Below are 57,671 nucleotides of genomic sequence, written 5' to 3'. Positions count from 1 at the left end.
TGGTGTTGTTGGTGCAGACGTACTGATCGACCAGTTGGTTAACGATGTAATCAGCCTTGATGTTGGTGACAACGCTTACGCAATGCTAATTGATGCCTCTGACGGCACATTCCTAGCACACCCAGATTCAGCACTAAGCTTGAAGCCGGTAAGCCAGCTTTCAAACGATATCTCTATGCCTATCATCGAAAACGCAGTGCGTACGGGTAGCATCGAGATCATCAAAGAGCGCGGCGCAGACAAGCTGCTTTACTTCACGAAGGTGCCTAACACTAACTGGATCTTCGCGGTTCAGATGGACAAAGCAACAGAAGAAGCGAACCACTCAACGCTACTTACTCAGCTGATCATCACTGCTGTCGTTATTACGCTCATCGTAATCGTACTCGTGTCTTGGTTAGTAAGCTTCCTATTCCGCGACCTAAACCGCGTTTCAGCAGCACTTGAAGAAATTGCTTCAGGTGAGGGCGATCTTACTCAACGCCTTGAGCCTAAGAGCGACGACGAAATTGGTCAGCTTGCAGCAAACTTCAACCGCTTTGTGGGTAACATGCACACCATGGTGATCAAGCTAAGCGAAGTATCTGCTGCGCTAGGCAACCAAGCACGTCAAACGGCTTCTCAAGCTGAAGAACGTAGTGCTCGTATCCAAATGCAACAAGACGAGATCAACATGGTAGCAACAGCCGTTAATGAAATGGCTGCAGCAACACAAGAGATCGCAGGTAACGCAGACCACACTGCACAGAACTCATCTGAAGCGGTTGGCGCGTGTGAGCACGGTACTGGTCAAGTGACACAGACTCAAAGCTCTATCCAAAACCTTGCTCAAGAAGTTCAAATCGCAACTAACGTGATTCTCGAGCTTGAAGAGCACGGCAACAGCATCAACGCTATCTTGTCTAACATTCAAGGTATTGCAGAACAAACGAACCTACTTGCACTTAACGCCGCTATTGAAGCAGCACGTGCCGGTGAGCAAGGTCGTGGTTTCGCAGTAGTAGCGGATGAAGTTCGAGTTCTGAGCCAACGTACACACGGTTCAACGCAAGAAATTCAACAAACGATTGAGTTGCTGCAAGGTACAACAGGCAAAGCGGTTAACATCATGAACGATAGCCGTACACTTGCTGAAACCAGTGTTGATGACGCGAACTCAGCGGCTGCAAGCCTAACGCAAATCCATGCTGCTGTTGAACGCATCAGTGACATGGCAACACAGATTGCTTCTGCTGCAGAAGAGCAAGCGTCAGTAACGTCTGAGATTACTCGTAACACTGAAGGAATCCGTGACGTATCTAACGAGCTAGCAGACGAAGCACACCAAGCTGCAGAGCAAGCCGCTCAACTTTCTGAGCTGTCTCACGAGCTAGAAAGCGAAATCAGCCGCTTCAAGCTTTAAGCACTAACTCGTAATTTAAAAGCCGAATGTGATTATCACATTCGGCTTTTTTGTGCGTGCTAGTTAGAGTTATGAATCCCTAACTAGTTATTCGGATAGCCAGGGAATTTCGCTTTAAGGTTGGCACGAGTAGGGAAGTACTGCTCCATAAATTTAACCATCGCAGGGTCGTTCGCTTGTCGTTTTTAAGCTGTTTGGGTATTGGCATCAAGGTCAGTACTTATTGTAAGTGACTGGCCAAGTTTGATTGGAGAAGGGTGTAGTTCAGGAGAATCACAGACACAAAAAAGCCCGAGCATAAACTCGGGCCTTGAATCGTTTTCTTTATAGCTTAAGGGGAAGCTAGATTGCCTGACGAAGTTGGAAATAACGTCCTTCTTCGTTTAACAGTTTCTCATGAGAGCCGTTTTCAACAATCTCGCCTTGTTCAATCAGAACGATAGAATCCATCGATTCTAAACCAATCAAACGGTGCGTAATGAAGATAACCGTCTTGCCTTCAAAGTGCTTCTCGAACAGTGCCATGATGCTTTGCTCGGTTTGCTTATCTAAGCCTTCTGTTGGCTCATCAAGAAGCAGGATAGGGGCATCATGAAGAATCGTACGTGCGATACCAATACGGCGCTTCTCACCACCAGACAGTTGACGACCACCGTCACCTAACCAGCTATCAAGTGCGTTATTCTCAAGCAACTTTTCTAGGCCAACGTCTTTTAGGATATTGGCTAAGTGATCATCGGTTGCTTCTGGTCTTGCAATCAACAAGTTGTCACGCAAAGTACCATTTAGAATGTCGACACGCTGGCTTACCACACTGATTGATTCACGAAGCTGTGATTCATTCCACTGAGTCAGTTCAATGCCCGCGATTGAGATGTAACCCTTCTTAGGATCCCAGTAGCGAGTCAGAAGCTGAATCAGAGTCGATTTACCAGAACCCGTTTGACCCACAATCGCAACCTTGTTCGTTGCAGGGATCGTTAGGTCGACAGCGTTCAGAACATTGCGCTCAGAGTCAGGGTAGTTGAACGTCACGTTTGAGAACGTAATATCAAGTGGCTTGTTGATGTCGAGCTTCTCTTCAGCGAACTGAACTTCAGGCTCCGACAAAATAACTTCGTTCAAGCGGCGTGCAGAAGACAGAGTCTGACCTAAATGCTGGAACGCGCCTGCGATTGGCATCAATAGCTCAAAACTTGCCATGGTTGCGAACGCCATTAGCGCGATGAACGGGTCTGGTGCATTACCACCCACGCCGTCAGCCGCAAGCCAAAGCATAAGAACCAGCGTCAAACCGTTGAACAGCATTAGCGCTGCTGAAGCCATACCGGTTAGGTTAGCGTTCACAAACTGATTCGCCATCAGCTTGCGTTGCGTTTCTAGAATCGCATTACGGTAACGCTCCTCAGCACCGAACAGAGTTAGCTCGCTGTAGCCTTCAATCCAATCAAGCGTCGTTACACGAAGATCCGCTTTGTTCTGTGTTAGCTCACCACCATTACGTTTACCAAGCTTGTAGAACAAGATTGGCCAAACCAACAGCATGATAAGAAGGATAGAACCTAGGATTAAACCTAGTGAGCTATCAAACCACATCAAGAACAGAGTCAGGAAGAAGATCCCAAATACACCCACCGTCACTGGGCTTACTAAGCGCAAGTAAACGTGGTCCATTGCATCGACATCAGCAACCAAACGGTTCAGTAGGTCAGCATCACGAAGGTTTGAAATACGACCTGGGATCAGCGGAGCCAGCTTCTTAAAGAAGAAGATACGCAGATCAGTCAGTAGTTTGAATGTCGCATTGTGGCTCACAACACGCTCACCCCAACGACCCGCTGTTCGGCTCATTGCTAAACCACGTACACCACCACCTGGTAGCATGTAGTTGAAGGTTTCACGTGCAATCGTAAGGCCAGCAACCGCAGAAGCTGAAATAAACCAGCCTGATAGCGTTAACAAGCCGATAGAAGCCGACAGAGTAGCAAAAGCCAATAGCATGCCTAGCGATAGGCCAAACCAATGCTTTTTATAGAGTTTCAGGTAAGGCAGTAAATCACGCATCTAAATTACCCTTATTATCTTGTTGAGCTAAGTTCGCGTTAAGCATCTCTTCGAATAAACCACCCGCAGTCGAAAGCTGAGAGTAATGACCTTGTTCAACCAGACCACCATCGCGCATAACCAGAATGTTATCGACCGATTGAAGCGGAGCGAGTTGGTGCGTCACAAGCAGGGCAGTGCGGCTTTCGATGTTGCTATTGATGCCTTTCATTACCAACTGTTCGCTACGAGTATCTAGGCTGGCAGTGGGTTCATCGAGCAACCAGAACTGACCGTCTTGAATCATTGCGCGAGCCAGAGCCAAACGCTGAGATTGACCCACAGACAGACCGCCAGAGCGATCAGAAATCATGTAATCCAAGCCGTGCTCATTTACGAATTCGTTAGCAAAAGACTGCTCAAGTGCGTTCTCGACAACTTGGTCAGTGATATCGTGCTTACCTAGAGTGACGTTGTCACGAATTGTGCCGTGCAGTAGCAACGGGTTTTGACCAACCCAGCTAATGGTTTTACGCCAAGAGGCTAAGTCTAGGTCACGCAGTTCAATGCCATTGATTTTCAAGCTTCCTTCATAAGGCATGAAACCAAGAATGGCGTTGATCAAACTTGTTTTACCTGCACCACTTGGGCCAACTAACGCAGTCGATTGGCGAGTGTTAAGCGCGAACGAGATAGGACCAACCAGTTGAACACCTTCAGGGCTCAATACTTTCAGATCTTGAGCTTCAATATTGATGCCTTGAGCTGGGTCGAGCTGAGTGTCGCCTGATTTAACCTTAGTGATGTCTGTTTCTAGGAACTCGACAATACTTTCGGCAGCGCCAACCGCTTGTTGCTTCGCGTGGTAGAAAGTACCTAAGTCGCGCAGAGGTTGGTAAAACTCTGGCGCCAAGATAAGGATAAACAAACCTGCGAATAGCGTAATGCCCGCGCCGTAGTGGCCGAAGTTAAGCTCACCAATGTAGGTGAAACCAAAGTAAACCGCTGTCATCGCGATAGAGATCGACGTGAAAAACTCAAGTACAGCAGAAGACAAGAAAGCGATTTTCAACACATCCATGGTACGCGTTCTGAACACTTCAGATGCACCTTTCAATACCTCTGTTTCAGCGTTGGTGCGATCAAATAGACGGATGGTTGTCATTGACTGCAAACGGTCGTAAAAGTGACCAGAAAGACGCTGCAGTGCTTTGAAGTTTTTACGGTTTGCATCGGCTGCTTTCATACCAACCAATGCCATGAACATCGGCACCAGTGGAGCAGTAATCAAGAAGATCAGTCCTGCTGCCCAGTTAACTGGGAACACCACAACCAAAATAATGAATGGAATCATTACCGACAGAGACATTTGAGGTAAGTAACGAGAGAAGAAGTCTTGCATGTCTTCTACTTGTTCTAGCAACAGCGTTGCCCACGTACCGGCAGGTTTACCTTTAATGTAAGCAGGGCCTAACTCACGTAACTTATCAAGGATCAGTTGCCTTATGTAGACCCGGATCTGTTCACCACAGCGATAACCTGCGATTTCACGTCCCCATGTACAGCCAGCACGGCCAACGACCGATAATGCCAAGCCTGCGAAATGACCAACCAGTTCAGATTTATCGACATTCTCGATGATCAGCTGGTGAAGAATAGAGGCGAGAAGAGCTGCTTGAGCAATTAAGAACACGCTTGAAAGTACGCCAAGGCTAATCGCAATCATAAGCCAGCGTTTCGCTAACTTACTCTGTTGCTTAAGCCACTTGTTCAAGCTGCGTTGTTTTTTCTTATCCATTATGAAGGCTTAATGATAATTATTATTTGTTGAGGGCGGGTAGTATACAAAAGAAAGCCCAGTGGATATACCGCTGGGCTCTAGGGATTTACAACAAATTGTGATGATGCCCTGCATCTACTGAGGCGAGAGCTCCGATAATCAAATCTGCAATCTCAGATTTACTTATCGTTAAGGCCATCTAGGAAGCGTTCAGCATCCAGTGCAGCCATACAACCTGTACCAGCAGAAGTGATTGCTTGGCGGTAGTTGTGGTCCATTACATCACCTGCAGCGAACACGCCCGGGATGCTAGTTTGTGTTGCGTTACCTTCAAGACCAGACTGAACGATGATGTAGTCATCTTTCATGTCCACTTGGCCTTTGAAGATTTCAGTGTTTGGTTGGTGACCGATAGCAATGAATGCGCCCATTACTTCGATGTCTTCTGTTTTATCAGACTGAGTATCCTTAATACGAACGCCCGTTACGCCCATGTCGTCGCCTAGAACTTCGTCTAGCGTGCGATCAGTGTGAAGAACAATGTTGCCGTTCTCTACTTTGTCCATTAAACGCTTAACAAGAATCTTTTCAGCGCGGAACGTGTCACGACGGTGAACAAGGTGAACTTCAGACGCGATGTTAGATAGGTAAAGTGCTTCTTCAACAGCGGTGTTACCACCACCAACAACCGCTACTTTCTGGTTGCGGTAGAAGAAACCATCACACGTTGCACAAGCAGAAACGCCGCGGCCTTTGAATGCTTCTTCAGACTCTAAACCTAGGTACTTAGCCGATGCGCCCGTTGAGATGATCAACGCATCACAAGTGTACTCGCCAGAATCGCCTTTAAGACGGAAAGGGCGGTTTGATAGGTCTACTTCGTTAATGTGGTCGAACAGGATCTCTGTTTCAAAGCGCTCTGCGTGCTCTTTCATGCGATCCATTAGAGCTGGACCCGTTAAACCTTCAGGATCACCCGGCCAATTTTCCACTTCTGTCGTGGTTGTAAGCTGACCACCTTGCTGCATACCGGTAACAAGTACAGGGTTTAGGTTTGCACGAGCAGCGTAAACTGCAGCTGTATAGCCAGCAGGGCCAGAACCAAGAATCAATAAATTACAGTGCTTTACGTCGCTCATGAGGACTCCGAAATTGAAATTGTTTTTATTTATAATCGCTTAGGATTGTATGGAAAATATGGAGGCAATAAAAGGTTAAACAAGGGCAGAAGTGTAATTAATCGTTATAGTTTAGAACTTAATCGAGACAAACGTTTTCATGGCTTAAAGATCGGCGAAACCATCATCTTCTTCAAGGATTGTTGCTGCCGACTTTTCGATTTCTAACGAGCATATCAAAACACGCCCAAATAACTGTATATAAAAACAGTATTTAATTATAAGATTACACGCAACGTTTGATAGGCAAAGTTAGAAAGATGAGGAACGAGCAATGAACTTACTCCCAACAGGCACACAGCTAGGTAAATTGGAACTACTGGAAGTGTATCAAGTGGCTTAAATAACTTTACATATCACATAATGGTTATGTGATATGTTTAATATCATTCACTAAATTTTGATTGAGTGTAGAGTGAATTGTAGTGGAATTAGAAGGTTAAGATAAGCCTATGTTAGTTGTTGACGTTACCGACTGGAAAAAAGATGAACGCCATGCAGTCTTCCCTGTTGGCGCTCGTGATAAAGAAATGATTTGGTCTCCTGAATACGAAGTCGATGGTGTTAAAGCTAATTGGCCATACTTGTTTAAAGAGTCTATCTATCGTTACCCTGACCAGTACTGGACAGAGCTAGTTGCGTATATCGTATCTAAGCATTTAGGTGTTGATGTCCCTAAAGTGTTGCCTGCAATGAAGCAGGCTGAAGGTGAGACCATTTACGGTTCTCTAATCGAATGGTTTTATGATGTGGAAGTAGAGCGCTTTGTTCATGCGGGTTCTTATTTTAAGCGAATGATCCCAGATTTTGATGATAAAATGGGTAAGGAGCATAATCTTACGGATATGGGGATTATTATTCGTCTTTTATCCATGAAAGCTAACCTTAAAACGAATGGGTTGCTTTGGATATCTGAAATGGCATTGTTTGATGCTTTGATCGGAAATACGGATAGACATCAGGAAAACTGGGGAGTGGTTTTTAAACCAGGAGAAATATCTTGCTTAAGCCCTTTATTCGACAATGGTACTAGTTTAGGCCATGAGCGCTTTATAGAGCATGTTAGAGATTGGGATGAACATCGCTTAAAAGTATATATAAAGAAAGGAAAACATCACCTTAGGTTAAAACGTGAAGATACTCAGGATAGAGTGCCGCACTTTCTTCTTGTTAAAGCTCTTTTCAACTTTAATCAAGAGAGTAATGCTCACATTAAACTAAAGGTTGATAACCTTGACTTAGTGAGTATGCTAGCGGAAATAGAAGATTTAACTAAGATTAAAGCGGAAGTTCCTTTTACTCGAGAAAGGTTTGAGTGGATTCAAAAGAATCTAGAAGTACGCTTTAAGTTAATAAAAGAAGAATTAAAAAAATGATTACGATAGAAAATCCACTACATGTAGAAACACTCTTTTTGACTTGGCAATCTAATAGCGATCGCAATCAGCGCTACTTGGTTGGGCTCCTTAAAAAGGCTGCTAGTGGTTTTGAGTTTTCATATTTAGTTGATACACCCGATTATATTGCCGCTTTGGACCATGGCTTTATGGGCTACCCTGCCTTTCGCTTAAGTGATGACGTGTATACAAATGACGTAATGACTACATTTATGAAGAGGCTCCCACCACGTTCGCGACGTGATTTCAGGAAGTATTTAACAAACCATTATTTGTCGGAGAACTTCGACGGTACTGATTTTGATTTAATTTCTCATACCGGCATCCAGCTACCTAGTGATGGCTTCGACTTAGTCCCTGATTTATCGGAAGCACAGCTACCATTTGATTATTTAATGGAAGTTGCAGGTTCGCGTTACTACATCACTGGTGATGAGGCTGCTTCTATAGATATAGGTGCGCGGGTTCGCTTTGAGTGTGAAAATGATAATGAATTTGACTGTAATGCAGTCGCCTTGTTTATCGCAGAACAACCGATAGGGTACATAAACAAGTTAATTTGTCCTGCATTTAGAAGATTGATGACGCGTGATATTTCATGCACTGTAGCTAAAGTGTCGGGGACGGTAGATCGCCCGCTCATTTATGTCATGTTTTCTGCTAAATAATAAAAGCCTCCAATTGTAGAGCATTGAATAATTTGACTTTGCTCTTGCAAATTGGCACTTTCTACAAAAATCTGTTCTCACAGAAGTAAAAAAGAGAAGCCCACGTTGGCTTCTCTTTTTTGTTGAGACACCTAACAGTCCAAGGTGAACTGAGGCATTGTATGGGCACTTTGTGGTGTGAATGAAATTATTACAAAAAATGGTTTAATTTTCAGTTGGTTAAATTACTCCAGTTACGTTTCGGAGCACTAACTTGTTAGCTAAAGATCTTAAAACAATGTGATCACTAAGCGACCAAGTCTTATTCTAACTACACAGCCATTATCGTCTTACCTATGACCTGAAGCTTCGTCCATTGCTCTGACCTATTTCAAACGTTTCATACTCTTGGTTGCCTGAAAACACTAAGTAAACTCCTTTCTCAATACCCAATTCAAATTCTTCACATAAACCAGATCATTAATGCATATTAGGTGTGCATCGTTTAAATCGGAGTGTTTTCGTGACTGAAAGGTCAGTGAAGCTGCTGCGTGAAAGGGATCATATTTATTTAAGGGCGGCCGAGTTCCCCCCGAACTCGACCTGTTCCAGACGCGCAAGCAAAGGCGTTTGGTTTCTGGCGTACTCATAAATTAACCAATTTCAGTTTGTTGTGTAAATAATCAATAGTTTGGCAATTGATAGGTAGGTCGTATTTCGCGGTGCAAAAGCATAGAAATGAATGATGGCGAGCGTGATGCCTGAACTCAGGCAAGAAGGCTGGCGTATTAAAGGGAAAGGGCTGACACAATATGAAACATAGCTTGCTAGTTTATAATATCGTTAAATTTAAATTTGCAGGGATTTATAACTAGCTAGTGGAGTGTGCTAGTTTTAAGAGTTGGCCATCTTTTATTCTGGTGTTATGCACTGCTTTTGAATTTAAAGTTAGTTTTACTATCTGAATTATTATTTCTGACGGGATAAATGATTGTTTAATGTTGATTTGACAAGATCTTCAAGTATCCTTTATGTAAACAAAACGTTAAATATCGAAAGTGAATTAACAATCATTAAGGAGTCGATGATGTTACATGCTCACGAAAATACCCTACATATTACCCACCTCAGTAACCACGCAGTTGAGGAGTTGTCACCGTCATTCTCTAAGCTTCCAAGCACAGAGCATGCGGATGGTCAGTTTCGATTGAGAAGGTACTCGGTGGTTCAATTCAGTAATGGACAAGTCGTAGAGCTAGACAAACATAACTTTGTTCAGTCTGAAGACATTAATCACTTTCAAGGTGACGTTGTTCGCCAATTCGAACCAATTGAAGCACCAATCTTAAGCAGCGAAGGCATGCAAGAGATGTGTGAGTTGTTCATTGAAACCAATGGGCTTGAAGACGGGCAAGAAATCGAAATCCACCAAATCCGCATCGCTGCCATTTTTGAAGAGACACAGGTTGCGCCAGAAGGTGTTCACCAAGATGGCTTCGACCACATCGCTTTAATTGGTGTTAACCGTCATAACATTGTGGGTGGCGAGATCATGCTGTACCAAGATTCTCATGAAGCACCGTTCTTTAGAAAAGTGCTTGAAGACGGCGAAGTTGCAATGCTTGCAGACAGTAAGCTATGGCACAACGCACAGCCAATTCGCACCATAGACCACGACGAGATGGGTTACATGGATGTGTTTGTTCTAACGGCTAAGGATGCGCGCAATGTCCTTCACTCTTAATGATGTGCGCCAGCAGTTTAGCGCGCTAGGCCAATACCATAACGGTAAGCCGGTGACCTTTTTTGATGGGCCGGGTGGCTCTCAGGTTCCTGAAAATGTTTTAGCATCCATGACGGAATACCTTGGGCACTTTAATTCAAACCTAGGCGGTCATTACTTTTCTAGCCAGAAGACCACAGGTTTAATGCAGCAAGCGAGAGAAGCGGCACAAGCGCTACTCAATGCTGAGTCTTCTGGCAACGTTGTGTTCGGTGCGAACATGACCTCGCTGACCTTCCAACTTAGCCGAGCGATCAGCCGCGATTGGAAAGAGGGCGATGAAGTTATCGTCACTGCGTTAGACCATTACTCGAATGTATCAAGCTGGCAGCAAGCCGCAGACGACAAAGGCGCGATTGTTCGCCAAGTTCGTGTCGACGAGTCGGATTGCAGCCTAGACATGGCGCACTTTGAGTCGCTGCTTAACGAGAAAACCAAGCTTGTCGCGGTGACGTTTGCTTCGAACACGACTGGCTCTATTGTCGACATGGCAAAAGTTATTGAGCTTGCACATCAGCATGGTGCGCAGGTTTATGTCGATGCCGTTCATTACGCGCCACATCACTTGATCGATGTTCAGCAGCTGAATTGTGATTTCTTAGCGTGTTCAGCGTATAAATTCTTCGGCCCGCATGTGGGCATTGCGTATGTTGCACCTCAATGGCTGCATACGTTAAAGCCATACAAGGTAGAGCCTGCCACTAACATTGGCCCAGGCCGATTTGAAACGGGTACGCAAAGCTTTGAAGGCCTTGCCGGTGTAATTGCGGCGGTTGATTACTTGGCGCAGTTTGGTGAGCCAACAGATTCACTGCGTTCTCGTTTAGAGCAAAGCTACGCGCTTTATAATAAGCATGAAAGCCAACTCAGCGAGTACTTCCTTAAACGCTTGTCCGATCTTGAAGGGGCAAAGCTTTACGGGAAAACCGAATTTGATTCGAACCTAAGAACCCCAACGTTTGCGATTACCTTTGATAATCACTCTCCAGAGTTCATCGCTAAGAAGTTAGGTGAGCATAATATCTGTGTGTGGAACGGACATTTCTACGCATTAGGATTGGTAAAGCAATTGGGTATTGAAGAGCAGGGCGTGGTGCGTATTGGTTGTATGCATTACAACTCGATTGAAGAGATCGACTTGTTGTTTAATGTGCTTGAAGGGATCTTACGAAGTAACTAGCACTTTAATAGCTACAGAATTAGAAAAGAGCATACTTCTCTCAATAATATTGAGTAGGAAGTATGCTCTTTTTGTTTGATTGAACTTATATCTGTTTAACGGCAGTTATTCTATTAGGACGGTTACTAAGACTAAAGCGGTTACTCGATTAAGTTTCTGATTTAACTAAGACAGCTGCTTAACCAGAGCTGCACCTACTGCGTGCGCACTGGTTGGGTTCTGACCGGTAATCACTCGCTCATCAACAATCACAAGCTCTTGCCAAGGTTGAACCTTGTTGAAACGCGCTGCGCTGCGAGCAAGAGACTCTTCCAATAAGAACGGAATGTCATTGATTGTGCCAAAGTCGATCTCTTCTTCACGTGTAAAACCAGTCACCGATTTAGAGCTCAATAGCTTCTCGCCATTGCTTAAAACAATCGGAAGCAATGCTGCTGGGCCGTGACATACAGATGCGATCACACCACCATCTTCATAGTGCTTAGCCGCAATCGCTGCGAATTGCTCGTCGGTTGCTAAGTCAGAAAGCAAACCGAATCCACCTGGGTAGAAGATAGCATCGTAGCTTTCAGTATTGATTTGGCTTACTGGAATCGTATTGTTGATGCGGTTCTGGAAGTCATCATCCGCCAAGATATCAGCGTTAACCACATCTCCTTCAATATCCGTTCCGTAGAGTGGGGCTTTGCCACCATTGATAGAAGCGATGTCGTATTCGAATCCAGCAGCCATGATCTCTTTCAGAGCGTGGGTTAGTTCTGGAGCGTAAGTACCGTTCGCTTGGTCTGTATCGCCAAGTGTTGCGTGGTTAGTTACTGGAATTAGTATTTTTTTCATGATTCATCCCTTTGAGCTGCTGTTTTTTTATTTAGAAACGATGCCTGTAATTAGATGCTGACGCTTTTCGTTAAGCGCTAGGTATCGTGTTGTTACTTAGCTATCGCCGTCTTGTTGTATCTAATACTAGTTCCAAACCAATTAGGTGATAATATACTAAACAGGAAAAACATTGTTGCTATATAGCAAAGATAAGATACGGGTAGATTAAGTATGGACAGCTTTGAAGGTATTAATGAGTTTGTTGCGGTAGCCGAGTGTCACGGCTTTTCTGCAGCAGCAAAACAGTTGGGTTGCAGTACTAGTCATGTCAGTCGCCAAGTTTCAAGGTTGGAAGAGAGAGTTGGCGTGGCACTGCTTGCACGCTCTACACGAATGGTGAGCCTGACCGAATCGGGTCACACCTATTATCAGCAGTGTAGAGATTTGGTCATTGGGCTTCAGCAAGCGAATGAACAAGTCACGTCTCAACAAACTCAGCTTAGCGGTACATTACGTGTTAGTGCTGCGGGTGCATTTGCAGAAAATCATGTTGCGACAGCGCTGATGGAATTTGCCAAAGATCATCCTGAACTCACCATAGAAATGAACTTCAATACTAAGATGGTGAACTTCATCGAAGATGGTATCGACTTTGCCATTCGTTATGGTCGATTAGACGATTCAGGGCTGGTGGCAAGAAAGTTGGTCGATCGCCCAATGGCGGCCGCAGCCAGTAAAGACTATATAGAGCAATTTGGTACGCCCAATCACCCTGAGCAGTTGAAAATGCACAGCTGCATTATCGCCAACAGTGATCAGTGGCTATTTGAGAAAGAGGGCAAACCGTTAAATGCAGTGCGAGTGCATGGGCGCTGGCGCAGTAACAATTCGAGTGCAGTACTGAAAGCTTGTGAAGAGGGGCTTGGTGTTGTCTACCTTCCCAAAAGCAGTTTCAATGGCGGCCTGACTAATGGAAAGCTCGTTCCAGTGCTAGAAGAATATTGGGGAGCAGGTACAAGCAGTTGGATCGTATATCAAAACCGTCGCTTTGTTCCACAGAGAGCAAGGCTGGCTATCGACTTCTTAGTGTCTTATTTTTCCGATTGGAATGAATAACCGACGAGGTTTTAAGCAAACAGCCAAAATGCTAGAAGTGAATAATGAACGGAATTGAAAAGAGTCGTGATTAGCGCTAGCTACCTACTTTAAGGTCGAAAACAGAAAAGCTAATTCTTACATAGATATACGTTATCTTTTTTTGTTTTTTGACGCGAGTAATAGGAATGAGAGACTTGTCTACTTTTGATAACTGGTGTTAGCGATTGAATTGTAGAGAAGCTCGCAACAGTACGATATACTAGATACCATATTAATGTCCCTAACGCGTGATAGATTCTGTGGAAGCGTTGGCAGGATTTGTTGTTATGCTCCAGTTCATGAAGTGTAGCTAGAGTGCGGAGTTGGCAATGTCTTCAATAAATTTCGAATCCACGTACGGTGTAATAACTATTCAAGATATGAATGTAGTGAGTGTTGACGCTAACTATGCTCGCATCTATGGATACCAATCGCCCGAAGAACTAGTTTCTAATATCGATAGCTTTCTAGATTTAATCTCAGAAGATTACCATGTTTTAGCTTATCAAAATTACCTTGAAACGGTCAGTGGTCAACGCGACCCTCAGGTTCACACCTATACCAATGTTGATCGTAATGGCAGAGAGTTCACCGTGTTTTCTATCGACCATGTGACGGAGTGGCAGGGAAGACCTGCACTGCAAGTCACGGTTATCGATCTTTCCCCAGCGATTCAGCTGCAAAATGCGGTGCTTGAGCAAGATAAGATGTATCACGACATGATCATGCAATCTGGGCAGGGCATCTTGGTTCACCGAGATTTCAAGCCGCTGATGGTTAATCAATCTTGGGTCAACATGCAAGGCGCGGCTTCCATCGAGCAAGTATTAGAGCTGGACTCTATCCTTGAACTGGTACCAAAACAGAATGCCGATGGCATCAGCAAGCACTATCACGCGATCGTATCAGGGGAGTTGTCAGGTACTAGTACCGTGGTTGAAAACATTGGCTTTGACGGCGTTCATCGGTTCTTCAATATTTACGACAATGCGATTACTTGGAAAGGTCAGCCAGCCGTTCAGGTTGTGCTCGAAGATGTGACTCAAAAGGTGATGCTGGAAAAGCAGTTGGTACACCAAGCGAACTTCGATGAAATGACCGACTTATTTAACCGCAGAGCGATTTATGAGTGGTTGAGAGAGCACATGTCCTCTAAAAACTACCTTGTTTGTATGCTGCTAGATATCGATGATTTTAAGTCGATTAATGACACTTACGGTCATATGGTCGGTGATGAGGTCATTTGTGCTTTGGCTAATATTACCAAGCGCAGTGCCGAGAAAGCCGGCGGAGTCGCAGGCCGTTGGGGTGGCGAAGAGTTCATTATATTTATCCCAAACACGTCTCTTGAAACAGCACACGAAGTGTCAGAAGAGATTCGCCAACAGTTCAATCAAGTTGAATTCAGAATCGATGAACAGTTACGATTTAATTCGAGTGTCAGTATCGGAATCAGTGATAGCCAAGCCTGTGAAGACGGTGTCACGATTGATGCACTCGTGAATTTAACCGATCAATCTCTCTATCGCGCGAAAGCCAACGGCAAGAATTGTGTAGACGGAGATGTGGTTGCGCTCTAACGCCTAAAATCGTCATCGAAAGCGAATAGGATCGACAACGAAAAATGCCCTCAAGTCATCACTTGAGGGCATTTTATTTTTTGGCTATTCACTAAGCGCTTCTAACTATAAGAAACGTTTAAGTTCTACAAGTTATGCAGACACTTCCACTTCGTAAGAGCCAAATTTACGGATGTTAATCACGCCCGTATCTAAGATTAGGTATTGGCCTTTAATACCTTGCAGCACACCAGATACTTCAGGGTTCTTGTCAAAGTTGTGCGACACAATCTTCACTGGGTGCTGTTCAACTGGGTAGCTCAATGAAGTGATGTTTTCGCTCAGAATCTCGATAGCATCATCACCAAACTTCGCTCTGATCTCTTGGATTTTATCCTCAACCAACGGCAACAGTTCTTTGGCTTTTTCTACCAATTCCATATCGTCGCCGTCGCCTTTAAGCAGCGTGCGCCAGTTGGTTTTGTCAGCAATGTGCTTTGCTAACTCAACTTCGATCAGGCCAGAAATCTGACGTGTTTTTACCTTCAAGATAGGCAAACCTTGAGTCGCGCCTTGGTCAATCCAACGGGTAGGGATTTGAGTGTGACGAGTGATACCTACTTTTAGGCTTGATGTGTTCGATAGGTAAACAAAGTGATCAACCATGCAGTTCTCTTCACCCCATTGAGGCTCGCGACACGTGCCTTCATCGTAGTGACAAGTCTCTGGCTTCATGATGCACATGTCGCAGCTTGCTAGCTTTTTCATGCACACAAAACAGTGGCCTTGAGAGTAGCTCTTCTTAGTTTTCTTACCACATGAGCAGCAAAAAATATTGCCGGTGTGAGTGAGGTTGATGGTTTTACCAATCAGAGGGTTTAGCTCTACAAACTCTTCGCCTACAGGCAAACGGTAGGTAACCGCGCCATCAAGGGAAGCACTCATCTTTTTGAGTGTTCCTTTTGCTAATAAAGACATGACATTACTCGTTGTATTTTGATTATTATTTCGTCGACTCGATTGCGCTGTGAGCAGGCAGTACGGTTAACGATGATTATGCGATGAGTATAACAAATAGAGCCTGTTTTTATACGCAATATTACTTGATTCTCGCCGTGAATAATCAACAGCAAATACATCCATTAAAATATAGTATGACATTTTGTTCGGGCGTGATATAACGTTTTTTAGTGATTTATTGGTATTAAGATCACTAATTTATCTAACTTGTTTTTTATCGTGAAATCCCAACTATAGGGATATTAAGCAGGAAGCTTAGACGTGAAGTGGATCCATAAGATTGTTATCTTTCTAGTTATCGCAACGCTTGCCATTGTGCAGTATTACCGTGTGAGCGGAAATCGTGTGATAACGGCAATTACCCCTGATAAATATGAATTTATCGCGACCAGTGATCAAGTTGATAGGGGAGTCAGTACGTCCCAGTTATCCTATGAAAATGGACAGTACACTCTCGATTGTGAACTTAAAGAATCTGAGTATCCGTGGCCTTACTGTGGGCTGTCGATTCGTATCAACCCTGACATCACCTCGGGCCTTGACCTTTCTCAGTACCACACCTTTAGAGTGAACATTGATTACCATGCGAAGGCTGACTCTAGTGGCCGTTTGAGAACCTATCTACGTAACTACAACCCTGCTTATTCAGTTCCTGATGACGAGTACACGCACAAGTACAATGGGATGGAGTTTTCTCCAGGAATCGATGGTGGTGTGATTGAAATCCCGATCAAAAATCTGCAAGTGATGACATGGTGGCTGGCTGACAACGACATTGCGTTAGAGCATTCGGCCCCTGAATTTTCGAATGTGAATATGGTTGAGTTTGCTACTGCGTCTGGAGCGAAACTCGGTCACCACAGAATCGTCATCCGCAGTGTTGAGTTCGAAGGTTCGTATATCACCGCAGAAAGCTTGTTCATGATCCTACTGTTTGTGTGGGTGGGGACGGGCACCGTATTCTTGCTGTCAGAGTTAAACCGTTCAAGAAAACGCATGGTGATCGCAGAGAAAAGACATCACCACTTAAAGAACGTCAATCGCGCACTGAGAGAACAGAATTTTGAATTTTCAGAGATGGCCCATCGTGATGAGTTAACCGGAATACTAAACCGCCACGCGATTCGTGATTGGTTGAAAATGCAGTCACAACATGTGAAGCAAGGACATGGCAAGCTGGGTATGTTGTATCTCGATATCGACTACTTCAAGAGTGTAAATGACAAGTACGGACATCAAATGGGTGACCATATTTTACGCGAGTTCAGCATGGTGGTGGGCAGTTCGATCAGCGCTACCGACAAGTTGGTGAGATGGGGTGGTGAAGAGTTCATTGTTTTTTGCCCTGAGACCGAAGCCGGAGAGGCGCAGATAAAAGCTGAACGCATTCGATTATTGGTTAGCCAGCACCTTTGGGTTCATGGCGATCCGCTGACATGCAGTATCGGTGTTGCCGAGATGAAGCAAGAGCGAGTGACAGAGACCATTGCTCGCGCTGATGAAGCTTTATATCAAGCAAAGCATTCAGGTCGAAACCAGGTGATCTTGAGTCACTAATCTGAAAATTGTTTTGATGAGTTTATAAGCCACACGTGCATATGTGACGTGTGGCGTTTTTATGGTTCTTCTCCCAAAAGCCAAAACAAAAAAGGTGGCGCGGGGCCACCAAAAGGGAAAAGCGTTTCTTGTTTTTAGATGCCCGTTTAGCTGGTTTTGTTAGTTAAACTGATCTTGTTAGCTGAGCGGGTATTTTTGTACTGGTTGAGCCGGGGGAAGCTGCAACCAGATTTTTTTAGGGGGGGCATTCCTGTAAACATTTATCTATAAGCATTTACCTATAAATATGTGTATCTAAGCTCTTGCCTATAAACATAAGTCTATAGGGCGTTAGTGCTTACCAGAAGATCCAAGCGAACAGTGTTAGTACTAGGATACAAACTAGGTTCAACACCAGACCGACTCGCATCATTTCTTTTTGTTTGATATGACCAGAGCCAAATACAATCGCATTAGGTGGTGTCGCGACTGGTAGCATAAAGGCACAAGATGCGGCAATCGCAATCAGTGCAGATAAGATAACGGGTGACATACCCAGCGCTTCAGCAATGGTTGCGAATACAGGGACAAGCAATGCCGCACTCGCTGTGTTACTCGCAAACTCCGTTAGGAATACCACGAACGCTACCACGGCTAGAATCGTAAGAAGTACACCTGCTGTTTCTAAAAATCCGCTTAGTGAGTGTGCTAGGAATACGCTGGTTCCAGTCGCTTTAAGAATGTTACTTAAACAGATACCGCCACCGAACAGGATAAGCACACCCCAATCCGTTGTCTTCTCGACATCTTTCCATTCAACCGCTCTAGAAGCGCCAAGCAGTACAATGGCACCAATCGCTACCAAGCTATCAAACTTAGAGAATCCGCCAATCATTGCGTTGATTGGTTTTCCGAATATCCAAAGCGTTACGGTTAAAAGGAAGATAGACAGTGTGATTTTTTTGCTGTTTGTCCACTCTACAGGAGCGTGGTCTAGCTCAAATTTATGGTCGAGCTTTGGCTTAGTCATCACGTACAGGACAACCATTGTGATTGGCAATAAGATCATTGAGATAGGTAGACCTAGCGCCATCCATTCTGTGAAACTTAAACCAACTTCTGCGGCAGCAATTGCGTTTGGTGGGCTACCCACTAAGGTTGCGATACCACCGATTGAAGCACAGTAAGCGATACCCAATAGTACGAACACGTAGGTGTTGCGGTCTTCACTTTGGTCAACCTTGTTCATGATGCCAAGAACAAGAGGAAGCATCATTGCTGTGGTTGCTGTGTTAGAGATCCACATTGATAAGCCCGCACTCACACCGAACAGCATGAACACGGCGACAGACATTCTGCCTTTTGCAATCAACAGTACTTTGTCAGCAATCGCTTTATCTAACTCTTGCTTGTTCAGAGCGGCTGCCAATGCGAAGCCACCCATGAACAGGAAGATGATTGGGTTCGAAAAGTTAGCCAGCGCAGCGGGCGTGTTGAATACACCAAACAAGACAGCCAATAGGGGAACGAGCAAAGCGGTGATGCTGACGTGAATAGCTTCTGTTAACCATAAAATGGCAACGAACACGAGAATACTCAAACCCGTATTCACTTGTGATTCGAAAGGGAGATTATTGAGCAAAACTGCAAATAACGTGAAATTACCAATTAATATCATGCTGTTGCGGGTAAACAACCAGTGTTTCAGTGTAGTAACAAGTGCCGTCATAAGACGCTCCTTTTGTTATCCTCGTTTTATTGGTGCACGACCTTCATTGAGTCGTGCTTATTATTTTCGAGGTATATAGCTTGATGTAGGGTCAGACTTTGTTGGAAGAATGTTACTCAAGTTAATAAAGGAGTGTTGGTGTGTTTTTGCTTAACAATGGGGAAGTGTGAGGCAACAAATTCAAAATGTGTAGTTTTCTACACATCGGTCTCTGCTGGTTCTAAAATAGGGCTTGCTGTAGGGTCTACAACAGGGTTTACAGTGGGGTCAGTAATAGGGTTTGGAATCGGAAATGATTCCGGTTTTGGACTGGGTTGAATTGGCTCTTTAGGTCCAAGGAACTTTGGCGTTGTCCCCATAATATACAGATCAAGGAATGCTTTGGTGCGCGCAAACACTTCACGTAAACGTATTGAGGTTCCCGAATGGTGAGTTGGTCCTGAAACCGCCAAACACTGCGCATGAATATCGTAAGAATTGGCGATGAATAGCGCTCTTTCACAGTGGAATTTCTGAGTGATGATCAGAAAATTATCAGTATCGAATATCTTTTTAGCGCGAACAATCGAGTCCAAGGTTCTAAAACCTGCGTAATCTAGATTGATGCGTTCATCGGGGACACCCGCTTTCAACAAGTCGCGTTTCATCGTCCACGGCTCATTGTAAGAGCGATGAGCGTTATCGCCACTCAGTAGAAATTGGTCAACTTTTTCACGATCGAACAGCTCAATCGCGGTTTCGATTCGGTGTTTATAATAGTCGTTGAGTGTTCTACCCAAATATTTGCTTGTGCCAAGCACAACCGCGACCTCAAGCTCGGGCACTTCATCAATATCGTAGATGATGCGATCTTCCGCTTGCCATGAAACCCAATAATCGATCGCAATAACCGCAGCGCTGCCAACTAAGAACACGAGGAAAGCGCCAAACAGAAAACCTTGCAGTTTTTTGTAAGCTTTTAATAAGTAGCTACGGAAAATGTGAGAATCAAATTTCACTCTCGGTATGGTCCTTTGACTGAGCATTAATTTTTGAGTGCTCGATAATACCAAATAAAAATGAGAAAAATCAGTTAAAAAGACAAGACAGTTTAAAGAAAAAAGCCCCTGCAATTGCAGAGGCTCATATAAGAGTCGTTAACGCTCTTTATTCCAAGCGCAGTACGCTTTATTAGAATGCCGTGCGCTTGTAGCGACGGTAAACTGGCTGCCAGAAGTGCTGGTCAATTGCTTGTTGCAGTGCTTCTTCAGTGATCTCTAGAGCAACGCCCTGTTCAATCGCCTTTTTACCTACCGCAAGAGCAATTTTCTTAGATACCGTGTGGATCTCTTCCAATGGTGGAAGTAGAGCACCTGTGCCATTGATTGCTAGTGGAGAACACGTAGCAAGTGCACGGCTTGATTCCATTAGCATTTCGTCAGTGATGCGTGAAGCATTCACAGCCAATACACCAAGGCCAATACCTGGGAAGATGTAGCTGTTGTTACACTGAGCGATTGGGTAAGTTGTGCCGTTGTGAACGACTGGCTCAAATGGGCTACCTGTCGCAACAAGTGCTTGGCCATCAGTCCAACGAATAATGTCGTTTGGCGTCGCTTCAACACGGCTTGTTGGGTTCGACAGTGGGAACACGATAGGGCGTTCACTGTGTAGGTTCATCTCTTTGATGACTTCTTTGCTGAATAGACCTGGAGCACCAGACACACCAACCAATACGGTTGGTTTCGCGTGGCGAACTACGTCTAGTAGAGAGAAACCAGTGCCATCGCTTTCCCAGTCTTTGGTGTTTTCGTTGGTTTGAACCAGACGCTGTTGGAAATCAAGCAGGTTTTGCATGCCTTCTTGTAGCAGACCCCAACGGTCAACCATGTAAACTTGAGAGCGAGCTTGTGCATCGCTGATACCTTCAGACACCATTTGGGCAATGATAGCTTCAGCAATACCACAACCTGCAGAACCCGCACCTAAGAAGGTGATGCGTTGATCTGAAAGTTTGCTGTTTGCTGCTTTACATGCTGCAAGTAGAGAACCAACCGTTACGGCTGCTGTGCCTTGGATATCATCGTTGAAACAACAGATGCGATCTTTGTAGCGCTCAAGCAGTGGCATTGCGTTCTTTTGTGCGAAATCTTCGAACTGAACTAATGCATCAGGCCAACGGCGTTGAACCGCTTGGATGAACTCTTCAACGAATGCATCGTAGTCAGCACCCGTAATACGAGGATGACGCCAGCCCATGTACATTGGGTCAGCAAGACGTTGAGGGTTGTTAGTACCCACATCGAGCACGATTGGTAGCATGTAAGCTGGGCTGATACCGCCACAAGCTGTATAAAGTGCTAGCTTACCAATTGGAATACCCATACCACCGATGCCTTGGTCTCCCAAACCAAGAATACGCTCACCATCCGTAACCACGATAACTTTAACGTTGTGGTTTGTCGCATTATTCAGTAGGTCATCGATACGATCGCGGTTCGGGTATGAGATAAACAGACCACGGCCACGACGGTAAATATTTGAGAAGTTCTCACATGCTGCGCCAACTGTTGGCGTATAAATGATAGGCATCATTTCAGAGATGTGGTTTTGAACTAAACGATAAAAAAGCGTTTCATTAGTGTCTTGGATGTTACGAAGGTAGATATGCTTATCCATATCACTTTCGAAGTTACAATATTGTTTGTATGCACGTCCTACTTGCTCTTGGATTGTTTCGGTTGTTTCCGGTAACAAACCTTCAAGGTTGAAAGAACTGCGCTCTTCAGCAGAGAATGCGCTGCCTTTGTTTAGAAGAGGTGTACTTAGTAGAGCAGGACCAGCATAAGGGATATATAGAGGGCGTTTATCGTTGTTCATTGGATGCCTAATATGGGAGAAAGGGTAACTAAAAAATGATAACGGTTTAGTTATTCAATTGTAAATAGTTTCTCCGCGATCTGAGCAAACAAAATGATATTCTTACCTCTGTCCCACACTTATCGAATTTCAACACGATAATTCGTTATACTTTGCTCACACTTTTTCGCTACTCGCCATTTTATGTCATTACTTCCCATCGATGCTTATCAAAACGTATTCCACGAACAAATCGCTAATTCTCACCTTGTCGTAGAGGCGGAAACCGGATCAGGTAAATCAACGCGCCTGCCACTTTGGGCTTCTCAGCATGGACGAGTGCTGGTGGTGGAACCAAGACGTATCGCGTGTACGTCATTGGCTAAATACCTCGCACAGCAATCGGGTGAGAAGCTTGGTAGCAAAGTGGGCTATGCGATTAAGCTTGAGTCAGAGTATAACGAGCAAACTAACGTTGTTTTTGTGACTCCCGGTATCGCGCTGCGTTGGTTATCAGAAGACGGATTAGCCAGTTTTGATGTGATTGTGGTGGATGAGTTTCACGAGAGGCGCTGGGACATTGATCTGCTGGTGGCGATTCTGAAACAAAAAGAGAGCCATCGCTTGGTGATCACTTCAGCAACCATTGAAGGGGAGCGTCTTGCTGATTACTTGGATGCGAATCGAATCAGTTGTGAAGGCCGAACTTATCAAGTTGCTATTGAACACAGGGCCAATTAATCCAGAACACTGCCTGATAGTCGACATCTAGGGCAGCGCATCGTGGAAGAAGTGAATCATCAGTTGATCGCTTCTTCTGGCGATATGTTGGTTTTTCTACCGGGTAAAAAAGAGATCGTGCAATGCGAACAAGCCTTAGCGAAAAATCCAGATATCCAAGTTGTTAAATTGCATGCGTCGGTCAGTGATAAAGAGCGAGATTCAGCGTTATCGGGTCGTAATATCAATACTGAAGGTAATGGTTTGAGAAAGGTCATCCTTGCGACCAACGTTGCAGAAACCTCATTAACCATTCCTGACATTGGCGTGGTGATAGATTCAGGATTAGAGAGACGCACCGTTCAGCGTAATGGCAGAACCACACTGATGCTTAAATCCATATCACGAGCGAGTGCCAAACAGCGAGCTGGCCGCGCGGGTAGGGTAATGGATGGCGTTTGCGTGCGTCTATATGGTGAACATGCGGCGTTAGAGTTAGTCACACCGCCTGAATTGCAGCGTGAAGAGCTGACTGAACCTATGTTGGCCGCAGCATGTTGTGGATCTCCGCTTGAGAGCTTGTCCTTCCTTGACCCTATTCCAGAGAAATCACTCAACAGTGCAACTCAAACCTTGCTGACGATGGAAGCGATTAACGCCGACCATCAAGTTACCGAGCATGGTAAAAAGCTGTATCCGTTGCCGATTGATGCTTTGTATGCCGATATCGTTACTCGAATCAAAACCAAAGCATTAAAAGAGGCGATGGTTGATCTCACTGCGGCGCTGTCCGTTCCTGCTCGCTTGTATCAGTTACCAAACAATGCAGAACATCTTGAAGCGCTCGCGCAACAAGAGAAGGAAGGGTGTGATTTAAGCCTGTTGATTCAGATTGTGCGCGGTCGAGAATATCCGCATTTAGACATCGACCAACAGGCTCTGAATGAAGCTCAAGGATTGGCGAAGCAAATGCGGGAGGTATTTGAACTTCCTCAGCTAGAAGTCGCGTCACGTTTCCAACGCATTGAATTGCTCAAGACCATTGTGAATCTGCATCCTGAACTGGTGTTTGTGCGCCGACTGAAAAGGAAAGAAGCCTTTGCCAATGGTGTTTTAGAAGTGGTGCTCGGTCGTCAGAACCGTTTCCCTGATAATGCACAAGCGATGTTGGTGTTGGATACTCACAGCTTGCCGGGAAGAGGCGTTAAGCAAACACTGACCTTAGCGACGGTCACGACACCCATTCCTCTTGAGCTTCTCATTGATGCTGAACTAGGAGAGTGGGAGCAAGGCGAAACCGTTGTGAATGATGATGGTGTTTTTACCGAGATGGCATTGGTGTACGCAGGCCGCACGATTACAACCAAACTCGTCGCCGCTGAAGGGCAACTATCGTTAAAACCTATCGTCGACCTTGTGTTAAATGGAGAGCAGCTTCCCGGTTTTGCAAAGGCTCGCACTCAAGAAATCAAACACTGGCAGTTGTATGTGAAACTTGGTCTCGATGAACAAACTAAATACACACCAGAAATTGAGAACATTAACTTTGAGCTATGGTTTATAGAGCAGCTTGAAGTACTAGGTGTTACTGATGTCAGCGAATTGGAAATGTTCGATCATGCAGACATACCGTTCGATGGCATTCCAACTTGGCTCTACTCAGAATTTTCGGAAAAATACCCGTTTGCATTGAGCCTTGCCGACTTGCAACTCGATGTTGAATACTTGCCCGCAAGAAAGCTGATTTACGTCCATTATCAGTCGGGTAGCCGAAAGTTATCGCCAAAACGTTGGGAGCTACCGACATGGTCTGGTTGGCGTATTCAGTTCAAAAAAGCGAGTCGAATAATTGATATCAAATAGATGGATAAGTTTTATCTCTAAAATATTAATCAAATAGATGCATATATGATTTTTCAGTGCTTATTTTGTTACAAGTTTGATTTTTATATGCCTTTTTAACCAATCAAAAGGTCATAAAAGACTATTCTTCTATATCCTATTGCTATAAAGAAAGAGTTGATAGATATTGAGTATATTGTGTTGCCAAAGTGTCGGGGGACATCATGGATAAACAGGAAGAGACGCGTGTAGAGTTCGATTACACAACATTTCTTGGCGCCTCATGCAGTAAAAAATGGACTTTTCTGGAAGCACTCACCACAATTGCGCCAGTGTTCAGTACCGTCTGGCGAGATAGCATTAAAGAGTTGGGCACCCCAGAGGATCGTTTATGGCAGATGGCATTGAAATCAATGTCGACGCGTAAAAGTGATGAGTCGAACATTGTTACCTTACTCAAGCTCGCTAAGCTGGAAGGGATCAATGAGCTCAAAGTGGTGATGCCATATTCACTTGAAGAAGAGCAGATCGAGTATATTGAATCGCGCAGTCATTTAGTGATTGCGGGTAATTCTGGAGAAGAGTTCACGATTAAGCTGTAACTTCAGCTCGCCTATAATCTCTCTCGAGGAATAGTAAAAACGTACACGTAAAAAGGGCCTCAAATATTGAGGCCCTTTTAGTATCTAAAACTTGAGTCTACGAGCTTATTAGCTTTCGAGCTTTTTATTTTGAGATTAAGCGATTAAGCGACTAGTCGATTAGACCATAGTCAGCGCGCAGTACATCGATGATCTCTTGCTTAGGATTTTCGCTCAGTACGATCTCCGCACCTGTGATTTTCGCTGCGATATCAAGGTAAGTGCGAGACAGAGACATTAGAGAATCCAGTGGAAGTTCATTGTCACGAGCCAATGCTTCACGTTCTGGCATACGCTCTTTATTCAAAAGAATGTCGGCATCAGGGAAGTAGTTAAGCAAGAACTGACGGAAGCCTTCTTTTGAATTCTCAACGATGTTGCCGTTGTTATATTCCTGAGTATCCCAAATGCGAGATGAATCTGGAGTACCGACTTCGTCCATGTAGATAAGCTTTTCTTTGCCTTGAGCATCGTTGACGTAGCCAAACTCAAATTTGGTATCAACAAAGGTTTGGTCTACTTTTGCTAGCGCTTGGCTGATTACGTTGAAGCCTTCTTTAAGAAGTTTTTCGTAATGCGCGATGTCGCTTGCTTGAGTAAAGTTGAATGCTGCGAAGTTATCTTCGATGTTGTTGCGTGTGATGTTCACATCGTCAGCTTCTGGAACGCCAGGAATACCTTTCAGAATCCCTTTTGTTGAAGGCGTGATCAGTAGCTCAGGCAACTTCTTGTCTTTCTCAAGGCCTTCAGGCATCTCGATACCACAGAATTCACGTTCGCCGTTTGCGTATGCACGCCACATTGAACCAGTGATGTATTGACGACAAATCGCTTCGATCATGACTGGGCGAGCTTTTTGTACAATCCATACGAACGGGTGAGGGATATCAAGAATATGACTGTCAGCAAGTCCGTTGTCTTTAAACAATTTGAACCAGTGGTTAGAGATAGCATTCAGAGCCGCTCCCTTACCTGGAACACCTTTAAGATTCCCTTCACCACGCCAGATACAATCAAATGCAGAGATACGGTCACTGATCACCATGATTGCTAAAGGCGCATCTGGTGCTACATCGTAGCCTTTCTCTTTAATTAGTCGTTGGCTATCTTCTTCAGTTAACCAGTAGACCGAACGAACCTTGCCACTGTGGACAGGTTTATCAGTACGGATTGGTAGGTCATCATTTACGGCAAGAACTTGATCAGCAAGGCTCATTTAGACATTCCTATCTTTTATCAAACGTCATACAGAGAAGTGCGGTGTGCACATGATTAGACGGGCATTATACCCAATCTACTATTTGCTTCCAGAGAAAAAGCAAACGATTGCTAAATCTGTTGTTTAAATAAAAACCCCCGCCTAACAATCCGCTAAAAAATGGGCGAATTGTAGGGCAGGGGAAGGCAGTATGTTTGGACTGTGTTTTGGCGAATTGTTTCTTAAGTTAAATTAAGTTTGTTAGCTAAAAGATTAAGCTATGTTTGTGGACCATGTTTTTGAGCCAAAATGTTATTAAGCAAGGTGGCTTAGTGAATACGCTCTGAATTTGCATCCATAAAGAAGACTTCACATTGAAAGCGTAACCCTAATGTTCTTAGGTACTGTTGGCTGAACTGATCAATCGATGCACTTGCAACAATCGCGCTCGCATTCTTAGAGCGGATTGCTTTCTCGACAGTCTCTACCTCAGTCATTTGATGAGAGGCTTTCATATGAATAACGCGGTCGCAGCAAACATTATGTTGCTTAAGCTGCTTAGCCGATGGTCTTGGTGTTTGAGCCGTAAACAGTAACCACTGATGTTGATTGGACAGCAACGCCATTCTTGCAAACAACGCTTCCTCGTTTGAATTTTTGCTTTTACGAGAAACTGATGTAAATGCGCAGTGAACTAGCGGGCTAGAGTGTTGTGCTTTAACGTGTGCTTGAATCATTTTGCTGTCCTTATATACATGCTGTATACGTATACAGTAGTTTTAGTTGCTTATAAGATCAAGCGTTTTTTGCGGGATTATTGGACGATTTCGTCTGAGGTTATGGATGGTAAATGATTAAATCATTGAAAGTATTCGATAAATTAAATTTGAATGAATCTGCTGTTTTGTATCATAAGTTGAATAAATGTGAGCTTTATACAGGTGTATACACTGGTTTTTGCAGAAAAGTACTGTATATACCTGTATAGAAGAGAGAACAAAGAAGAAAGAAGATCTAAAACCACAGGCACAAAAAAAGCGCCTTAGGCGCTTTCTTATATTTCAAGGTGTTGCTTATCTCAATGTCGCTTGGGAGAGTTTTGCTCTCATTTCCATTTCACCAATATTGAACTGGCGAACATCAATGGTTGCAATATCATTGCACTCGTTACATGCATGATGACACTTACCATCTAGGTAGTCGTGCTTTTTAACTAGGCTTGGCTTTTTGCACCAATCACAAACGCCTTCTATTGTGAACATATTCTCTCCTCACCTGTTTAAGTCAGGTGTATTTTCGGCGCAAATTATGACACAAGTAAGACCCATTAGTTAATAGTTTGTTACCCGTTTTTGAGAGGGGGATCGATTGCAACACCAATAAAATCGATATCTTTGAGATCTAAGAAAATGAAGATGTGTGTTTGTTTACGGTTTTGTAACATTTTGTAAAATGGTTTTTAGCGCATTGTTCAAACGTTTCATTTCTTCGTCACATCCGTGACCATCTGGATGGTAGATCTTTGATAGCTGTTTGTATCGGATCTTGATGCTTTTCTGGTCGGGGATTGAGCTAGGTGTGTAGCCAAATAGCGCGCAGGCCACCTGCAAATTACTCAGACCTTTGCTGTTTTTCTGCTTCTTCAATTCGTGGAACATAGTGTGCAGCTGGCGTTTTTGCTGCTTAATCGTAAGGTCCTTCGAGCTAAGCTGCGCTTCAAGTGATTGTTGTTGCTGTCGCGAATCACCCGACTTTAGAGCTTGTCTTTTTCTTGAGATAACGAGCGTCGCAATAATGCTGATGATTGAAATCAACACGGCCAACGTAGCACCAATCATATAGTCAGAGCTAGTTAGGTTAGAACTGGAGAGGTTAGAGCGTGATGCTTGGTTAGATTGAACGTGCTTAGATACCCCCTGACTGGTGTCTATTTCAGAGTCGATGCTGTCATCGAGCTGTTCTATTGAAGAGATCTGTTTTGCACGTTGCTGGTTGAATTGTGCTTCCAAAATGCGGTTGTAGCCCTCTTCTGCTTGTGGATTATCTTTTAAGGCTGCTTCATACCATAGCTGCGCTTTATCTAATGGTTGAAGGAGGTCTTGTTCTAGCGAGGATTCGTAGAGTTTTGCTACCTCGATAGGAGCGCGCTGGTTACCTTGCAACGCCGCTTTAATAAACCATTCCAAAGCAAGCTTGTTACTTTGTTCAACACCTGTACCTGCCAAGTACCATTCACCCAGTCTAAATTGCGCGTTTGGGTTGCCGTTTTCTGCTGACTGCGTGTACCAATACAGTGCATCACTGGTGCTAACAGGAACGTCGACACCCGATTCATAAGCTTGAGCTAATTGGTATTGAGAAACTGGATCTTGAGGTTGTGATTCTAGTGAAAATTCATCACTGCTTGCTGCGTGCACGAAATGTGTGGTGGACAACGGTATCGTGGAAAAGATGAGGGCTAGAAATAGTGTTCTAAGAAATGATGATGACAGAATGTTGGATAGGATCAGCAAAAGATAAGTCTCGTAAAAAAGCCCAGAATCGATATGTCAGTATGAATACGCTTTATGGTCGTTGATTATTATTATCACGTTAAATGAGTAACATAACTGATAAACAACTATATAGAGGTTAATTCAATAGATAAAGATGGACTGGGCTTTAATCGTGCTACTTAAGCGGCAAGATTTGAATTTCTACGCGACGGTTACAAGCACGACCTTGAGAGGTGTTATTGTCACATAGAGGGTAGCGCTCACCGTTACCACGAGCAATAGCACGACCTGCAGCAACGTCTTGAGAGATCAAGAATGCACGAACAGATTCAGCTCGACGCTCAGAAAGGATTTGGTTCGTCGATTCGCTGTCAGTGTGACCTTCAATCACTAGGCTAGTGTCTGGGTATTCAACTAGGATGCGAGCAACGCCGCGAAGGGTATTGTGAATGCTTGATTCCAAAGCGTAAGAGCCAGAATCAAAACCGATGCCGTTTTCTAGGCGAAGTAGAAGTTGGTTTTCACCGACACGTTCAACTTGAACGCCTGAATTCATTAGCTCTTCACGAAGGGCAGCTTCTTGTCGGTCAAAGTAGTAACCAATACCACCACCAACAGCGGCGCCACCGGCAGCACCAATAAGTGCACGTTTACCACGGTCTTTAGAGTCACCAGTTGCAGCACCAGCAACGGCACCAGCGAGTGCACCAATTAGAGCGCCTTGAGTTGCAGAGTTAGCCTCAGATTCGCCAGTTGTCGCGTTGAGTTGCCTGACAACCCGTTAAAGCGATAGTAAGCGCTAGGGCTAGTGTGATTTTTTTAACGTATTTCTCCATCATGTACTTCTGTCAAACGAATGAATCCGAGTGACAAACATAGTCCTGTAAATCTTATTGATGGTTTTTATCAATACGTCGAAGCAATGTAAAGTGGCTCTATGATTTAGTTATCTTTTTAGCTGCCTGGGTACCGCCAACTGGTCGATTAACAGACAATTTACGACCTTTCTTCAAACCAACTTCATAATCGGCGGTGAGGTTTTTCATCGCTTCTCTCAGTTGCTGTTTGAACGTTTCACGGTCGATATTTTTGAATTCTTTATCAATGTAATTATTGATCTTGTTGTTTGATTCGTCGTCTGGGGTAATAGTTGGTAGCTTTTCAAGCGCACCTTCAACCCAGCCTGAAACAAACGAGTTCACGCGGCGTGTCACTTCTAAGGACCCTGTGCCAGAGCCAGCAAAGCTATTTCTGAATTGGCCGGTGTGTTCATTCAGTTCACGATAAATGATATCGAAAGCGAACGCTGCGAAGATCGCGCGGTCGGCTTCACCAATGAACTCAACACGCTTGAGGCCTTTATGATTCAGCAATACGGCTTCTACGCCAAATTTGGTGTTGATACCGCGAATAACACGCAGCAGTGTAGAACTGATATTTGCAGGTAACAGGTGACTGGACTGAGTTTTCCCCATCTTGATAAATTCAATATCGTCTTTTTCGAGACCATATTTCAGCATCAAGTTATGCGCCATTTTTATCGCATTGGCAGCTTCATTGACGTTCGCAGAATTTCCAAGCTCAAGACACTTGGCAATTTTCTTTAGGGCTTTTTTCTTATCCATCGACAATTTAATCAGTACCGCAAATTTTTAAAAGTCCAACATTTTACATGTTTTCGCGGGTAACAGAAAGGCAAAACTGGTTTGATGAACAAGGAAGGCGGTGAACATTGAACTGCATGAGCCCAGTTGGCGGTAAAAACAAAAACGCCATCAAGCGTACTGATGGCGTTAGTGACACGTTTTTTCAATATGTCTAGAGCATTCGTAAACTAGATACCCAGTTCATCGAGTAGATCTGCCGCAGAATCATTGCCAGAGCTTTGAGCTGGCTTGTTCGCTTCTTGCATTTTTTTCTGAGTCGCCTCAAGAATGCTATCTGGACATTCGTCTTCTGCGATTTCAAATTCTTCTAATTGAATGAACTCAGTCTTATCCATCGCAAGCTCAAGGTAGAAGATGTTGTTATTAGCGGTAGAGAAGGTCACACGACGAGCTTGTGGACGGTCGAGATTGGTATCAACAGAAAGGTTAACTTGCTTGTTCAGAGCCAGCATTTTCGGTTGGTTTTGTGTGATGTTGGTTTGCAGCTCTTTGCGGATTTTATTGGTGAAATCGCCAACTAATTGGTTCATCAACTCACCCAATACATCACCCACTTCGTCTGAAGTATGAAGCACAGCAAGCTCGTTTTCAGGCATGCCCATATTGCGCATGTAATTGGTGTAGATCTCTAGCGCTGCTTTGGACGTAAAATTAATAACAACGAGACCAGAAAAGCCGCCGTCAAACAGAACGAAGCAACCAAAATCTGGCTTTAGGCTTGTCTTGTTGATCTTTTGAACCATGGCTGAATAGGACACCTGAGAAGCCGTCGCTGAAGTCAGTACGCTTGAGACTGATTGGCATAGTTTAAGAAGGATATCTTCAGTTGTGACTGTTTTGTTTTTTTTCATTGTGATGTGCTCGTGGAGATGTCTTAAACAAAATGTTATTCAGTATATTGTTACTGAATTAAGACGAAAGTGACTATTTCTCCATTCTTGCACTGAGATTCTGATTTGATCACCTTTTTATATGATCTTAATAGTAGTAAAGTGACGAAATTCAAAGAAAATTATTATAAATCTCAGATAACCCAATGCTGATAGGATCAGCGAAGTAGGGGCAGGAAGCAAATGTTACCAAGACTTCAACTCAATGCTGATGTCGATCCAGTTGTCGTACGCTTTTTAGATGAACTAAAAACAGCGGGCTTTACTGGCGACATTGAATCTCAATATTCTAGCCGTTTGGCTGTGGCGACTGATAATAGTGTCTATCAGCAATTGCCGCAGGCGGTCATCCTTCCTAAAACAACGCAAGACGTTGTGCTTATCGGTAAAGTGGTTTCTAAATCCGCTTACGAACGCGTGACTTTTTCCCCTCGTGGCGGCGGTACCGGAACCAACGGACAATCTTTAACAAAAGGTGTCGTGGTTGACCTGTCGCGATACATGAATAAGGTTCTTGAGATTAACGAGAAAGAGGGCTGGGTAAGAGTTCAGTCTGGTGTCGTTAAAGATCAATTGAACGACGCTGTTCGCCCTTATGGTTACTTTTTCTCTCCAGACCTTTCTACCAGTAACCGAGCAACCTTGGGTGGCATGATCAATACCGATGCTTCGGGCCAAGGGTCATTGAAGTACGGCAAAACGTCTGACCATGTATTGTCGCTGCAAGCGGTGTTCGCAGATGGTTCATGTCTAGAATCTGATTTATCACACGGCTTACCTGTAGAGGGTGAATTCGCTCACCATGCACTTACGGTGACAGAGGCGGTTTGTCGAGACAAACGCGCTCAAATCTTAGATAAATTCCCTCCGCTGAATCGCTTCTTAACAGGCTATGACCTAAAGAATGCAATCAACGAACAAGATGACAGCTTTGACCTAACTCGCGTTCTATGTGGCGCTGAAGGTTCTTTAGCATTCATCACGGAAGCAAAGTTAAACCTAACCAAGATTCCAAAAGCGCGCACACTGGTTAACGTGAAATACAACACGTTTGATTCTGCGCTGCGTAATGCGCCGTTCATGGTGGAAGCGAAAGCACTGTCTGTTGAAACGGTAGATTCAAGAGTATTGAACCTAGCGAAGCAAGACATCGTTTGGCACACCGTGAGCGATTTGCTGACTGATGTTCCGAACAAAGAGATGCTTGGCATCAACATGGTTGAGTTTGCAGGCCAAGATGAAGCGGAAATTGAACAGCAAGTTCAAGCGCTGACTGCACGCCTTGAAACCATGGTTGAAAGCGAAGAAGCCGGCGTGATTGGTTTTCAAGTTTGTAGCGATTTGGCGAGCATTGGCCGAATCTACAACATGCGTAAGAAAGCAGTGGGTCTGTTAGGTGCGGCGAAAGGCCGAGCTAAGCCAGTCGCTTTTGCTGAAGATACTTGTGTACCACCAGAAAACCTCGCGGATTTCATCTCTGAATTTAGAGTGTTACTCGATTCAAAAGAGTTGAATTACGGCATGTTTGGTCACGTTGACGCGGGCGTATTACACGTTCGTCCAGCATTGGATCTGTGTGACCCGATGCAAGAAGCATTGATGCATGAAGTCTCTGATGAAGTGGTTAAGCTGGTGGCGAAATACGGCGGTTTAATGTGGGGCGAGCACGGTAAAGGTTTCCGTTCTGAGTATGGCCCAGACTTCTTTGGTGAAGAGCTGTTTACCGAATTAAGACGTATTAAAGCAGCATTCGACCCGCACAACAAGATGAACCCAGGCAAGATCTGTACGCCTTTAGAAAGTGACGCTGAATTGGTGAAAGTCACCGATACCAAGCGTGGTTTCTACGACCGTCAGATCGACGTACAAGTTCGTGACAGCTTCAAGCAAGCAATGGAATGTAACGGTAACGGCTTGTGTTTCAACTACGATACTAGCTCGCCAATGTGTCCTTCAATGAAAGTTACGGCTGACCGACGTCACTCACCCAAAGGCCGCGCAGGCTTGGTAAGAGAGTGGTTGCGTCAACTGACTGAACAAGGCGTTGATATTCTCGACCTTGAGCAAGAAGCGTTGAAAGACAACACACCCGTTAAGACTATGATTGAGCGTGTTCGCAATACGATGAACAAACGCCATGAGTACGATTTCTCGCATGAAGTTCATGAGGCGATGAACGGTTGTTTGGCGTGTAAAGCGTGTGCGAGTCAATGTCCGATCAAAGTCGATGTACCAAGTTTCCGTTCTCGATTCTTGAATATCTACTACTCGCGTTACCAGCGCCCTGCAAAAGATTATCTAGTTGCCAACATTGAAACCATGCTGCCGCTGATGGCGAAAGCGCCAAAAGTAGTCAACGCTGCATTGGGTCAAAAGTGGATCCAAACGGCAACAGCTAAAACGGTCGGTTATGTTGATGCACCATTGATGTCGGTGCCTACGCTCAAAAATCGTCTAGCGAGTAAAGAGCTGCAACTCTTCGATTTACAGTATTTAGAAGGCTTGTCTTCTGAACAGAAGAAACAGCATGTGCTGATCGTTCAAGACCCGTTTACCAGCTTCTATGATGCCGAGGTGATTGAAGACTTCGTCACTCTGGCTCAAAAACTTGGCAAAACTCCGGTACTGCTGCCGTTCAAACCGAATGGTAAAGCGTTGCACATCAAGGGCTTCTTAAATCGTTTTGCACGTGAGGCGAAATCGACTTCGGATTTCTTGTCGATGGTGGCGGATATCGGAATTCCTTTGGTCGGTGTTGATCCTGCTCTTGTGCTTTGTTACCGCGATGAATACGTCGAGATCTTAGGTGACAAGCGCGGCGACTTTGATGTACTTACTGTGCATGAATGGTTAATGCCATCGCTAGGTGAGTTCGAAGCACGCTCAGCAAGTGAAGATATGTGGTACTTGTTTGCTCACTGTACTGAGAAAACCAAAATGCCGAACGCTGAAAAAGAGTGGGGTACTATCTTCAAACACTTTGGGGCGGCGTTAACCAGCGTTCCTGTCGGCTGTTGTGGTATGGCGGGAACTTTCGGCCACGAAGTCGATAAGCTACAAATGTCGAAAGACATATATGGTTTAAGCTGGAAGCCTCAAATGCAGGACTTACCAAAAGATCGTTGTTTGGTGACGGGCTATTCTTGCCGCAGCCAAGTGAAGCGTTTTGAAGGTGAGAAGCTTGCTCACCCATTACAGGCGCTAGCAAAAATTCTCTAATACATTTAGCCCAGCAATTGCTGGGCTTTTTTCTAAACTAACAAAGGAATGTTAATAAGGAAAAGTATGAAATTTCTAGAATTAAAAGTACCACCAGTTGCACTGTTCATTATTGTATTCGTAGCATCATACTTCTGCGCTCAACAGTTGAGCCAAGGGACACTGGCATTACCTTATGGAATGGTTGTTTTAGGTATCGGAGTCGCATTGAGTGGTGTGATTGGAATATCCGGCATATTGGAATTTCGAAAACAGAAAACCACCGTTAACCCGATCAAAGTCGAAACCGCTTCAGCCGTCGTGGACAGTGGGATCTTTGGTTACACGCGAAACCCAATGTACTTAGGGTTGTTCATCCTGCTATTTTGCTTTGGCTACTTCTTCCAGAATATCTTCAGTGTACTACTTAGCTTTGGCTTCGTAATCTACATGAATTACTTCCAAATCAAACCCGAAGAGCGAGCACTAGAACAATTATTCGGCGCAGAATATGTTGATTACAAACAAAAGGTTAGACGCTGGATTTAGTGATGATTTGAGTGCTGACTTAGTAATCGAAATAAAAAAGCCCAGCTTGAGATTATCAAGCTGGGCTTTATTGATCTTGTTCTAGAGCTGATTAAGCAGCGGCTGTGAACTGAGCTAGAAACATCTCTTTGCGTTCGTTGAAGCGGTTTACTAGGTCGTCTACAGAAGCTTGGTCGTATGGCTTAAGGCCACTTGCTACCATACGCTTCACGCCTTTACCTACTACTTCGCCGTCTTCTTTGAAATCGAAGTTCAGGGTCACGATGCCACGTTTGCCTTCAACATCAAAAGTCGCGCCAGAGAATTCAACTTCTGGGTGAGACAGGTCTAGGCGAGTAAATTCAACTTCCATGCTCTCGTAAATCACTAGAGGACGTTGGCAGTTGATCATCATTTGTTGTTCTTCCATAAGAGGAACCATGATGTGTGGGAAGTTCATGCCAGAGAACTTAACGTAGTTTGTTACTACGTGCTCGATGAATGCTTGATCATGGCTCTTCTCACCTTCACAAGACATGTGTAGGTACTCTTTACCATTTGCATCGATAAGTGAGCTCTCTTTTTCACACTTGTTGTCAACGCTTAACGCAATACCGTTACCAACCATACCTGAAAAATCAAAACGCATTTTTTGGCTGATGCCTTCTTTCTGCAGAAGAACTGCAAACAAAAGATCGCCAGGCACGCAGAAGCGCTTGTTGTCTTCATCGTGAATTGGGTTGAAGTCAGCAGCTACTTTTTTAGCAAAGTGGCTAGCTTGTTCACGAGTGAATTGAAATTGATTGTCTTTAGTAGAAAAGTAAGGTGTCAGAAACATAGTATCGCTATTAGTCATCAAATCTGGGGTGGATTATAGCTAACTAACTTCGATCTAATGGTCTATCCAGTTAACTTTGCTTATATATCAGTCAATTAGATAAATACGTTGGATAGTATGTGGCAGTTTTACAGGGGATATGGTGACTGGCTCAATGCAACAAGGGCTAATCGATAGCCCTTGTTTATATGACGTGTTATTTCACGACTCAGAAGCTACACAGTAGGCCTTCTGGCATTAGATGGTTATGCACTGATAATTTGAGCAGTAGATTTGCTTGCTCGATATCAGGTGAGAAGTAACGGTCTTTGTCGTAGAAGCTGACTTTCTCGCGCAGTATCTGTTTTGCTTCTTCTACTCGAGGAGAAGAGAGATTTGGTGCTCTAAAATCCAAGCCTTGTGCTGCTGCTAAGTATTCAACAGCCAAGATGCCACGGGTGTTTTCTGCCATGTCACGCAGTCGACGACCCGCAAAGGTTGCCATAGATACATGATCTTCTTGGTTTGCCGATGTTGGAAGGCTGTCTACTGAAGCTGGGTGTGCCAGTGTTTTATTCTCGCTTGCCAGAGCAGCAGACGTTACTTGAGCAATCATAAAGCCTGAGTTAACGCCGCCGTTATCGACTAAGAAAGGTGGAAGTTTGCTTAGTGCGCTATCAATCAGCAGTGCCATTCTTCGTTCAGAAAGGCTACCAATTTCTGCAATCGCAAGTGCTAGGTTATCCGCTGCCATTGCCACAGGTTCTGCGTGGAAGTTACCACCTGAAATAATGTCGCCGTCTTCAGCAAATACCAGTGGGTTATCCGATACCGAGTTCGCTTCAACGTTTAACGTTTCTGCTGAATTACGAATTTGCTGTAAACAGGCACCCATCACTTGAGGCTGACAGCGCAACGAGTAAGGGTCTTGAACCTTTTCACAGCAAGTGTGTGATTCACCAATCTCACTCTTTTGATCAAGCATATGGCGATAAGCAAGCGCGGCATCCATTTGACCACGATGACCACGAACGCGATGAATTCGAGGGTCAAACGGACGACGACTACCCAGTGCAGCTTCAACAGACATTGCACCACATACGGTTGCAGACGCAAACAAGTCTTCCGCTGCGAACAGACCTTCTAATGCAAAGGCAGTCGATGCTTGTGTGCCGTTTAACAGCGCTAAGCCTTCTTTCGGCGCAAGTGTGATTGGTTCAAGACCTGCGATCTGCATTGCTTCTAAGCCAGTGATGATCTTGCCGTTGTGGCGCGCTTGGCCTTCACCTAGAAGTACCGTACTCATGTGGGCGAGGGGAGCAAGATCTCCAGATGCGCCTACTGATCCTTTTTGTGGAACACACGGGTAAACCTGCGCGTTCACAAGATCGATAAGAGCGTTAATCACTTTGAGGCGGATACCAGAGTAACCGCGAGACAAGCTGTTAATCTTCAATACCATCATCAAGCGTACGGTTTCATCAGACATGAACTTGCCAATGCCCGCAGCGTGAGAAAGTACGATACTTTTCTGTAGAACTTCGAGATCTTCAGGCGCAATCTTGGTGTTTGCTAATAAGCCAAAACCCGTGTTGATGCCATACACAGTGCGGTCTTCAGCAATCACTTGTTCGACAACTTGCATACTCGCTTCGATATCCGGGATTGCTGCAGGATCGAGTGATAAGTTCACAGGGCTACGGCTGATTTTTCGAAGTTCAGATAGGCCAAGAAGTCCTGGCTTAAGTAATAAGTTCAACATGTTCTCTCCAGACATTAAAGGCGACGAAGTTCTTCGTTTAGCATAGGTAAATCAAGCTTCTGCTCTTTGGCACATTGCTTGGCAATATCGTAACCTGCATCAGCATGACGCATAACGCCGGTTGCTGGGTCATTGTGAAGTACGCGAGCAATACGCTGTGATGCATCTTCACTGCCGTCACAACAAATCACCATGCCTGAGTGTTGCGAGAAGCCCATACCAACGCCACCACCGTGGTGCAAAGAAACCCAAGTTGCGCCGCCCGCTGTGTTCAGAAGGGCATTCAATAGAGGCCAATCTGATACGGCATCTGATCCATCCATCATGCCTTCTGTTTCGCGGTTCGGGCTTGCTACTGAGCCTGAATCTAGGTGGTCACGACCGATAACAACTGGTGCTTTTAGTTCGCCACTTTTAACCATTTCATTGAATGCTTGGCCTAAACGTTCACGATCTTTCAAACCAACCCAACAAATACGAGCGGGTAAGCCTTGGAACTGAATGCGTTCACGCGCCATATCTAGCCAGTTGTGTAGATGTGGGTTATCTGGAATCAGTTCTTTTACTTTTTGGTCTGTTTTGTAGATGTCTTCTGGGTCGCCAGATAGTGCCGCCCAACGGAAAGGACCAATACCTTCGCAGAATAAAGGTCGAATATAAGCCGGAACGAAACCTGGGAAATCAAACGCGTTTTCTACGCCTTCTTCCAGTGCCATTTGGCGAATGTTATTACCGTAATCCACGGTCGCTGCGCCGCGGTATTGCAGGTCTAACATCGCTTGTACTTGAATCGCCATAGATTGCTTAGCGGCTTTCACCACTTTTGCTTCATCAATGGAGCGCTCTTGTGCGGCTTTCTCCATCGTCCAACCTTGCGGCAAGTAGCCGTTAAGAGGATCGTGGGCAGAGGTTTGGTCAGTCACCACATCAGGTGTGATATTGCGTTCAACTAACTCTGGGAAGACGTCTGCGGCGTTACCTAATAAGCCAACAGAGATTGGCGTGTCTGACTCTTTAATCATTGCCATCGCTTCATCTAAGCTGGTGGCTTTTTTGTCTACATAGCCAGTACGCAAGCGGTAGTCGATTCGTGATTCATCACACTCCACTGCGATCATTGAGAAGCCAGCCATCGTTGCAGCAAGAGGTTGAGCGCCGCCCATTCCACCAAGACCGCCCGTTAGAACCCACTTGCCGTTTGCTTCACCTTGGAAGTGCTTCTTCGCGATAGCGACAAAGGTTTCGTAAGTACCTTGAACGATGCCTTGTGAACCAATGTAGATCCAGCTGCCCGCGGTCATTTGGCCGTACATCATCAAGCCTTCTTTATCGAGCTCGTTGAAGTGTTCCCAGTTCGCCCAGTGTGGAACAAGGTTCGAGTTAGCGATCAACACGCGAGGTGCGTTTTTATGAGTCGGGAACACGCCTACAGGCTTGCCTGATTGAACAAGCAGCGTTTGGTCGTCTTCTAAACGCTCCAATACTTCAACAATCTTGTCATAACATTTCCAATCACGCGCCGCGCGACCGATACCGCCATACACAACCAGTGCATGTGGATGTTCTGCCACATCAGGGTCTAGGTTGTTCATCAGCATACGCAGTGGTGCTTCTGTTAACCAAGATTTAGCGCGCAAAGTGGTGCCGTGAGGTGCGCGAATTTCGCGAGTCGTGTCGAGACGAGGGTCACTGTTGTGGTGTTCCGTCATTTTGGAATTCCTTCTGTTTCACGTTATATCGTTGTAGTTGTAGTTGTAGTTGTAGTTGTAGTTATCGGTATAGCTGGATTAGTCGCTGGCCATTGCACTGGCAATATCCCAACATAAACGAGCCGCTAATCGAGCCGTTTGGCCATCGACGTCGTAGTCTGGGTTGTATTCCGCTATGTCCGCGATAATGAGTTTTTCACTGTGTTGGAAAATCTGTTCTAGAAAAGGAGCAAGCGCTTCATAGCTCACGCCTCTTGCCGCTGGTGCACTTACGCCCGGCGCAGTAGCTGCGGGGAAAACATCGAGATCAATGGTGAGATAGAGATAATCACACTCAACGATGAATTTTTGTAACTTGATCAGTTGAGCGACTTGATTCACTTGGGTCATGTTGCGGTCGTGTTCATACCACACGCCCAGTTGGTCAGCTTTGTTAAACAGCGCTTTGGTATTGCTGGCGGCACTCACACCAAGACAAGCGTAATGAAACGGCCATTGATGTGCGTGGCAGTAATCACTGATCTGGTTAAAAGGCGTGCCGGAGCTCGGTTTAACATCGGTGATGTCGCTTTCAAATTCACGAAGATCAAAGTGAGCATCAAAATTAACGATGCCGATCTTAGGATTGTGTTCTGATTGAATTCTATTTAGGTGCTCAGCGAGACCTTGGAACGTTGCCCAAGCCACCTCGTGACCACCGCCAAGGGTAATCACTTTGTTGGTTGCTAAGGCATTGGCAATCACAGAAGCACACTGTTTTTGACTGACTTCGAGCTGACCATCATTGCACTCGATATCACCAAGGTCAGCGATGTGTGCGTCACTGTGCCAAGCCATATTAGCTAACGCTTGACGAATCAGGTTGGGTGCTTGTTTCGCGCCCACGCGTCCTTTATTTCTTGCAACACCGGCATCGCTGGCAAAGCCTACCAAGGCGATATCACCGTCAGTCAACTTGTCACTTAACTCACTACTTTGCACTTGCTTGGTAATGTGATGAACGCGAGTACCGAGTGCGCCATCTTCAAGATCATTACGTCCGGTCCACACAAAGTTATGCACGGTTGTTGCGTTCTCTTGGATACCGTTGGATTTAGATTGAGTCATGACACACCTCGCCATTAACAATGCGTTTATGCAGGTGAGGAACACCGACTTGATAGCTTAGATCTGCAGGGTGGTCGATGTTCCAGATAGCCAAATCTGCGGCATAACCGATTTCGACTTTGCCTTTGGTTTGTGACTCACCAATGGCAGCCGCCGCGTTACAAGTTACACCGCGTAGCGCTTCTTCAGGCGTCGTACCAAACAGGGTGCAGCTCATGTTCATCATCAGCGTTAAGTCTGCAAAGGGAGATGTGCCGGGGTTTAGGTCGGTCGCGATCGCCATTGGGATTTTGTGTTCACGAAGTAAAGCAATAGGTGGCTGTTGAGTCTCTTTCAAGAAGTAGAAAGCCCCGGGTAATAAGGTGGCGATTGTGCCTGATTCTGCCAGTGCTTTTACTCCGGTTTCATCAAGGTATTCAACATGGTCGACAGAGAGTGCACCGTATTTAGCTGCGAGCGCACTGCCGCCCATATTTGAAAGTTGTTCAGTGTGACCTTTAATCGCTAGCCCATGTGCTTTGGCAGCTGCAAATACACGTTCGGTTTGTTCTAAGTTGAAGCCGATAGATTCGCAGAACACGTCAACGGCATCGGCGAGCCCTTGCCCCGCAGCTTTAGGAATGATCTCTTGGCAAACCAGATCTATGTAACGATCTGGTTGTTCTTTGTATTCTGGCGGTACTGCGTGTGCTGCAAGGAGAGTGGTAGTGATCTTAATTCGGCGATGATTTTCTAACGCTTTAGCTGCACGTAACATCTTGAGTTCGTCTTCAAGTGTTAAACCATAGCCCGATTTTACTTCGATGCTGGTTACGCCACTTCTTAGCAGGCCATCGAGTCTAGGTAGTGCCATTTCAACCAGTTCAGACTCTTGCGCTGCGCGTGTTGCAGTGACTGTCGCAAGAATCCCGCCGCCTTGTTTGGCGATGTCGGTGTAAGAGATACCATTCAAACGCTGTTCAAATTCGTTGGCGCGATTGCCTGCAAATACGAGGTGAGTGTGGCAATCAATCAGACCTGGGGTAACGAGCTTGTTTTTGCAATCATAGGTGATGTAATCCGCAGAGTTATCAGTGCTCGGTTGTTCTACCTCATAAGCATGAGCCTCATGGTTTGAACAAGAGATAGACACGATCTTACCGTCTTCGATAACGATATCTTGAGGGGAAGAGGGCTGATAACCGTCGGCTCCCGAACTCATGGAGACCACTCGTGCGTTTTTGAGGATCAAATTCATAATCACCTAGATCTTTGCTAAATATTAAATGTATATACAAATAAATAGGCTAAACGCTGACCCGAATCAAGTTGATGTTGCAAAAATGTGATCGGCGATCAGGATGATGTTCTTTAATCTAGAAGTATCTTGGAGCTTAATTTGTACTTAGAGCCAGGATGGTAGAGCAATGCAAAGCTGATGAGGCGTTCTTTGCTCCATGTTCTTCTATTCAAAAGAAGGCAAGGTTCTGATTCAGATAGCTTTAGTGACGTTCTGATTTGAGAATCTGGAATAATGGCTTCAACCGTGTGCTCGATAGCACTTAACGGGCAGCTTTTTGAAAGGTATTCGTTGGGCGTAGAGGTTGAAAAGTCTTGCTCTAGGTATTTTGGAGCGGCTTGAGAGTTCACCCAGCGCGCTTCCAATTGAATCGGTGCGTTGTCCGCAAAGTGTATGATTTCACTATAGAACACTTCTGCGTTAATCATCACACCTAACCGTGTAGCCGTGCTTTCATCAGCCTTGATACTATCGTGCTTGATAACTTGGCTAGTATACGTTTGGCCTCGGTCTTTGATCTCTTGCGCTATGTTGTTGATATCAAGCAACGGAGATTGCGCTTTTTCGTCGGGTTCACAAACAAAAGTCCCCAGTCTTGGTTTCCTGATGAGCTTGCCTTCAGACACAAGATCTCGAATGGCTTTATTGACCGTCATTCGACTCACATTGAACTGCTCGGTAAGTTCGAGTTCTGTGGTGATTTGGTAACCCACCGGCCAATGACCACTGCTGATCTTGTCATCTATGAACTGTTTTATCTGAAGGTAGAGCGGCGCTTTCGACATAATGAAACCTTATTTGACTATACAAATAGAGTAACGGAATTTTTCACGATTTCAACATTTCCTCGGGCAATGTGACCTTATTCAACATAGATGGGGCAAATTGCTTGATTCTGTGAGGCAAGTGTCCCAAATTGTCACGCAATAACTATTCGTAAATCAGATAATTAGAAAGGGAAATAATATGTTTAAGAAATTAAAGGCCTCGTTGGGCATCGGTGCAGCAAAGGTTGATACTGTCTTAGATAATATTGAAGTTTTCCAAGGTGGAGAGTTGTCTGGCAATGTTCACATTGTTGGTGGTGACGTTGAGCAACAAATCGACCTGATCAACTTGGTTCTCAACACAGAAGTAAAAGTAGAAACGGAAGATAGCACCAGCTACGAAACCTTTTCACTGGGTCGTATTCAAGCCGTAGAGCCTTTCGTTATCCAACCGGACGAAACCAAACTGGTTCCATTCCGTCTTAAGTTAAATGATGAAACGCCAGTCACCGCGTTGAACGCACAAATGAACCAATGCCATGTGTGGGTTGAAACCAACCTAGATATAGGCTTCGCGATTGACCCTAAAGACCGTGACTTTATCTCCGTACACCCATTGCCAACAGTGGCTAAAATCATCCGAGGCGTGGAAGCATCAGGTATGGCAATGGTGAAAGCAGACGTAGAGAAGGGCTTCTTAAAAGGCAACAGCTTTGCTTCTCGTTCGGGCTGTTACCAAGAGATTGAGTTTCGCAGCGGCGGCTTCATGAATAATAAAGAGATCGAGCTGTCATTCATCGTTGAAGGTTCAATGGTTCACTGCCTAGCAGAAATCGACCGCTCAATGAGCTTCCGCGGCGACCAATACATCTCATTCAGCTTGCCTGCGAACGCTGCCGATTCAGACATTCGTAACGCTGTATCAAGAATCATGAGTGCGTAGTTCCCTTTCTGTTAGTAGTCGCTTTTTCTATTAATAGAGACAAGACAGTACGATTTCTATAGCCGAACTTATCCGTTCGGCTTTTTTGTATTGTAGATAAAGCCAACGAATTACTGATTGAACTATGGGTTAGGCGTTAGAAGGATCTATATAGAAGAGACATTTCAGTCATATAGTTTTGTGGTGCTGCGGGACTAACATTGTCATTTCATATTATTTCGTTACAATGTTCGGCTACTCACAGATGTGGCATCTGTATTTGCTTCTATGTGGGTATATTTATTATGCATATATACCCAATTAGCGTACTCGTTGATTGAAAGACATATATTAAACATTTTCATGTGTTGCTTGGTGTGTCTCAAGACGTGAATCTCCCTTCTTATTGCAATTCCTCTTTACCATTCATACCCCTTGATAGAACCCTTTCAATACAAACGCTTAACAAAAAGAACGTCATTCAAAATATTTGGTGGATACTAGCTCATATTGCTTAGAATACACTTGCATTCATATGAGATTTGTACCAAATTTGTACCAAATATTTTTGGTACAAATGAATGGCAATCACAGATGCTTGGCTAAGAGCCACACAAGGTAAGCCCTACAAAGGGCAACCCGAAGTCACCCATAGAGATGGCTTAGGCGTGCGTGTGAGCCCTAAAGGTAAAGTGACCTGGGTTTACCGCGTTACGTATCTAGGTAAAGCCATAAAAATGAAACTTGGCGAGTACCCAGCGATGAAGATGCGCGATGCATTGCGGGAGCGTGAAAAGAAAGCTGAGTTAGTCATCTTAGGCATTGACCCAAGAACAGGCATCAACCCTTCAGACAAAGCCCTTCCAAGTACAGTAGACGACTTAATCGACTATTGGGTTGAACACCATGGCAAAGACAACGTAAAGCAGTGGCAAGCACTAGAGAAGATGTTTAGAACAGACATCAGCCCATATTTAGGACAACGCCAAGCCAAACACCTTGAACTGACCGATTACATGCCAGTATTTCAAAAGGCTAAGATTCGCGTGAGTGCCAAGCATTCAGCAAACCTTATGTCACGCTTCAAACAAGTGCTGTCGTATGCTGTTCGTCACGGTTTACTCAAATACAACATGCTTGCAGAAGTAAAGAAAACCGATGTAGGTACAACAACAGACACCAAAAAGAGCAAACAGACAGAAGCTGGCGTTAAAGCACTTTGGAAAGCCATTGACGACATCGGTGTGCATGAGAGCAACAAGAACTTCCTGCGCCTTATGATGATATTTGCCAATCGCAGTAACGAGCTGCGCTTAGCGAAGAAGCAAGATTTCGATTTGGAAGCACTAGTGTGGACAGTACCAGCAGAGAACAACAAGATCAGGAAAAAGCAGGGCGGGGCAATTCGACGCGCGATTCCTCCATTGGCAGAAGAAGTCATTCGAAACCAGTTCGCCATTTATCCTGATCTAGACATCATGTTCCCACCGGTGAGAGTTGAACATGACAGGCCAATGGCCGAGAACGTGCCTGTAGAGTTTGGCCGTAAACTGGCTGATGCGATAGAGGCGGCAGGTTTCCCTAGAACAACCAATCACGATATGCGTCGAACAGCGCGCAACATTTGGGAAGCAAAGGGAGTCCCATATCATGTTGCTGAGACTATGTTAGGGCACAAAGTACACCGTGGTGTACAGAGCCATTACTTAGATTACGACTACTTGGATGAGCAGAGAGAAGCTTACGAGAGTTGGTGTAAGAGTGTTAAGCCAAGGATAGAAGTTAGTGAATAGTTTTAATTATACACGGAATATATTGATGTTAGGAGCTGAAGAGCTCGAAATCCTTGTTAGTCGATGGGCTACTTGCCAAGAACATAAATATAGCTCAGTAATGAGGCCTGCAGGGGCTGGTGATAGAGGCTGCGATGTCATTGGCTTTTATTCTTCCGAAAAATTTGAGGGTGAATGGGATAATTATCAATGCAAGCAATATAAAAATACTTTGCCAACAGCTTCAGGTATGCATGAATTAGGGAAAATGCTTTATTACGCTTTCCTGGGTGAATTTACTGCTCCGAAGAATTACTATTTCGTTGCACCAAAAGGGGTGAATCGTAATCTCAGAACTTGGATTTTAAACCCATCTCAACTGAAGAAAGAGCTACTTAATCAGTGGGGGAAATTTTGTGAAGAGACGATTATCGATGGGAGGAAAGTTCTGCTTTCAACGGAATTATATCAGTTCATTTCGAATTATAATTTCTCTAATATAAGCATCATTGACATTGATTATATGGTGAATGACAGCTATTTCAGAGCCATTTTAGTCGATTTATATGGTGGAGAGCTACCAAGGGCTCCTGCTGGAGAAGTTCCGAACTCGATTCATGAAAGTGAACTCAATTACGTTAATAAAGTTCTCGATGTATACAGTGAATATGACCAACAGGTCTATTCTAATCCAGAAGATATTATCGGGCATGATGAGTTCGAAGAAGATTTTATGGATCAAAGAGAGCGTTTTTATAGTGCTGAAGCATTTCGTACATTTTATCGTGATAATACAGTTGAAGGTACTTTAGATACTTTTGAAAAGGAAATTTTAAAAGGTATTAGACCTACATTAAGGTTGAAATATAAAGATTCATTTGAATGCATGTGTACTGTACTTTCAGAGGCTGGAAAGCTACAACCATCAGGTAAGCTAGCTATTCATGGAAAAATTGATGTAAAGCAGGGTTATTGCCATCATTTTGCTAATGAAGACCGTTTGAACTGGAGAAGGAAATGATAGAAGGAAATCATGTTTTTAACAGCTCTTTGGAAGCGGGAGTGAGAGCTATTAGTTTTCTTGATTCATATTACCCCAAAGGTCTCGACTTCGAGAACTTAATGAAGATAGATTACATTCTTGTGAACTCTTCTGATTTTGATGGCCCTGATAGCTTACATCCAAAAACCCCGAACCGGAAAGGTGAACTTAGTTCACGGAGAGAAGTGGTCCGTGCAGGAATCGAACTAATGAAACGATTCAACCTTATTGAAATTGACTTAACTTATGACGGTGTTTTTTATAAAGCAACTGAGAATACTGAACCATATCTAGAATTAATGAAAACAAAATATTCAGTATCTATGAGGTATATTGCCAACTGGCTGGTAATTGAATTAGATGAATTGGGCTTTGATGGTTTCAATGCAACTTTAGGTAAAAAGGTATTTTAATGACGACTGGATTAAAAATTGAAAAAATACTGTTTCTAGGTAGTGGCGAAAATGCATCTATTAGCTTTTCTAACCCTGTTCATATTGTACATGGTGCGTCAAATACGGGTAAATCACTTCTTATTGAAGCAATCGATTACATGCTTGGTAAAGAAACGTTAAAACCAGTAACTGAAAGTAAAAAGTATAATGAAGTGGCAATGCAACTTCATCTTAATAAGGAACCTTTTACTGTCTTTCGAGAGTGGCCTTCCTTAAATTTTGAAATTTATCATGGTTTGGTAGAGTCAAAAAAAGGAGCCAAATTTTTTAGTTACTTCAAGCATGGTAAGGCTAATAAAAACGTTAGAAATATTAGTGATTTTTATTTAAAAGGCATAAAGGATACACAAATATCATCAAATTTATATGGTGAAAAAGGCTCATTAACGATCCGGTTGTTATCTAGGGTCATCTTATCAAATGAAGAAAAAATAATTCGTTCCGATTCACCAATAATTGTTGGTGATAGAACGGAGAACAGTAAAAATAGGAATGTATTTAAGTTCTTAATCACAGGTGAGGATGACTCAGATGTCAAAACCGTAGTTCGGGATAAAGAATTTAAAAGTGAACAAAAAGGGCAAGTTGAAGTTCTTGGGGACGTAATCAAAACATTAAAAACCGATTTAGTGTTTCCGGATGAAACTCTAGAAATTTTAAATGAAAGAGCAGGAAAACTTGACTCATCAATAGATGGGTTATTAGAACATATTGATTCTTCTCAAGAGGCTCTATCAGAAGTAGTTACAGAGAAAAAAACAGTTGCAAATGAACTAATGGGAGTTCGTGATCGAATAAATACTGTTCAAGTAAATTTGACTAATTTTGAAACATTAAAAAAATTATACGTTAGTGATATAGATAGACTTAATTCTCAGGAAGAATCTGCATTTTTACTCGGTGTTGCGCATGACGGACAGTGTGACTTTTGTGGTAATACGTCGGAAAACATTTGTCAGGATTTAATTGAAGTTAACATTTTAGCAGATGCATCAAAGGCTGAAATTAAGAAAATACAGTCAAAGTACAAGGAGTTAGAGGAAACGACTCAAGGGTTAGGTCAGCAATTGAGTTTACTTTTCCTCAAAGCAGGTCATTTGAAATCAAGGCTGGAATCTTTGGATCTTGAAGTTGAAAGGCGGGCGCCAGAGCTAAAACTAGAAGATAAAAGCTTGATGGCTCTGAGAAAGGAAAGAATATCTATTAAATTAGATCAGAACTTGCGCGAACATATAAGCTCTTTTAGTAAAAAATTACAAGAGGCTGAACTTGCACCAGTACCAAAAAAACTTGAGGCTAAAGCGTTCTATCCCGAAAGTGATGCAATAGATAGTTTCTGTGAAATTTATAGTGATATATTAAAGAATATTCATTTTTCGAGTGTGAGTAACGTTGAATTTGATTATAAAAACTTCGATGTAGTAATTGATGGAAATCCTCGAGATTTAAATGGTAAAGGTGTGAGAGCTATTCTTCATTCAGTTTTTAAAATTGCTCTGTTAATGCACTGTCGAAATAATGACATATATCATCCAGGTATTGTCATTTTAGACTCACCTCTTGTTACTTATAGAGACCCACTTAAAAGTAAACATGGTGAACTAGCAGCAGATGAAGAGAAACTTGCTGAGACTAAAATAAGTTATCACTTCTTAAACTTTCTGCATAAAATTAGCGACATGGGTCAGTTCATTATTGTCGAGAACATTGATGTGCCTGAATCGCTTAGAAATATAATTGGTGTTGATACATTCTATGGAAAAAATGCGTCTCAAGGTCAACGTATCGGATTACTATAGATTAAAAAGGGAAGTCAAAGCTTCCCTTAAACAAACAACCTAAATCATCCCACGCTCTTTCGCCCATTCAATGAACTCTTTGTATGGGCGTTTTCCTCTCATGCCTTTCACCGCTTTTGGGAAGCCAAGCTCTTGAGTCCAGCGCCAAAGAGTAGGCTGGCTAATCCCAAGAGTTTCACGAACCTCTTTATCACTGATGAAAAAGCGTTGTGTTGCTAGGTTTATCGTTGAATTAGCCATTTTGATTTCCTCTCTTAACTGAATTTTTCATATAACAAACATAAAACACCGCACAAATAACGGCATAGACGGCGAAACTGATCATTGGGCAACTCCTTTTGCTGGTGGCATAATTCGTATTCGGTTGGTTGTGTGCCAACACATTGCATCCCCATTAAACAAACCGCCTTCACGTAACTTAGCGCAGCCTTGTGGTAGCTGTTCACCACACTTACCGCAGCAGCCGAGATCGCTTTCAATCTTCGGTATCTCGGCATGAACACGGTGAATAAGCGACTGCAAAGCTTCAACTTGGGTGTAAGGTTCGCTTGGGCAAGCGAAGAACTGGCAAATTTCATTAAGCTTTGCGATTTCATCGGGTGATAACGTCACTCTGATATCGTTATTACCACTGGTCTTACGCTTATCCCTTAGGCGTTTTGCGCGAACTGCTGCTTGTTTGCGTTTGCGTTCTTCATTCATTTTTCAGCCTTACGTTTACGAGAGTTCGCTGTCTTTTTCATTGGAGAAAGCAACTGGCGAGCTTTTGCTAAACAAAAGTCGAAACATTTGCCACCACGACCTCCGAAAGAAGCGGTGGTTCGATAGGTTTCAATCGCGAAATTACATGCACGATTTGCTTCATGCTGTTCGTAGCCTTCGCCAAGTAAGATTTGATGAATATTTTTATGGATAAACTCTTCCTGAGAGTTTCGAAGTAGGGAAGTCGTCATTACACAAAGTTCCTTTGGTTTCTGGGTGAAACCTGGCAATCAGTCTAAGTACTTGAAATTGGTGGTCAGCCAGTTATATACTGATTGCGAGGCTTGGTTCTTTAGTTCTAAGTCTCATTGCACAAAGTAAGCCCTTATTGGTTTGGTCACCGGTAAGGGTTTTCTCTTTTTGAGCCTTTCAAAATTTCATTTCATTCAACTTACTACTCAATTGGTCAGAAAGAGCATTGAACTGATGGATCGTTTGGGCGTCTTCTGTGCCAACGCTTACTTCCAAGTTCTTGCACTTATCACTTAGCTTAACGAGCTGTTCTAGCTCGTCATAAAACGGATCGCTTTTTGGCATCTTAGCTAGGAAGTGTTCGAAGCTCGTTCTATGTAATTGAATGGCTTTAGCGCCTTCTAGAGTTTTGTTGATATCTGTAAGAGATAAATACGTCATAGGACTTCCTTTTTACTTTTGGTACATTGTTATTTATTGAGATGTACCAATAAGGTACTCATTGCACTTGTCCTTGTAAAGTACATTTTTGGGGTTTTATTCGAATTCAATAAATTTAAGGTACAAAAAAAAGCCGCTATTGTGAGCGGCTTTCCTTGAGTGATTTTTTGCTACAAGTTCATAATGACTTGTTTTACATAGCCTACTATTCGGCAATTCCCACTGATTGGGATGGGGTCATATTTGGGGTTCAGCGGGACCAAAAACTTATGTGGACCGTCAATCTCTAGCTTTTTAATCGTTGCCTCTGGAGCATCATTAAGTGTAGCTACGACAATCTTTCCATTATCAGGGCAGTTGCATGGTTCAACTACTACAATAGAACCTGCTGGTATAGACGGGGAACCGTGTGGATTGGTCATAGAGTTGCCCGTAACACGCATGGCAAAGGCTTCCTCACTGATATTGCTTGAGGTGGTTTGCCAGTCTAACTCCTCGTAAATAATATCTTTAGAGTCGATTTTACCCCAAGAACCTGCTTGCACATGACTAAGAATAGGTACTCGTCTAGTTTGTGTCGAAGTGAATAGCGTCGAAGCTTCTTTTAGATCCTCTTCAGTATGATCTGTATCTAACCAACCTTCAGGCATGTTGAAAGACTTCTCTATGTGTCGAGCAATTCTTGGCCCAATAGCGCGTGTGGCGCCTTTTCCCATAAATCGACTGGCTTGAGTTGTAGAACGGTCAATTTTGTCTGCAAATGCCGTAGTACCACCAACTTTTTGAGCGAGAGAGCGTGCATTTTCTCTTCTAATATCTTCTGCAGTTTTCATTACATCTACCTGAGCATTTTTAGCTACTTAGAACATGTTGTTACTTTAAGATTTTGTTCCTAAAAGGTACATATCCTTGAAGGTACATTTTGTTTGTGTATTATGTACCTTAGAGGTGCTTAGGATGTATAAGAAATACTGGTGTCAGTTATCTGATACGCAAAGAAAATCTATGGCTAAGAAGCTAAAAACAAGTACAGGGTACTTACGCTTGGTGATTACTGGACACAAAATCCCAGGGGCTGCATTAGCAAAAAAATTACATGACATAACTAATGGAGAAGTCGATAAACATCAACTGAGGCCAGATATTTTCTAACATCATATTAAATTTTTTAGGTCAAGGCTGACGATCAATATTCTGTATAAACAACCAGTAAGGAATAATCATGCAACCCAGTTTAAAAAGCGTTATGCATAACGCGGTAGTCGCTTGGCGAAGTGACTCGACGAAAGAACAAATTGCAGAATACATTTCTCGCTTTTATCACAAGATGAAAATCTACGAGGAAGACGACTGCCAAAGGGAACATCTTCTCAAAGTACCGTCGGCTTTCAACAATCCAAACAACACTCAAAATTTATTTCGCTATATCAGCAGAACAAGCACAGAGGCCAAAGCTAATGTTATGGACTTACTGCCAGCCATTATTGCGGCAATGCCTAAAGCTAGGGCAACAGCGGCATTGAATCAGTTCTTAAACCCGCTTGGGTATTCAGTTGCGGCTATTGGCTCCAGCCACGCCATGGCGAACCGTGACCAATTACTGGCCGATTTTAGTAAAGAGTCATCAGAAGCATTCCGCTCGATACTCTTACTCAGTGAACATGCTACGTCTGACCAACTTCGCGATGCTTACCGAGAATTACAAGAGAGTGCCGGTTCTCACGATCCATTACTCAAATTCTTAGAAACATTGATGGCGCAAAAAGGCTGACCACCTGAATGCATTTATTAACCACGCTAATTAGCAAAACAAGAGAACTTTGTGCAATGAGTCTTTCTTATCAAAATTACCACGGCCAAATGCTGTGGATAGCAAATAACGGTAACTGTCGTTATGTCGTATCGCGTAGTAAAGCCAAGCAAATTTTACAAACCATGAAGTCGAGGGTGCAGTTATGAAAAACAAGTTAGCTGATCTTAATAACCACCTTTTTGCTCAAATGGAACGCCTGTCTGATGAGGATATAACCGACGATAAATTGAATGATGAAATTAATCGTTCAAAGGCTATTACCACAGTGTCAAAGCAAATCATCGATAACGCTCGCCTTGCTCTGGATGCTCAGAAGTTTCGTACAGAGTACGCGGGTCGAATTGAATTACCCGAAATGATTGAGGGTAATAAACATGCCTAAAGGTCAATCACATCGTTACACAGAAGCGCAGTGCGCATTCTTAAAAGAAAATAGCACCATGGTGCGGCGTGAATTAACTGAGGCCTTTAATCATCGCTTTGGAACAAGTTTGACGCTCGCTGCAATTAACAGTCGCTGTAAACGCAAAGGTTGGTTTACTGGCCGAGACGGGAAGATAGAAAAAGGGAACAAGCCTTGGAATAGCGGTACAAAGGGCTTGATCAAGGCAAACGCAGGAAGTTTTAAGCCAGGTCAAAAACCAACGAACAGCAAGCCATTAGGGCATGAGCGTATTTGTTCTAAAGATGGGTTTATTCTCGTCAAAGTAGCAGAGCATGATCCGTACACAAAAGCCAAAACGCGTTATAGGGCAAAGCATCAAGTTGTCTGGGAACGTGAACATGGTGAGATACCTGATAACCATGTGATTCGTTTTAAAGATGGGGATAAGCTGAACTGTGCTACCGACAACCTCATCTGCGTTTCATTGGCTGTCAATCTGCGTATGAATCAGAACCGAGTTCAGGACATGCCAATAGAGCTTAAAGCGACAGGGCATGCCATTGCAGAGCTCGAAGTCGCTGCTTTCAACGCAGAGAGGAAAGTCAGATGAGTATGCTCCTTACCGCTCAAGCCATGCAGTTAAAAGTCGGTAATGCGACTCGTAAACTCGTATTACTTAAATTAGCTGACAACGCCAACGACAATGGGGTGTGTTGGCCATCTTATGAATATATTGCTGATATGTGCGAGGTAGACCGCCGAACAGTGATGCGCCATATCAAAACGTTAGAGGAAATGGGGTTTGTTTCAGTTCGCACCCGAAAGGGAGAAAAGGGCAATTCGAGCAATGTATACCAGTTAAATTTAGGTAGTGACAAATTGTCACCCCCTAGTGACACACGATCACGAGGGGTAGTGTCACAGGATCACCAACCTAGTGATCCTATGTCACCCGGAATCAGTCATAGAACCAGTCAATTAGAACCAATAAAAAATAAACAAAAAAATTCGAGTGAACTTGAATCTTGTTTTGAGCGGCTATGGGCGGCATTCCCTACCAAGAAATCCAAGAAGAACTCGTTAGCAAAATTCAAAAGCATCGTGACAGCGCAAAGTGAACCTCCGGAAGTGTTTACCGAGATGCTCTGTCGAGATGTAGAAACTCGTGTGGCCAATCGACAGTTTGGTTTCGATAAGCTGCACCTAACGACCTACTTGAATCAAGAACGATGGAACGACGACCATGAAAAGACTCGAACAAGCCAGGCTGCACCAAAAAATCGAGTCGAGCAATACAACGCAGAGTTGCTCGAACGATACGGACACACTGCCACATCGATTGGGCGACAAGGTGATTCTTTTGAACCTGGAAGATTGGATCCAAATCAAGTTTGTGGAGGCTTACGGGACGAAATGGCCGCATCAGGCACTACCATCGACTTGGACTCAAGCGATTACAACGATGTCGGTCAGTGAGATTCGTCGTGCAGTCAATCAGGCTTTGTTGGAAGGGGGTGCATGGCCGCCAAGCTTGCCAGAGTTTGTGTCTATGGGACGTGAAGAGCTGGTTGATATTGACGAGGCATTTATTCGAATGCTTCGTTGTGAACCAAAGGGTGATATCGAGTACTGGACATCGCAAGAAGTGGGTTTTGTTTGTAGAGGCTTGCTAAGCGAACGTGAAGCCAGAGCGAAGTACCGAAAAACGTTGAAGAAGTATGCAGATAAAGCTAAGGCTGGCTCGCTCCCCTCAAGAAACGCGATGCGTTTGACCGATAAAGCTAATGTCAAACCACTCAATGAGATTGAGCGTCTCAATCCTAAGAAGTTTCGCAAGAACTCGGTATTTGCAAGGGTCGCAGCAATGGGAGCAAGGGCGTAATGAAAATTGAAAAGTTACTGGCAAAGTTCAATGCAAAAGGGGCCAACTATGCCCCCGGTTCTGGCGGTAAGGGGGCACTTTCTCCGGAAGAGCAAATAGCAATTGTTGGTCTAGCCTGGAAGGAAGCACCAGTAGGTTTTTTGGTGTTATTCGTTGAATATTTGCAAGATAGACCTGCACTTAAAAATCTTTACCAAATCACCTTACAGGAAGCCAACATGCTGATGGAAAAATGGCGCGGTCCATATCCCGATAGAGCATTGGAAGCGTTAGTCAGGACAGCTATTGCAGAAGCGACCCAGCAGTTTGGCCAAGTTTGCCCCGAATGCAGTGGCAGCGGTAAGTACATTGCGAAGAACCGAGCTAGAAGAACTTGCCCTTGCTGCGATGGTGGCCGTATAGGCTGGACACAAGAAACCCGCTTTGCTTTCTTCTGCCAAACCTTACCCGTGACCTTCTCACGTTTTAAGAAGTACGAATCCATATTAGGAAAATTGGTTAAACGTTTGGTGGGTAAGCGCAGTGCAGCGGCATTGGCGCTGCAGGGTAGGTATGAGCAAGAAGAGAGTATGGCGAAAGTATTAGAAGGTGAGGTATAGCTCGTAAGGTTTATATAAGGGGAATACAACGTACACCTAAGCAACATGTGATAAAGTTCTAAGTAGAAAGATTCTAGGAAGAAAATATGATTTTACAGGTTAAACTTTCCCCAACAGCAATGGCTTCGTTTGATAATTTACCGCAAGATCAGAAAAAAAGAGCACGCCGAGCTGTTGATTTGCTTGAAGCTGGATTGGAGAAGCAATTGAGACCCCATAGACTTCGTCCAAATCAGAAATTAAACAGCGGTAGGGTGTCTACGAAAATACGTATTATCTACAAGCGCGTTGGTGATGTGATAGAGGTTGTTGATTTTGTTAATCATGATTTACTTCTACATATTGCGAAGACAAGTCGAGGTGCGTAATGCTGATTTTCTATGATTGTGCACTAGATTTAAATGAAGCGGAAAAGGAACTTAATGCGTATAAAGCATTACTTGATAGGCAAGTGGAAATTGGGGAAACAGAGCTACAGAATTTTTTCGCATCGCATATTCAACTCATGTGGCTTATGGGGAGAGTGACAGGGGTTGATGCTCCAGTCAAATACAATGCGGAAAGTTCAGTTTTTAGTAAATACAGAACTGATTACATGATAACCAATGAAGATAACTCTAAGTATAGTTTTATTGAATTTGAAGAAGCTAAGCTTAATTCGATTTTTAAAAGTAGATCAGGCCAGACTACAACTCGTTTTGATTGGAGCAACACCTTTGAACATGGTGTAAGTCAAGTTACTGACTGGTTTTATCTACTAAGTGAAAATTACGGTACGGACTTAATGGAAAATGAGTTTCAGTGTCGAAAAATTAACTATCAAGGTGTAGTAATTGCAGGACGTGACAAGAGTATTGCTAGTCCGGAGCAAAATAACCGGCTTCACTGGCGGATAGGCAATACGGTTATTGGCAGTAAGCAAATATTATTTTTTACATTTGACACATTGTATGAAGCGATGAGAGACCAGTTGGATATTATAAAAGATTTATCGACTTGTTAGGCTAAATGATTTTTTCAGAAAAATATAAGGGGCATATGCCCCTTATGTTTTTTAATCTCTTAACTTTTTCAGCTGCCCATTCTTATATTCAAACTCGTTACAATAATCACTGAAGTCCATCAGAAATCTACTGGCAGATTGATTTCTCTCCGTTGAATACGTTATGTAAAGTTCGTCTTCAGCCCTAGTCATAGCAACATAAAGTCTAGATACCTCTCTTGAGCGTTCATTCGAGTTATTTGGGATTAGATTATCCGATACACCCGCAATAAATACATAACTAAACTCAAATCCTTTTGCTGATTCTATAGTGCTAATTGAAACTGTTTTTGCTGCTTCCACACTTATAGACTCTCTAATTTGATTTGACTTTATCCCTTTACTTGAAAGTTCAGTTAAAATATCTTGTCTTATTTCTTTATTGAGACCGATGATACATATTTGAGGGTAGTGCTCAGTATCATTGATTTCTTGATAGTTATTGATGATTTCGTCTACTTTGGTTACGATAAATTGAATTTGTTCTACATTACTTCTAGTTTTAACAATGAATGGTTTTTCTCCGCACTTGCTTGGTAAATCAGGCTTAGTCGGCTTTCCAATGTTATCCTCATCTACATCAGCAAACTCATATTTTTCGATGAGAGAGTAAGCTGCATTCATGATTTCTTTTGTATTTCTATAGTTCTTCTTCAATACATAACTTCTATTTGCAACATTAACGCCGGAGTGCTTTAGAATGAATCCCTTATTGTAAACTGTTTGAGCTCCGTCTCCCACTAGGAATAGTCCATTCTCAGCAGTAGATAGTTGTTCGTTATTGGTTGTTTTTAATGACGCCAACATAGCAATTTCAAGTTGGGATAAATCTTGTACTTCATCAACTAAAACACTTCGGTAAGGAGTATATTCAAGAAGCTTATTGGATATACTATTAAGATCTGCTTGTCCGTTGATCGCTGCCTCAATCGAAAGTTTGTCATTATTTAATAGACTATAGGCAAGACTAATTACTCCTTCATAATCTAATCTGCATAGAGACTTTATCAATTCTGTTTTGTCCAGAACTAGATCTAAAATGATCTTTCTTTCGTCTTGATTTAATCCAATGACCCTTCCCACACGTTTGAACGCTTTGGTATCTAAGTATGTGGTAAAGTTCGTATGTGTGAGTCTAGTCCTAATGTAAAAGATTTCATCGATTAAAAACTTTCTAAGTTTGTTGTCGTCAAAGGTGCGAAATTTACTGGTTCTGTAGTTACCATGATTTTTCACTTTGTTGACCGCATCGATATAAAACTGCTTAATGATCTCCTGAGACGCTTTTGTATAGATGTTTTCTCCTTTCGGGTGGACTTTATCTATAATGTTTTCAGCGAGACCGTTAACTGTTGAGGTGTGAATGTAACTGGCTTCGACACCGCAAAGCTCGTTAATTAATGACCTAAGTAACTTTCTCATGCTTTCAGTTAAAGTTATAAGTAAAATGGGTTGCTTATACTTTTTAGCAAGATAGCGCGCTCTGTGAAGCATCACACATGTCTTTCCACTCCCTGAAACGCCTCTTAGACGAGATGACCCCTTAAAGTCTCTTACAGCAATTTTCTTTTGTTCTGGATGGAGAAATAGCAACCAGTCGGCCCAACTAGCGTCTTTTGGTAATTGTTCTACTTCGTCCCATGTAACGAATATTTCGCTGTTAACAGGGTCCAACATTGCCGTTTCTAATTGCTTCGATTCTGCAATATCTACGATCCCCATTTGGTAATTCAACCTTTGGGCTATTTCTTTAAGTTCACCTTTGTGGGAATGAGTAAATATATCATCAAATAGGATCGCTACTTCATCTCCAGCAACACGCTCTATGTGCTCAATTATTCCATTTGGGTCACATTCCCAAGTTACGCTAGTAATCTCATAGAGGTAAGCTTTCAAT

General features: G+C 43.7%; 50 protein-coding genes and 4 pseudogenes (2 of these 54 running past the window's edge). 26 read left to right on the top strand and 28 right to left on the bottom strand.

The features are described 5' to 3' along the window. Positions 1-1,402 carry the 3' portion of a methyl-accepting chemotaxis protein gene (locus AB4503_RS09340; RefSeq protein WP_017070254.1) on the top strand. Its footprint begins 482 nt before the window's first position, so only the last 1,402 of its 1,884 coding nucleotides appear in the window; its start codon lies beyond the left edge, outside the window; its stop codon occupies positions 1,400-1,402. A 342-nt stretch (positions 1,403-1,744) separates the two neighbouring features. On the opposite strand, the gene cydC is transcribed toward AB4503_RS09340, so the two are convergent. From cydC to trxB, 3 genes are all read right to left on the bottom strand, one after another. After that, positions 1,745-3,466, bottom strand: coding sequence for a heme ABC transporter ATP-binding protein/permease CydC (gene cydC, locus AB4503_RS09335; protein WP_372114415.1), 1,722 nt, complete (start codon positions 3,464-3,466; stop codon positions 1,745-1,747). Then, a complete protein-coding gene (gene cydD / locus AB4503_RS09330; RefSeq protein ID WP_050635120.1) occupies positions 3,459-5,243 on the bottom strand; it encodes a heme ABC transporter permease/ATP-binding protein CydD in 1,785 nt (594 codons plus the stop codon). The genes cydC and cydD overlap by 8 nt, the downstream gene beginning before the upstream one ends. A gap of 161 nt (positions 5,244-5,404) precedes the next feature. Then, positions 5,405-6,364 (bottom strand): thioredoxin-disulfide reductase, encoded by a 960-nt coding sequence (trxB, locus tag AB4503_RS09325; protein ID WP_061021606.1) that lies wholly within the window; start codon positions 6,362-6,364, stop codon positions 5,405-5,407. Between the two features lie 491 nt (positions 6,365-6,855). On the opposite strand from trxB, the gene AB4503_RS09320 reads away from it, so the two are divergent. The 4 genes from AB4503_RS09320 (at position 6,856) to AB4503_RS09305 (ending at position 11,410) form a co-directional block, all read left to right on the top strand. Further along, entirely contained in the window at positions 6,856-7,779 is a 924-nt protein-coding gene (locus AB4503_RS09320; RefSeq protein WP_108098779.1) for a HipA domain-containing protein, read from the top strand. Then, entirely contained in the window at positions 7,776-8,468 is a 693-nt protein-coding gene (locus tag AB4503_RS09315; protein WP_372084483.1) for a hypothetical protein, read from the top strand. The genes AB4503_RS09320 and AB4503_RS09315 overlap by 4 nt, the downstream gene beginning before the upstream one ends. A gap of 1,066 nt (positions 8,469-9,534) precedes the next feature. Next, on the top strand, positions 9,535-10,191 hold the full coding sequence (locus AB4503_RS09310; RefSeq protein ID WP_029405418.1) for a 2OG-Fe dioxygenase family protein: 657 nt from the start codon (positions 9,535-9,537) through the stop codon (positions 10,189-10,191). Beyond that, positions 10,175-11,410: a cysteine desulfurase-like protein gene (locus AB4503_RS09305; RefSeq protein WP_372114412.1), complete on the top strand. Its 1,236-nt coding sequence runs from the start codon at positions 10,175-10,177 to the stop codon at positions 11,408-11,410. The genes AB4503_RS09310 and AB4503_RS09305 overlap by 17 nt, the downstream gene beginning before the upstream one ends. A 165-nt stretch (positions 11,411-11,575) precedes the next feature. Here AB4503_RS09305 and AB4503_RS09300 read toward each other — a convergent pair whose 3' ends face one another. Continuing rightward, entirely contained in the window at positions 11,576-12,247 is a 672-nt protein-coding gene (locus AB4503_RS09300) for a type 1 glutamine amidotransferase domain-containing protein (protein WP_372114410.1), read from the bottom strand. A 213-nt stretch (positions 12,248-12,460) separates the two neighbouring features. On the opposite strand from AB4503_RS09300, the gene AB4503_RS09295 reads away from it, so the two are divergent. Further along, on the top strand, positions 12,461-13,345 hold the full coding sequence (locus tag AB4503_RS09295) for a LysR family transcriptional regulator (protein ID WP_372114409.1): 885 nt from the start codon (positions 12,461-12,463) through the stop codon (positions 13,343-13,345). Positions 13,346-13,695: 350 nt separating this feature from the next. Then, positions 13,696-14,946, top strand: coding sequence for a diguanylate cyclase (locus AB4503_RS09290; protein ID WP_372114408.1), 1,251 nt, complete (start codon positions 13,696-13,698; stop codon positions 14,944-14,946). A gap of 132 nt (positions 14,947-15,078) precedes the next feature. Here AB4503_RS09290 and AB4503_RS09285 read toward each other — a convergent pair whose 3' ends face one another. Continuing rightward, a complete protein-coding gene (locus AB4503_RS09285; RefSeq protein ID WP_029235797.1) occupies positions 15,079-15,903 on the bottom strand; it encodes a DUF2797 domain-containing protein in 825 nt (274 codons plus the stop codon). 303 nt (positions 15,904-16,206) lie between these two features. On the opposite strand from AB4503_RS09285, the gene AB4503_RS09280 reads away from it, so the two are divergent. Beyond that, positions 16,207-17,502 carry a GGDEF domain-containing protein gene (locus tag AB4503_RS09280; RefSeq protein WP_372114406.1) on the top strand — a complete coding sequence of 432 codons (1,296 nt, stop codon included), beginning with the start codon at positions 16,207-16,209 and terminating at the stop codon, positions 17,500-17,502. A gap of 337 nt (positions 17,503-17,839) precedes the next feature. Here AB4503_RS09280 and AB4503_RS09275 read toward each other — a convergent pair whose 3' ends face one another. From AB4503_RS09275 to AB4503_RS09265, 3 genes are all read right to left on the bottom strand, one after another. Then, entirely contained in the window at positions 17,840-19,210 is a 1,371-nt protein-coding gene (locus AB4503_RS09275; RefSeq protein ID WP_372114404.1) for a DASS family sodium-coupled anion symporter, read from the bottom strand. A 197-nt stretch (positions 19,211-19,407) separates the two neighbouring features. Continuing rightward, a complete protein-coding gene (locus AB4503_RS09270) occupies positions 19,408-20,208 on the bottom strand; it encodes a vancomycin high temperature exclusion protein (protein WP_372114402.1) in 801 nt (266 codons plus the stop codon). Positions 20,209-20,380: 172 nt separating this feature from the next. After that, positions 20,381-22,069 carry an NAD-dependent malic enzyme gene (locus AB4503_RS09265; protein WP_017059764.1) on the bottom strand — a complete coding sequence of 563 codons (1,689 nt, stop codon included), beginning with the start codon at positions 22,067-22,069 and terminating at the stop codon, positions 20,381-20,383. 183 nt (positions 22,070-22,252) lie between these two features. Between AB4503_RS09265 and AB4503_RS09260 the strand changes: the two are divergent. Both AB4503_RS09260 and AB4503_RS09255 read left to right on the top strand, forming a co-directional pair. Then, positions 22,253-24,631, top strand: a pseudogene (locus AB4503_RS09260) (helicase-related protein). A gap of 203 nt (positions 24,632-24,834) precedes the next feature. Continuing rightward, the gene (locus AB4503_RS09255; protein ID WP_017059766.1) at positions 24,835-25,212 is read left to right on the top strand and encodes a hypothetical protein; all 378 of its coding nucleotides are present in this window, start codon (positions 24,835-24,837) and stop codon (positions 25,210-25,212) included. Positions 25,213-25,363: 151 nt separating this feature from the next. On the opposite strand, the gene AB4503_RS09250 is transcribed toward AB4503_RS09255, so the two are convergent. The 8 genes and pseudogenes from AB4503_RS09250 to AB4503_RS09215 form a co-directional block, all read right to left on the bottom strand. Further along, a complete protein-coding gene (locus AB4503_RS09250) occupies positions 25,364-26,467 on the bottom strand; it encodes a phosphoribosylaminoimidazolesuccinocarboxamide synthase (RefSeq protein ID WP_017055177.1) in 1,104 nt (367 codons plus the stop codon). A gap of 311 nt (positions 26,468-26,778) precedes the next feature. Further along, positions 26,779-27,186 carry a SulA-like leucine-rich domain-containing protein gene (locus tag AB4503_RS09245; RefSeq protein ID WP_017055178.1) on the bottom strand — a complete coding sequence of 136 codons (408 nt, stop codon included), beginning with the start codon at positions 27,184-27,186 and terminating at the stop codon, positions 26,779-26,781. 336 nt (positions 27,187-27,522) lie between these two features. Further along, positions 27,523-27,711, bottom strand: coding sequence for a hypothetical protein (locus AB4503_RS09240; RefSeq protein WP_017059767.1), 189 nt, complete (start codon positions 27,709-27,711; stop codon positions 27,523-27,525). Between the two features lie 165 nt (positions 27,712-27,876). Further along, positions 27,877-28,314 (bottom strand): annotated as a pseudogene (locus AB4503_RS09235) (hypothetical protein); the annotation flags it as partial. An 80-nt stretch (positions 28,315-28,394) separates the two neighbouring features. Beyond that, positions 28,395-28,962, bottom strand: a pseudogene (locus AB4503_RS09230) (tetratricopeptide repeat protein); the annotation flags it as partial. 157 nt (positions 28,963-29,119) lie between these two features. Further along, positions 29,120-29,780 (bottom strand): annotated as a pseudogene (locus AB4503_RS09225) (OmpA family protein). A gap of 99 nt (positions 29,781-29,879) precedes the next feature. Further along, a complete protein-coding gene (locus AB4503_RS09220; RefSeq protein WP_017059769.1) occupies positions 29,880-30,569 on the bottom strand; it encodes a DUF2786 domain-containing protein in 690 nt (229 codons plus the stop codon). A gap of 209 nt (positions 30,570-30,778) precedes the next feature. Continuing rightward, positions 30,779-31,462: a DUF3334 family protein gene (locus AB4503_RS09215; RefSeq protein WP_017059770.1), complete on the bottom strand. Its 684-nt coding sequence runs from the start codon at positions 31,460-31,462 to the stop codon at positions 30,779-30,781. 222 nt (positions 31,463-31,684) lie between these two features. Here AB4503_RS09215 and AB4503_RS09210 point away from each other — a divergent pair, with 222 nt between their 5' ends. Both AB4503_RS09210 and AB4503_RS09205 read left to right on the top strand, forming a co-directional pair. After that, entirely contained in the window at positions 31,685-34,720 is a 3,036-nt protein-coding gene (locus AB4503_RS09210) for an FAD-binding and (Fe-S)-binding domain-containing protein (protein ID WP_372114400.1), read from the top strand. Positions 34,721-34,786: 66 nt separating this feature from the next. After that, positions 34,787-35,248, top strand: a complete 462-nt coding sequence (locus AB4503_RS09205; protein WP_048607122.1) for an isoprenylcysteine carboxylmethyltransferase family protein — start codon at positions 34,787-34,789, stop codon at positions 35,246-35,248. Positions 35,249-35,339: 91 nt separating this feature from the next. Here the strand turns inward: AB4503_RS09205 and AB4503_RS09200 are convergent, their stop codons facing one another. The 6 genes from AB4503_RS09200 to hutC form a co-directional block, all read right to left on the bottom strand. Continuing rightward, positions 35,340-36,065, bottom strand: a complete 726-nt coding sequence (locus tag AB4503_RS09200; RefSeq protein WP_017070238.1) for a DUF3581 domain-containing protein — start codon at positions 36,063-36,065, stop codon at positions 35,340-35,342. 208 nt (positions 36,066-36,273) lie between these two features. After that, the gene (gene hutH, locus AB4503_RS09195) at positions 36,274-37,806 is read right to left on the bottom strand and encodes a histidine ammonia-lyase (RefSeq protein ID WP_017067090.1); all 1,533 of its coding nucleotides are present in this window, start codon (positions 37,804-37,806) and stop codon (positions 36,274-36,276) included. Positions 37,807-37,820: 14 nt separating this feature from the next. Next, complete coding sequence (gene hutU, locus AB4503_RS09190; RefSeq protein WP_372114397.1) at positions 37,821-39,515, bottom strand: urocanate hydratase; 1,695 nt, start codon at positions 39,513-39,515, stop codon at positions 37,821-37,823. Positions 39,516-39,593: 78 nt separating this feature from the next. After that, entirely contained in the window at positions 39,594-40,622 is a 1,029-nt protein-coding gene (gene hutG / locus AB4503_RS09185; protein ID WP_372114395.1) for a formimidoylglutamase, read from the bottom strand. Then, on the bottom strand, positions 40,609-41,859 hold the full coding sequence (gene hutI / locus AB4503_RS09180) for an imidazolonepropionase (RefSeq protein WP_372114393.1): 1,251 nt from the start codon (positions 41,857-41,859) through the stop codon (positions 40,609-40,611). Before hutI ends, hutG begins: the two co-directional genes overlap by 14 nt. A 113-nt stretch (positions 41,860-41,972) precedes the next feature. After that, positions 41,973-42,686, bottom strand: coding sequence for a histidine utilization repressor (hutC, locus tag AB4503_RS09175; RefSeq protein ID WP_017059778.1), 714 nt, complete (start codon positions 42,684-42,686; stop codon positions 41,973-41,975). A 181-nt stretch (positions 42,687-42,867) separates the two neighbouring features. Between hutC and AB4503_RS09170 the strand changes: the two genes are divergently transcribed. From AB4503_RS09170 to AB4503_RS09150, 5 genes are all read left to right on the top strand, one after another. Continuing rightward, on the top strand, positions 42,868-43,611 hold the full coding sequence (locus tag AB4503_RS09170; protein WP_017059779.1) for a sporulation protein: 744 nt from the start codon (positions 42,868-42,870) through the stop codon (positions 43,609-43,611). A gap of 560 nt (positions 43,612-44,171) precedes the next feature. Further along, complete coding sequence (locus tag AB4503_RS09165; RefSeq protein WP_372114391.1) at positions 44,172-45,383, top strand: tyrosine-type recombinase/integrase; 1,212 nt, start codon at positions 44,172-44,174, stop codon at positions 45,381-45,383. Positions 45,384-45,408: 25 nt separating this feature from the next. Continuing rightward, positions 45,409-46,383: an ABC-three component system protein gene (locus AB4503_RS09160; RefSeq protein ID WP_372114389.1), complete on the top strand. Its 975-nt coding sequence runs from the start codon at positions 45,409-45,411 to the stop codon at positions 46,381-46,383. After that, positions 46,380-46,817, top strand: coding sequence for an ABC-three component system middle component 2 (locus AB4503_RS09155; RefSeq protein ID WP_372114387.1), 438 nt, complete (start codon positions 46,380-46,382; stop codon positions 46,815-46,817). Before AB4503_RS09160 ends, AB4503_RS09155 begins: the two co-directional genes overlap by 4 nt. Next, positions 46,817-48,658, top strand: coding sequence for a hypothetical protein (locus AB4503_RS09150; protein ID WP_372114385.1), 1,842 nt, complete (start codon positions 46,817-46,819; stop codon positions 48,656-48,658). The genes AB4503_RS09155 and AB4503_RS09150 overlap by 1 nt, the downstream gene beginning before the upstream one ends. 39 nt (positions 48,659-48,697) lie before the next feature. On the opposite strand, the gene AB4503_RS09145 is transcribed toward AB4503_RS09150, so the two are convergent. From AB4503_RS09145 to AB4503_RS09125, 5 genes are all read right to left on the bottom strand, one after another. Then, positions 48,698-48,898 carry an AlpA family transcriptional regulator gene (locus AB4503_RS09145; RefSeq protein ID WP_004733439.1) on the bottom strand — a complete coding sequence of 67 codons (201 nt, stop codon included), beginning with the start codon at positions 48,896-48,898 and terminating at the stop codon, positions 48,698-48,700. A gap of 81 nt (positions 48,899-48,979) precedes the next feature. Beyond that, the gene (locus tag AB4503_RS09140) at positions 48,980-49,360 is read right to left on the bottom strand and encodes a hypothetical protein (protein WP_102554744.1); all 381 of its coding nucleotides are present in this window, start codon (positions 49,358-49,360) and stop codon (positions 48,980-48,982) included. Continuing rightward, entirely contained in the window at positions 49,357-49,611 is a 255-nt protein-coding gene (locus tag AB4503_RS09135; RefSeq protein ID WP_017078656.1) for a hypothetical protein, read from the bottom strand. The genes AB4503_RS09140 and AB4503_RS09135 overlap by 4 nt, the downstream gene beginning before the upstream one ends. A gap of 178 nt (positions 49,612-49,789) precedes the next feature. Next, positions 49,790-50,053 (bottom strand): hypothetical protein, encoded by a 264-nt coding sequence (locus AB4503_RS09130; RefSeq protein WP_371692050.1) that lies wholly within the window; start codon positions 50,051-50,053, stop codon positions 49,790-49,792. Positions 50,054-50,223: 170 nt separating this feature from the next. Next, positions 50,224-50,886 carry a LexA family protein gene (locus tag AB4503_RS09125; protein ID WP_371692049.1) on the bottom strand — a complete coding sequence of 221 codons (663 nt, stop codon included), beginning with the start codon at positions 50,884-50,886 and terminating at the stop codon, positions 50,224-50,226. Positions 50,887-51,010: 124 nt separating this feature from the next. Here AB4503_RS09125 and AB4503_RS09120 point away from each other — a divergent pair, with 124 nt between their 5' ends. The 9 genes from AB4503_RS09120 to AB4503_RS09080 all read left to right on the top strand — a co-directional run bounded on the left by AB4503_RS09120 (position 51,011) and on the right by AB4503_RS09080 (position 55,735). Then, entirely contained in the window at positions 51,011-51,205 is a 195-nt protein-coding gene (locus AB4503_RS09120) for a hypothetical protein (RefSeq protein WP_372114383.1), read from the top strand. Positions 51,206-51,275: 70 nt separating this feature from the next. Beyond that, positions 51,276-51,824 carry a toxin YdaT family protein gene (locus AB4503_RS09115; RefSeq protein ID WP_372114381.1) on the top strand — a complete coding sequence of 183 codons (549 nt, stop codon included), beginning with the start codon at positions 51,276-51,278 and terminating at the stop codon, positions 51,822-51,824. Between the two features lie 184 nt (positions 51,825-52,008). Continuing rightward, positions 52,009-52,248 carry a hypothetical protein gene (locus AB4503_RS09110; protein WP_372114379.1) on the top strand — a complete coding sequence of 80 codons (240 nt, stop codon included), beginning with the start codon at positions 52,009-52,011 and terminating at the stop codon, positions 52,246-52,248. Next, a complete protein-coding gene (locus tag AB4503_RS09105) occupies positions 52,241-52,861 on the top strand; it encodes an HNH endonuclease signature motif containing protein (RefSeq protein WP_371728384.1) in 621 nt (206 codons plus the stop codon). The genes AB4503_RS09110 and AB4503_RS09105 overlap by 8 nt, the downstream gene beginning before the upstream one ends. Then, positions 52,858-53,727: a helix-turn-helix domain-containing protein gene (locus tag AB4503_RS09100; protein ID WP_372114378.1), complete on the top strand. Its 870-nt coding sequence runs from the start codon at positions 52,858-52,860 to the stop codon at positions 53,725-53,727. Before AB4503_RS09105 ends, AB4503_RS09100 begins: the two co-directional genes overlap by 4 nt. Beyond that, positions 53,714-54,133, top strand: coding sequence for a hypothetical protein (locus AB4503_RS09095; RefSeq protein WP_372114376.1), 420 nt, complete (start codon positions 53,714-53,716; stop codon positions 54,131-54,133). Before AB4503_RS09100 ends, AB4503_RS09095 begins: the two co-directional genes overlap by 14 nt. Then, on the top strand, positions 54,133-54,732 hold the full coding sequence (locus tag AB4503_RS09090; RefSeq protein ID WP_372114374.1) for a hypothetical protein: 600 nt from the start codon (positions 54,133-54,135) through the stop codon (positions 54,730-54,732). The genes AB4503_RS09095 and AB4503_RS09090 overlap by 1 nt, the downstream gene beginning before the upstream one ends. An 86-nt stretch (positions 54,733-54,818) precedes the next feature. After that, the gene (locus AB4503_RS09085; RefSeq protein ID WP_372114373.1) at positions 54,819-55,100 is read left to right on the top strand and encodes a hypothetical protein; all 282 of its coding nucleotides are present in this window, start codon (positions 54,819-54,821) and stop codon (positions 55,098-55,100) included. Continuing rightward, the gene (locus AB4503_RS09080) at positions 55,100-55,735 is read left to right on the top strand and encodes a Shedu anti-phage system protein SduA domain-containing protein (protein WP_372114371.1); all 636 of its coding nucleotides are present in this window, start codon (positions 55,100-55,102) and stop codon (positions 55,733-55,735) included. The genes AB4503_RS09085 and AB4503_RS09080 overlap by 1 nt, the downstream gene beginning before the upstream one ends. A 51-nt stretch (positions 55,736-55,786) precedes the next feature. Here AB4503_RS09080 and AB4503_RS09075 read toward each other — a convergent pair whose 3' ends face one another. Next, positions 55,787-57,671, bottom strand: partial view of a 3'-5' exonuclease gene (locus AB4503_RS09075; RefSeq protein ID WP_372114370.1) — the 3' portion only. It continues 488 nt past the right edge of the window; the window shows 1,885 of its 2,373 coding nt (coding positions 489-2,373); the start codon falls outside the window, past its right edge; its stop codon occupies positions 55,787-55,789.

It is taken from the genome of Vibrio sp. 10N.222.55.B11, from assembly GCF_041473705.1.
GTDB classification, from domain to species: Bacteria; Pseudomonadota; Gammaproteobacteria; order Enterobacterales; family Vibrionaceae; genus Vibrio; species Vibrio crassostreae_C.
This window is presented reverse-complemented; position numbering and strand designations above follow the sequence as displayed.

Bases quoted from the DNA above. Each gene is read 5' to 3' on its own strand.
- cydC (WP_372114415.1), bottom strand. From the start codon at position 3,466: ATGCGTGATTTACTGCCTTACCTGAAACTCTATAAAAAGCATTGGTTT.
- cydD (WP_050635120.1), bottom strand. From the start codon at position 5,243: ATGGATAAGAAAAAACAACGCAGCTTGAACAAGTGGCTTAAGCAACAG.
- trxB (WP_061021606.1), bottom strand. From the start codon at position 6,364: ATGAGCGACGTAAAGCACTGTAATTTATTGATTCTTGGTTCTGGCCCT.
- AB4503_RS09320 (WP_108098779.1), top strand. From the start codon at position 6,856: ATGTTAGTTGTTGACGTTACCGACTGGAAAAAAGATGAACGCCATGCA.
- AB4503_RS09315 (WP_372084483.1), top strand. From the start codon at position 7,776: ATGATTACGATAGAAAATCCACTACATGTAGAAACACTCTTTTTGACT.
- AB4503_RS09310 (WP_029405418.1), top strand. From the start codon at position 9,535: ATGTTACATGCTCACGAAAATACCCTACATATTACCCACCTCAGTAAC.
- AB4503_RS09305 (WP_372114412.1), top strand. From the start codon at position 10,175: ATGTCCTTCACTCTTAATGATGTGCGCCAGCAGTTTAGCGCGCTAGGC.
- AB4503_RS09300 (WP_372114410.1), bottom strand. From the start codon at position 12,247: ATGAAAAAAATACTAATTCCAGTAACTAACCACGCAACACTTGGCGAT.
- AB4503_RS09295 (WP_372114409.1), top strand. From the start codon at position 12,461: ATGGACAGCTTTGAAGGTATTAATGAGTTTGTTGCGGTAGCCGAGTGT.
- AB4503_RS09290 (WP_372114408.1), top strand. From the start codon at position 13,696: ATGTCTTCAATAAATTTCGAATCCACGTACGGTGTAATAACTATTCAA.
- AB4503_RS09285 (WP_029235797.1), bottom strand. From the start codon at position 15,903: ATGTCTTTATTAGCAAAAGGAACACTCAAAAAGATGAGTGCTTCCCTT.
- AB4503_RS09275 (WP_372114404.1), bottom strand. From the start codon at position 19,210: ATGACGGCACTTGTTACTACACTGAAACACTGGTTGTTTACCCGCAAC.
- AB4503_RS09265 (WP_017059764.1), bottom strand. From the start codon at position 22,069: ATGAACAACGATAAACGCCCTCTATATATCCCTTATGCTGGTCCTGCT.
- AB4503_RS09255 (WP_017059766.1), top strand. From the start codon at position 24,835: ATGGATAAACAGGAAGAGACGCGTGTAGAGTTCGATTACACAACATTT.
- AB4503_RS09250 (WP_017055177.1), bottom strand. From the start codon at position 26,467: ATGAGCCTTGCTGATCAAGTTCTTGCCGTAAATGATGACCTACCAATC.
- AB4503_RS09245 (WP_017055178.1), bottom strand. From the start codon at position 27,186: ATGATTCAAGCACACGTTAAAGCACAACACTCTAGCCCGCTAGTTCAC.
- AB4503_RS09240 (WP_017059767.1), bottom strand. From the start codon at position 27,711: ATGTTCACAATAGAAGGCGTTTGTGATTGGTGCAAAAAGCCAAGCCTA.
- AB4503_RS09220 (WP_017059769.1), bottom strand. From the start codon at position 30,569: ATGGATAAGAAAAAAGCCCTAAAGAAAATTGCCAAGTGTCTTGAGCTT.
- AB4503_RS09215 (WP_017059770.1), bottom strand. From the start codon at position 31,462: ATGAAAAAAAACAAAACAGTCACAACTGAAGATATCCTTCTTAAACTA.
- AB4503_RS09210 (WP_372114400.1), top strand. From the start codon at position 31,685: ATGTTACCAAGACTTCAACTCAATGCTGATGTCGATCCAGTTGTCGTA.
- AB4503_RS09205 (WP_048607122.1), top strand. From the start codon at position 34,787: ATGAAATTTCTAGAATTAAAAGTACCACCAGTTGCACTGTTCATTATT.
- AB4503_RS09200 (WP_017070238.1), bottom strand. From the start codon at position 36,065: ATGTTTCTGACACCTTACTTTTCTACTAAAGACAATCAATTTCAATTC.
- hutH (WP_017067090.1), bottom strand. From the start codon at position 37,806: ATGTTGAACTTATTACTTAAGCCAGGACTTCTTGGCCTATCTGAACTT.
- hutU (WP_372114397.1), bottom strand. From the start codon at position 39,515: ATGACGGAACACCACAACAGTGACCCTCGTCTCGACACGACTCGCGAA.
- hutG (WP_372114395.1), bottom strand. From the start codon at position 40,622: ATGACTCAATCTAAATCCAACGGTATCCAAGAGAACGCAACAACCGTG.
- hutI (WP_372114393.1), bottom strand. From the start codon at position 41,859: ATGAATTTGATCCTCAAAAACGCACGAGTGGTCTCCATGAGTTCGGGA.
- hutC (WP_017059778.1), bottom strand. From the start codon at position 42,686: ATGTCGAAAGCGCCGCTCTACCTTCAGATAAAACAGTTCATAGATGAC.
- AB4503_RS09170 (WP_017059779.1), top strand. From the start codon at position 42,868: ATGTTTAAGAAATTAAAGGCCTCGTTGGGCATCGGTGCAGCAAAGGTT.
- AB4503_RS09165 (WP_372114391.1), top strand. From the start codon at position 44,172: ATGGCAATCACAGATGCTTGGCTAAGAGCCACACAAGGTAAGCCCTAC.
- AB4503_RS09160 (WP_372114389.1), top strand. From the start codon at position 45,409: ATGTTAGGAGCTGAAGAGCTCGAAATCCTTGTTAGTCGATGGGCTACT.
- AB4503_RS09155 (WP_372114387.1), top strand. From the start codon at position 46,380: ATGATAGAAGGAAATCATGTTTTTAACAGCTCTTTGGAAGCGGGAGTG.
- AB4503_RS09150 (WP_372114385.1), top strand. From the start codon at position 46,817: ATGACGACTGGATTAAAAATTGAAAAAATACTGTTTCTAGGTAGTGGC.
- AB4503_RS09145 (WP_004733439.1), bottom strand. From the start codon at position 48,898: ATGGCTAATTCAACGATAAACCTAGCAACACAACGCTTTTTCATCAGT.
- AB4503_RS09140 (WP_102554744.1), bottom strand. From the start codon at position 49,360: ATGAATGAAGAACGCAAACGCAAACAAGCAGCAGTTCGCGCAAAACGC.
- AB4503_RS09135 (WP_017078656.1), bottom strand. From the start codon at position 49,611: ATGACGACTTCCCTACTTCGAAACTCTCAGGAAGAGTTTATCCATAAA.
- AB4503_RS09130 (WP_371692050.1), bottom strand. From the start codon at position 50,053: ATGACGTATTTATCTCTTACAGATATCAACAAAACTCTAGAAGGCGCT.
- AB4503_RS09125 (WP_371692049.1), bottom strand. From the start codon at position 50,886: ATGAAAACTGCAGAAGATATTAGAAGAGAAAATGCACGCTCTCTCGCT.
- AB4503_RS09120 (WP_372114383.1), top strand. From the start codon at position 51,011: ATGTATAAGAAATACTGGTGTCAGTTATCTGATACGCAAAGAAAATCT.
- AB4503_RS09115 (WP_372114381.1), top strand. From the start codon at position 51,276: ATGCAACCCAGTTTAAAAAGCGTTATGCATAACGCGGTAGTCGCTTGG.
- AB4503_RS09110 (WP_372114379.1), top strand. From the start codon at position 52,009: ATGAAAAACAAGTTAGCTGATCTTAATAACCACCTTTTTGCTCAAATG.
- AB4503_RS09105 (WP_371728384.1), top strand. From the start codon at position 52,241: ATGCCTAAAGGTCAATCACATCGTTACACAGAAGCGCAGTGCGCATTC.
- AB4503_RS09100 (WP_372114378.1), top strand. From the start codon at position 52,858: ATGAGTATGCTCCTTACCGCTCAAGCCATGCAGTTAAAAGTCGGTAAT.
- AB4503_RS09095 (WP_372114376.1), top strand. From the start codon at position 53,714: ATGTCGGTCAGTGAGATTCGTCGTGCAGTCAATCAGGCTTTGTTGGAA.
- AB4503_RS09090 (WP_372114374.1), top strand. From the start codon at position 54,133: ATGAAAATTGAAAAGTTACTGGCAAAGTTCAATGCAAAAGGGGCCAAC.
- AB4503_RS09085 (WP_372114373.1), top strand. From the start codon at position 54,819: ATGATTTTACAGGTTAAACTTTCCCCAACAGCAATGGCTTCGTTTGAT.
- AB4503_RS09080 (WP_372114371.1), top strand. From the start codon at position 55,100: ATGCTGATTTTCTATGATTGTGCACTAGATTTAAATGAAGCGGAAAAG.